Origin of the sequence: Rhodopseudomonas sp. AAP120 (assembly GCF_001295845.1) — a bacterium.
GTDB lineage: Bacteria > Pseudomonadota > Alphaproteobacteria > Rhizobiales > Xanthobacteraceae > Rhodopseudomonas.
In genome coordinates this window covers 1-47,817 of record NZ_LJIC01000002.1, presented here as the reverse complement: position 1 = coordinate 47,817, position 47,817 = coordinate 1, and the positions used below count along the sequence as shown (strand labels likewise).

General features: G+C 66.4%; 46 protein-coding genes, 1 tRNA gene and 1 pseudogene. 31 read left to right on the top strand and 17 right to left on the bottom strand.

The genetic code is table 11. The annotated features are described in order from the left end of the window. The 11 genes from IP86_RS00285 to IP86_RS00235 all read left to right on the top strand — a co-directional run. On the top strand, window positions 1-322 hold a 322-nt coding region (locus IP86_RS00285), incomplete at its 5' end, for a DUF2948 family protein (protein ID WP_054160568.1). A gap of 135 nt (window positions 323-457) precedes the next feature. Beyond that, window positions 458-1,753 carry a histidinol dehydrogenase gene (hisD, locus tag IP86_RS00280; RefSeq protein ID WP_054160567.1) on the top strand — a complete coding sequence of 432 codons (1,296 nt, stop codon included), beginning with the start codon at window positions 458-460 and terminating at the stop codon, window positions 1,751-1,753. Continuing rightward, window positions 1,750-2,241, top strand: coding sequence for a UPF0262 family protein (locus tag IP86_RS00275; protein ID WP_054160566.1), 492 nt, complete (start codon window positions 1,750-1,752; stop codon window positions 2,239-2,241). Before hisD ends, IP86_RS00275 begins: the two co-directional genes overlap by 4 nt. Before the next feature lie 5 nt (window positions 2,242-2,246). Then, window positions 2,247-2,696 carry an arsenate-mycothiol transferase ArsC gene (locus tag IP86_RS00270; protein WP_054160565.1) on the top strand — a complete coding sequence of 150 codons (450 nt, stop codon included), beginning with the start codon at window positions 2,247-2,249 and terminating at the stop codon, window positions 2,694-2,696. 310 nt (window positions 2,697-3,006) lie between these two features. Beyond that, window positions 3,007-4,164, top strand: a complete 1,158-nt coding sequence (locus IP86_RS00265) for an AAA family ATPase (RefSeq protein WP_054160564.1) — start codon at window positions 3,007-3,009, stop codon at window positions 4,162-4,164. 95 nt (window positions 4,165-4,259) lie between these two features. Then, complete coding sequence (locus IP86_RS00260) at window positions 4,260-4,883, top strand: Maf-like protein (RefSeq protein ID WP_054160563.1); 624 nt, start codon at window positions 4,260-4,262, stop codon at window positions 4,881-4,883. Further along, a complete protein-coding gene (gene yacG / locus IP86_RS00255; protein ID WP_054160562.1) occupies window positions 4,873-5,064 on the top strand; it encodes a DNA gyrase inhibitor YacG in 192 nt (63 codons plus the stop codon). The genes IP86_RS00260 and yacG overlap by 11 nt, the downstream gene beginning before the upstream one ends. A 174-nt stretch (window positions 5,065-5,238) precedes the next feature. Beyond that, a tRNA-Phe gene (locus IP86_RS00250) sits at window positions 5,239-5,314 on the top strand. Window positions 5,315-5,581: 267 nt separating this feature from the next. Further along, the gene (locus tag IP86_RS00245; protein WP_054160561.1) at window positions 5,582-6,712 is read left to right on the top strand and encodes an 8-amino-7-oxononanoate synthase; all 1,131 of its coding nucleotides are present in this window, start codon (window positions 5,582-5,584) and stop codon (window positions 6,710-6,712) included. Then, a complete protein-coding gene (gene bioD, locus IP86_RS00240) occupies window positions 6,709-7,344 on the top strand; it encodes a dethiobiotin synthase (protein WP_054160560.1) in 636 nt (211 codons plus the stop codon). Before IP86_RS00245 ends, bioD begins: the two co-directional genes overlap by 4 nt. Then, window positions 7,344-8,606, top strand: coding sequence for an adenosylmethionine--8-amino-7-oxononanoate transaminase (locus IP86_RS00235; RefSeq protein ID WP_054160559.1), 1,263 nt, complete (start codon window positions 7,344-7,346; stop codon window positions 8,604-8,606). Before bioD ends, IP86_RS00235 begins: the two co-directional genes overlap by 1 nt. Window positions 8,607-8,862: 256 nt before the next feature. On the opposite strand, the gene IP86_RS00230 is transcribed toward IP86_RS00235, so the two are convergent. The 8 genes from IP86_RS00230 to IP86_RS28375 are packed head-to-tail and all read right to left on the bottom strand — an operon-like array spanning window position 8,863 to window position 17,480. Continuing rightward, window positions 8,863-11,184, bottom strand: coding sequence for a N,N-dimethylformamidase beta subunit family domain-containing protein (locus IP86_RS00230; RefSeq protein ID WP_054160558.1), 2,322 nt, complete (start codon window positions 11,182-11,184; stop codon window positions 8,863-8,865). 2 nt (window positions 11,185-11,186) lie between these two features. After that, window positions 11,187-11,546 (bottom strand): N,N-dimethylformamidase alpha subunit family protein, encoded by a 360-nt coding sequence (locus tag IP86_RS00225; protein ID WP_054160557.1) that lies wholly within the window; start codon window positions 11,544-11,546, stop codon window positions 11,187-11,189. Window positions 11,547-11,556: 10 nt separating this feature from the next. Further along, window positions 11,557-13,221 carry a branched-chain amino acid ABC transporter permease gene (locus IP86_RS00220; protein ID WP_054160556.1) on the bottom strand — a complete coding sequence of 555 codons (1,665 nt, stop codon included), beginning with the start codon at window positions 13,219-13,221 and terminating at the stop codon, window positions 11,557-11,559. A 1-nt stretch (window position 13,222) separates the two neighbouring features. After that, window positions 13,223-14,104, bottom strand: coding sequence for a branched-chain amino acid ABC transporter permease (locus IP86_RS00215; RefSeq protein WP_054160555.1), 882 nt, complete (start codon window positions 14,102-14,104; stop codon window positions 13,223-13,225). Between the two features lie 8 nt (window positions 14,105-14,112). Then, window positions 14,113-14,823 carry an ABC transporter ATP-binding protein gene (locus tag IP86_RS00210; RefSeq protein WP_054160554.1) on the bottom strand — a complete coding sequence of 237 codons (711 nt, stop codon included), beginning with the start codon at window positions 14,821-14,823 and terminating at the stop codon, window positions 14,113-14,115. Window positions 14,824-14,825: 2 nt separating this feature from the next. Continuing rightward, the gene (locus IP86_RS00205) at window positions 14,826-15,545 is read right to left on the bottom strand and encodes an ABC transporter ATP-binding protein (RefSeq protein WP_054160553.1); all 720 of its coding nucleotides are present in this window, start codon (window positions 15,543-15,545) and stop codon (window positions 14,826-14,828) included. Window positions 15,546-15,564: 19 nt separating this feature from the next. After that, window positions 15,565-16,890, bottom strand: a complete 1,326-nt coding sequence (locus IP86_RS00200) for an ABC transporter substrate-binding protein (protein WP_054160552.1) — start codon at window positions 16,888-16,890, stop codon at window positions 15,565-15,567. Further along, the gene (locus IP86_RS28375) at window positions 16,887-17,480 is read right to left on the bottom strand and encodes a hypothetical protein (RefSeq protein ID WP_156332337.1); all 594 of its coding nucleotides are present in this window, start codon (window positions 17,478-17,480) and stop codon (window positions 16,887-16,889) included. Before IP86_RS28375 ends, IP86_RS00200 begins: the two co-directional genes overlap by 4 nt. Window positions 17,481-17,521: 41 nt before the next feature. Here IP86_RS28375 and IP86_RS00190 point away from each other — a divergent pair, with 41 nt between their 5' ends. After that, complete coding sequence (locus tag IP86_RS00190; protein WP_054160550.1) at window positions 17,522-18,484, top strand: MBL fold metallo-hydrolase; 963 nt, start codon at window positions 17,522-17,524, stop codon at window positions 18,482-18,484. A 376-nt stretch (window positions 18,485-18,860) separates the two neighbouring features. On the opposite strand, the gene IP86_RS00185 is transcribed toward IP86_RS00190, so the two are convergent. Together IP86_RS00185 and IP86_RS00180 are read right to left on the bottom strand one after the other, a co-directional pair. After that, entirely contained in the window at window positions 18,861-19,529 is a 669-nt protein-coding gene (locus IP86_RS00185; RefSeq protein WP_245290483.1) for a TetR/AcrR family transcriptional regulator, read from the bottom strand. Continuing rightward, window positions 19,526-20,746 (bottom strand): amidase, encoded by a 1,221-nt coding sequence (locus IP86_RS00180; RefSeq protein ID WP_245290482.1) that lies wholly within the window; start codon window positions 20,744-20,746, stop codon window positions 19,526-19,528. Before IP86_RS00180 ends, IP86_RS00185 begins: the two co-directional genes overlap by 4 nt. Before the next feature lie 320 nt (window positions 20,747-21,066). Here IP86_RS00180 and IP86_RS00175 point away from each other — a divergent pair, with 320 nt between their 5' ends. From IP86_RS00175 to IP86_RS00155, 5 genes are all read left to right on the top strand, one after another. Further along, on the top strand, window positions 21,067-22,035 hold the full coding sequence (locus IP86_RS00175) for a BMP family protein (protein ID WP_054160549.1): 969 nt from the start codon (window positions 21,067-21,069) through the stop codon (window positions 22,033-22,035). A gap of 2 nt (window positions 22,036-22,037) precedes the next feature. After that, a complete protein-coding gene (locus IP86_RS00170) occupies window positions 22,038-23,609 on the top strand; it encodes an ABC transporter ATP-binding protein (protein ID WP_054160548.1) in 1,572 nt (523 codons plus the stop codon). Next, the gene (locus IP86_RS00165; RefSeq protein WP_054160547.1) at window positions 23,606-24,697 is read left to right on the top strand and encodes an ABC transporter permease; all 1,092 of its coding nucleotides are present in this window, start codon (window positions 23,606-23,608) and stop codon (window positions 24,695-24,697) included. Before IP86_RS00170 ends, IP86_RS00165 begins: the two co-directional genes overlap by 4 nt. After that, window positions 24,694-25,611, top strand: coding sequence for an ABC transporter permease (locus IP86_RS00160; RefSeq protein ID WP_054160546.1), 918 nt, complete (start codon window positions 24,694-24,696; stop codon window positions 25,609-25,611). The genes IP86_RS00165 and IP86_RS00160 overlap by 4 nt, the downstream gene beginning before the upstream one ends. Before the next feature lie 294 nt (window positions 25,612-25,905). Then, window positions 25,906-26,652, top strand: a complete 747-nt coding sequence (locus IP86_RS00155; RefSeq protein ID WP_054160545.1) for an HAD-IA family hydrolase — start codon at window positions 25,906-25,908, stop codon at window positions 26,650-26,652. Window positions 26,653-26,677: 25 nt separating this feature from the next. Here IP86_RS00155 and IP86_RS00150 read toward each other — a convergent pair whose 3' ends face one another. Further along, window positions 26,678-27,097, bottom strand: coding sequence for a PaaI family thioesterase (locus IP86_RS00150; protein WP_054160544.1), 420 nt, complete (start codon window positions 27,095-27,097; stop codon window positions 26,678-26,680). Between the two features lie 75 nt (window positions 27,098-27,172). Here IP86_RS00150 and IP86_RS00145 point away from each other — a divergent pair, with 75 nt between their 5' ends. Together IP86_RS00145 and IP86_RS00140 are read left to right on the top strand one after the other, a co-directional pair. Continuing rightward, a complete protein-coding gene (locus IP86_RS00145; RefSeq protein ID WP_054160543.1) occupies window positions 27,173-27,799 on the top strand; it encodes an NUDIX hydrolase in 627 nt (208 codons plus the stop codon). A gap of 96 nt (window positions 27,800-27,895) precedes the next feature. Beyond that, window positions 27,896-29,083, top strand: coding sequence for a hypothetical protein (locus tag IP86_RS00140; protein WP_054160542.1), 1,188 nt, complete (start codon window positions 27,896-27,898; stop codon window positions 29,081-29,083). Window positions 29,084-29,317: 234 nt separating this feature from the next. Here IP86_RS00140 and IP86_RS00135 read toward each other — a convergent pair whose 3' ends face one another. After that, on the bottom strand, window positions 29,318-29,626 hold the full coding sequence (locus tag IP86_RS00135) for a hypothetical protein (RefSeq protein WP_156332336.1): 309 nt from the start codon (window positions 29,624-29,626) through the stop codon (window positions 29,318-29,320). 349 nt (window positions 29,627-29,975) lie between these two features. Between IP86_RS00135 and IP86_RS00130 the strand changes: the two genes are divergently transcribed. Further along, entirely contained in the window at window positions 29,976-30,407 is a 432-nt protein-coding gene (locus IP86_RS00130; protein WP_054160569.1) for a hypothetical protein, read from the top strand. Window positions 30,408-30,441: 34 nt separating this feature from the next. Here IP86_RS00130 and IP86_RS00125 read toward each other — a convergent pair whose 3' ends face one another. The 3 genes and pseudogenes from IP86_RS00125 to IP86_RS00115 form a co-directional block, all read right to left on the bottom strand. Next, entirely contained in the window at window positions 30,442-31,659 is a 1,218-nt protein-coding gene (locus tag IP86_RS00125; protein WP_054160541.1) for an EAL domain-containing response regulator, read from the bottom strand. 280 nt (window positions 31,660-31,939) lie between these two features. Next, window positions 31,940-32,958: pseudogene (locus IP86_RS00120) on the bottom strand (Bug family tripartite tricarboxylate transporter substrate binding protein). A gap of 106 nt (window positions 32,959-33,064) precedes the next feature. Continuing rightward, window positions 33,065-34,684, bottom strand: a complete 1,620-nt coding sequence (locus IP86_RS00115) for an alkaline phosphatase D family protein (protein ID WP_054160540.1) — start codon at window positions 34,682-34,684, stop codon at window positions 33,065-33,067. 255 nt (window positions 34,685-34,939) lie between these two features. Between IP86_RS00115 and IP86_RS00110 the strand changes: the two genes are divergently transcribed. Beyond that, a complete protein-coding gene (locus tag IP86_RS00110) occupies window positions 34,940-35,875 on the top strand; it encodes an HWE histidine kinase domain-containing protein (RefSeq protein ID WP_245290481.1) in 936 nt (311 codons plus the stop codon). Between the two features lie 20 nt (window positions 35,876-35,895). Continuing rightward, window positions 35,896-36,252, top strand: a complete 357-nt coding sequence (locus tag IP86_RS00105) for a response regulator (RefSeq protein WP_054160539.1) — start codon at window positions 35,896-35,898, stop codon at window positions 36,250-36,252. A 20-nt stretch (window positions 36,253-36,272) separates the two neighbouring features. Here IP86_RS00105 and IP86_RS00100 read toward each other — a convergent pair whose 3' ends face one another. Further along, window positions 36,273-37,559, bottom strand: coding sequence for an MFS transporter (locus IP86_RS00100; RefSeq protein ID WP_054160538.1), 1,287 nt, complete (start codon window positions 37,557-37,559; stop codon window positions 36,273-36,275). A 155-nt stretch (window positions 37,560-37,714) separates the two neighbouring features. Between IP86_RS00100 and IP86_RS00095 the strand changes: the two genes are divergently transcribed. From IP86_RS00095 to IP86_RS00055, 9 genes are all read left to right on the top strand, one after another. Further along, window positions 37,715-38,659, top strand: coding sequence for a TAXI family TRAP transporter solute-binding subunit (locus IP86_RS00095; RefSeq protein WP_054160537.1), 945 nt, complete (start codon window positions 37,715-37,717; stop codon window positions 38,657-38,659). A 226-nt stretch (window positions 38,660-38,885) separates the two neighbouring features. Then, window positions 38,886-41,009 carry a TRAP transporter permease gene (locus tag IP86_RS00090; protein WP_054160536.1) on the top strand — a complete coding sequence of 708 codons (2,124 nt, stop codon included), beginning with the start codon at window positions 38,886-38,888 and terminating at the stop codon, window positions 41,007-41,009. Window positions 41,010-41,019: 10 nt separating this feature from the next. Beyond that, window positions 41,020-41,391, top strand: coding sequence for a DUF1850 domain-containing protein (locus IP86_RS00085; RefSeq protein WP_054160535.1), 372 nt, complete (start codon window positions 41,020-41,022; stop codon window positions 41,389-41,391). A gap of 120 nt (window positions 41,392-41,511) precedes the next feature. Beyond that, window positions 41,512-42,315, top strand: coding sequence for an SDR family NAD(P)-dependent oxidoreductase (locus tag IP86_RS00080; RefSeq protein WP_054160534.1), 804 nt, complete (start codon window positions 41,512-41,514; stop codon window positions 42,313-42,315). Window positions 42,316-42,357: 42 nt separating this feature from the next. Then, window positions 42,358-43,146, top strand: a complete 789-nt coding sequence (locus IP86_RS00075) for a tetratricopeptide repeat protein (protein ID WP_156332338.1) — start codon at window positions 42,358-42,360, stop codon at window positions 43,144-43,146. A gap of 303 nt (window positions 43,147-43,449) precedes the next feature. After that, the gene (locus IP86_RS00070; protein WP_054160532.1) at window positions 43,450-45,360 is read left to right on the top strand and encodes a propionyl-CoA synthetase; all 1,911 of its coding nucleotides are present in this window, start codon (window positions 43,450-43,452) and stop codon (window positions 45,358-45,360) included. 265 nt (window positions 45,361-45,625) lie between these two features. Further along, on the top strand, window positions 45,626-45,880 hold the full coding sequence (locus IP86_RS00065) for a hypothetical protein (RefSeq protein WP_054160531.1): 255 nt from the start codon (window positions 45,626-45,628) through the stop codon (window positions 45,878-45,880). 248 nt (window positions 45,881-46,128) lie between these two features. Beyond that, the gene (locus tag IP86_RS00060) at window positions 46,129-46,818 is read left to right on the top strand and encodes an OmpW/AlkL family protein (RefSeq protein WP_054160530.1); all 690 of its coding nucleotides are present in this window, start codon (window positions 46,129-46,131) and stop codon (window positions 46,816-46,818) included. Between the two features lie 150 nt (window positions 46,819-46,968). Then, window positions 46,969-47,187 carry an alkylphosphonate utilization protein gene (locus IP86_RS00055; RefSeq protein ID WP_054160529.1) on the top strand — a complete coding sequence of 73 codons (219 nt, stop codon included), beginning with the start codon at window positions 46,969-46,971 and terminating at the stop codon, window positions 47,185-47,187. Between the two features lie 42 nt (window positions 47,188-47,229). Here IP86_RS00055 and IP86_RS28920 read toward each other — a convergent pair whose 3' ends face one another. After that, window positions 47,230-47,406, bottom strand: coding sequence for a hypothetical protein (locus tag IP86_RS28920; protein ID WP_197279577.1), 177 nt, complete (start codon window positions 47,404-47,406; stop codon window positions 47,230-47,232). Window positions 47,407-47,817: the final 411 nt, after the last annotated feature.

Genomic DNA, 47,817 nt, shown 5'->3' with positions numbered 1-47,817 from the left:
GCTTGATTGGGAGCAGACGCTGGCGGGCGAGCCGGTGCCCGGTCGGCTGATCGCGGCGCTGCGGTTCGACCGCGTGCTCGCCTGCAAGTCGCGCAACATCGACATCGACAAGCCGGACATTGCGCTGGAGATGGTCGGGATCGAGTTCTACCCGGCACAGGAGCCGCCGGGCGGCAGCGTGGTGCTGATGTTCGCCCGCGGCGGCATGCTGCGGCTGGACGTCGAGTGTCTGGAATGCGCGCTGACCGACCTCGGGCCGGATCACCTCGGCGTCGGAGACGGCGAGCGCGACCCGTCCGAGGAGCTCGGCGGCCTCGGCTGAGCCGATTGCCCATGCGCCCGGCGCCGATCCGGCAACCGAAGCGAAAGCCTTCCGGCATAAGGGTTGACGGCGGTAAGTCGCCGCGCCATTGAGCATCAGGCCCGCTTGGGCCGAGATGCCTCCGGAAGCCTGCAAATGCCCATTCGTCTCGATAGCGCCAGCACCGATTTTGCCTCGCAGTTCAAGGCCTTCCTCGCCATGAAGCGGGAAGTGGCGGCCGACATCGAGGCGGCGACGCGGGCGATCGTCGACGACGTCGCGGCGCGCGGCGACGTCGCGCTGCTCGAAGCCACCGCGAAGTTCGACCGGCTGACCCTGACGGCGGACGGCTTGCGCGTCACCGCGGCCGAGATCGACGCGGCCGTGAAGGCCTGCGATCCGGCGACCATCGACGCGCTGAAATTCGCGCGCGACCGCATCGAGTTCTTTCACCGCCGGCAGTTGCCGAAGGACGACCGCTTCACCGATGCGCTCGGTGTCGAGCTCGGCTGGCGCTGGAGCGCCGTCGAGGCGGTCGGCTTGTACGTGCCCGGCGGCACTGCGGCGTATCCGTCCTCGGTGCTGATGAACGCCATCCCCGCCAAGGTCGCCGGCGTTGAGCGCGTGGTGATGGTGGTGCCGTCGCCGGACGGCAAGCTCAACCCGCTGGTGCTGGCGGCGGCGTCGCTCGGCGGCGTCACCGAGATCTATCGCGTCGGCGGCGCGCAGGCCGTCGCCGCGCTGGCCTACGGCACCGCGACGATCGCTCCGGTGTCGAAGATCGTCGGGCCCGGCAACGCCTATGTGGCGGCCGCCAAGCGGCTGGTGTTCGGCCGCGTCGGCATCGACATGATCGCCGGCCCGTCCGAAGTCGTGGTGGTGGCCGACCAGACCGGCAATCCGGACTGGATCGCTGCCGACCTGTTGGCGCAGGCCGAGCACGACGCCAATGCGCAGTCGATCCTGATCACCGACGATGCGGACCTCGCCGCGCAGGTCGAGCGCGCCGTCGAGGGGCAGCTGACCACGTTGCCGCGGGAGAAGATCGCGCGCGCCTCGTGGAGCGAGTTCGGCGCGATCATCAAGGTCGGCAAGCTGGACGAGGCGGTGGCGCTGGCGGATGCGATCGCCGCCGAGCACCTCGAGATCATCACCGCCGATCCGGAAGCCTTCGCGGCCAAGATCCGCAATGCCGGCGCGATCTTCCTCGGCGCGCATACGCCGGAAGCGATCGGCGACTATGTGGGCGGCTCCAACCACGTGCTGCCGACCGCGCGCTCGGCGCGGTTCTCGTCCGGGCTCGGCGTGCTCGACTTCATGAAGCGCACCTCGATCCTGAAATGCGGGCCGGAGCAGCTCGCGGCGCTGGGGCCGGCGGCGATGACGCTCGGCGACGCCGAGGGGTTGGACGCGCATGCGCGCTCGGTGGGACTGCGTCTGAACCGGCGATGAGTGATTCCGAACCAGACGATTCCAACAATCGCATCGTCGCGGTGACGCTCGACGAGGAATCGATCGGGCGGTCCGGGCCGGACATCGAGCACGAGCGCGCGATCGCGATCTACGATCTGGTCGAGAAGAATCTGTTCGCGCCGGAGAACGGCGCAGAAGGTCCGTTCACGCTGCATATCGGCATCACCGGCAACCGGCTGATGTTCGACATCCGGCGCGAGGACGGCACGCCGGTGATCACGCATCTGTTGTCGTTGTCGCCGTTCCGGCGCATCGTGAAGGATTACTTCATGATCTGCGACAGCTACTACCAGGCGATCCGCACCGCGACGCCGGACAAGATCGAAGCCATCGACATGGGCCGCCGCGGCATCCACGACGAAGGCTCGCGCACCCTGCAGGAACGCCTCGCCGGCAAGGTCCGCATCGACTTCGAAACCGCGCGCCGGCTGTTCACGCTGATTTCGGTGCTGCACTGGAAGGGCTGACGCGCATGCGGCAGCCGCAAGCGGTGCTGTTCGCCTGCGGCCTGAACAGCGTGCGTTCGCCGATGGCCGAGGGCCTGCTGCGCAGCATCGCGCCGCGCACGATGTATATCCGTTCGGTCGGGGTGAAGACCCAGGAGCTTGACCCATTCGCGGTGGCGGCGATGGCCGAGCGCGGCATCGACATTTCCAAGCACAAGCCGACGACGTTCGAGGAACTCGACGACTGGGAGGGGCTGAACTTCGACCTGATCGTCACGCTGTCGCCCGAAGCGCACCACAAGGCGCTGGAACTGACCCGCACCCACGCCATCGACGTCGAATACTGGCCGACTTACGACCCGACCGGCACCGAAGGCACCCGCGACCAACGCATCGCCGCCTACCAGGACGTCGCGGACACCCTGATGCAACGCATCTACAAGCGGTTCGGGCGGCACTCAGGGGGGAATGAGTAGTTTGCTCGTGTGCACAACCAGTCCCCGAACCTCTCCCCGAGCATTGCGTAACCTCTCCCCGCGCGCGGGGAGAGGTCGCCCGGCGAAGCCGGGCGGGTGAGGGGGCGTCCCCGCGCGACCGAGCCTTGCTGCTTGTCGCGACAAGCGACGCAGTGCCCGCGTCGCCCTCACCCCAGCCCTCTCCCGCAAGCGGGAGAGGGAGCCTGCCGTGCGCGGAGCGAGCGCAGTGCTTTATAACGTTGCCGTCCTACGTTTGGCTCGCAGCCCCGATCTGCTATCCCGTCCGCATCGTCCACGTCCGGGTCGCCTCATGATCACCCGCCTCGCCGTTTCCGGCTATCGATCGCTGCGCGACGTGCGGCTCACGCTCGGGCGGCTCAATGTCGTCACTGGGGCGAATGGCGCCGGCAAGTCCAGCCTGTACCGGGCGTTGCGGCTGCTGGCGGAGATTGCGCAGGGGCGGGTGGTGCAGTCGCTGGCGGCGGAAGGCGGGTTGCAGTCGACGCTGTGGGCGGGGCCGGAGACGGTGTCGCGGGCGATGAAGCGCGGCGCGCAGCCGGTGCAGGGCACGACGCGGAGTAACCGCGTCGGCCTCAAGCTCGGCTTTGCCGGGCCCGATTACGGCTACGCGATTGATCTCGGCCTGCCGCTGCCGGACGCGACCTCGCTGTTCGGGCGCGATCCGGAGATCAAGGTCGAGAGCGTGTGGACCGGCGAACTGCTCGGCCGCGCCAATGCATTCGCCGAGCGGCGCGGGCCGCTGGTGCGGGTGCGCGACGAGGGCGGGCAATGGCGCGAGGTGTATCGCCAGCTCGCCGCCTCCGACAGCATGATGACGCATGGCGCCGATCCGCGCGACGCGCTCGAACTCCTGCTGCTGCGCGACCGGATGCGCAGTTGGCGGTTCTACGATCAGCTGCGCACCGACCGTGACGCGCCGGCGCGGCGGCCGCAGATCGGCACGCATACGCCGGTGCTCGGCGGCGACGGCGCCGACCTCGCCGCCGCGATTCAGACCATTCTGGAGATCGGCGATCCGGAGGCTCTGGATGCCACGATCGATGACGCGTTTCCGCGGGCGCGGCTGATCGTCTCCGAGCTCGACGGCTATTTCGAGCTGGCGATGCAGCAGCACGGCCTGCTGCGGCCGCTGAAGGCCGCCGAACTGTCCGACGGCACGCTGCGCTATCTGCTGCTGGTCGCCGCGCTGCGCTCGCCGCGTCCGCCCGAGCTGATGATCCTCAACGAACCGGAGGCTAGCCTGCATCCCGATCTGCTGCGCCCGCTCGCCCGGTTGATCGCGGCGGCGTCGGCGCATTCGCAGATCGTGGTGGTGTCGCACGCCGCGGGCCTGGTGTCGGCGCTCGGCCGCGAAGCCGAGTGCCGCGAGATCGTCCTCGAAAAGGAGCTGAGCGAGACGGTGGTGCGGGACGGCGAGCTGCCGTCCTGGAACTGGCCGGCGCGCTGAGGCGTCATGCTGGTGCGCGGGGCCTGTTGTCCCGGCTTTCGCCTTCCGATAGGTTCCGGCTCCTTTCCCGCCACCCGCCCGAATCGAAGTTCCGCATGTCCGGCCGTCCCAAACTCGTTCTCGCGTCCGCTTCGCCGCGCCGGCTCGCTCTGCTCAACCAGGCGGGCATCGAGCCCGACGCGCTGCGCCCGGCCGATGTCGACGAGACCCCGACCAAGGGCGAGCTGCCGCGCGCCTGCGCCACGCGGCTGGCCCGCGCCAAGGCCGAAGCGGCGCTGAAGTCGGTGCAGCTCGACGACGACCTGCGCGGCGCCTTCGTGCTGACCGCCGATACGGTGGTGGCCGTCGGCCGCCGCATCCTGCCGAAAGCCGAACTGGTCGACGAGGCGTCGCAGTGCCTGCGGCTGCTGTCGGGCCGCAACCACCGGGTCTATTCGGCGATCTGCCTGGTGACGCCGAAAGGCGGCTTCCGGCAGCGGCTGGTCGAAACCAAGGTGCGGTTCAAGCGGCTGAACGAAGAGGATATCGACGGCTACGTCGCCTCCGGCGAATGGCGCGGCAAGGCCGGGGGCTATGCGGTGCAGGGCATCGCCGGCAGCTTCGTGGTCAAGATCGTCGGCTCCTACACCAACATCGTCGGCCTGCCGCTGTACGAGACGGTGAACCTGCTCGGCGGCGAAGGCTTCCCGATCCGCCACGGCTGGCTCAATGCCTCCTGAGACGCCCGCCGGAAAGGCCGCCAAGCCGGCCAAGGCCAAAAGCTGCCCGATCTGCGGCAAGCCGGCGACGCCGGACTCGCACCCGTTCTGCAGCGAGCGCTGCCGCGACGTCGATCTGAATCGTTGGCTGTCCGGCTCCTACGCCATCCCGGCTGCACCCGCGGACGACGACGAGGACTGAGCCTTCAGGCGGCGATCCGCGGTTCCGGGGCCCCGGTCTGCCGCCGTGGCCGAGGCGCGATCGGGCCGTCCGGACCATCCCCGATTTTCCTGTCATTTGGATGTTGCGGACGGGTGGACAGCGCCGGTTCGGCTGACTATAAACCGGCGCTCCCCCGGCATCGCCCGGCGGAACGCCCAGGTAGCTCAGTTGGTAGAGCATGCGACTGAAAATCGCAGTGTCGGTGGTTCGATCCCGCCCCTGGGCACCATCCCTTCCCCGATAGACATATTTATCGATGTTTCTCAGCCGCTTGCGCTGAATGCAGCGCTGCGCGCAGACTTGAGCCTGCCCCTCTCCGCCGCATTGCTGCCCGGTCGGGCGGGCATGCGGAGCGCTGGGTTTTGCGGATGAGGCTTCGCGGCTAAGCAGGGCGGCTGCCTGGCCGTCGGCGTCGGCCGCAGCGCCTTGGGGCAAGTGTTTTGGGCGCCGCGCGGGCAGGGTCCGCACGGGCGGCACATCAGGATGAATCACGATCATGCATGAGGTTTTCGAGGCCGATCTGCGCGGGTTGGCGGGGCGGGGGCGGCTGCGGGCGCTGAAGGCGCGGGCGGGGATCGACTTCACGTCGAACGACTATCTGGGGCTCGCCGAATCCGCGGAGCTGAGCCGCGCGGCGGCCGCGGCGGTGGCGCGGGGCGTGCCGGTCGGGTCGGGTGGGTCGCGGCTGCTGCGCGGCAATCATCCGGAGCACGAGGCACTGGAGGCCGAGGCGGCGGCGTATTTCGGCGCCGAGACCGCGCTGTATTTCGGCGGCGGCTTCGTCGCCAATCAGGCGATCTTCTCGACGCTGCCGCAGCGCGGCGATCTTGTGGTGCATGACGAGCTGATCCACGCCAGCGTGCACGAGGGGCTGCGCCGCGGCCGTGCCGAGTTCGTCGGCGTGGCGCACAACGATATCGACGCGTTCGAGACCGCGATCGTGCGCTGGCGCACGGCGGGCGGCAAGGGGCGGCCGTGGCTGTCGGTCGAGAGCCTGTACAGCATGGACGGCGACAGTCCCGATCTCGACGGCCTGTTCGCCATCGCCGATCGGCACGACGCCATGCTGGTGATCGACGAGGCGCACGCCACCGGTGTGCTCGGGCCGAACGGCCGCGGCCTCGCGGCGCGGTTCGAGGGGCGGCCCAACGTCGTCACGCTGCACACCTGCGGCAAGGCGCTCGGCACGGTCGGCGGCTTCATCGTGGCGCCGCGGGTGATCCGCGACTTTCTCGTCAACCGGTCGCGGCCTTTCATCTTCGCCACCGCGCCGTCGCCGCTGACTGCGGCGATCACCCGCGCGGCGATCGAGCTGTCGCGCACCAATCCGGAGCGGCGCGAGCGGCTGGCGCGGCTGGTGACCTTCGCTGAGCGCGAATTGCGCCGGACCTGCGGGCTGCAGGCGTCGGGCTCGCACATCGTGCCGGTGGTGATCGGCGCCGATCAGGCGGCGGTCGCGGTGGCGGCGTCGCTGCAGCGGCGCGGCTTCGACATTCGCGCCATTAGGCCGCCGACCGTGCCGGAGGGCACCGCGCGGCTGCGCATCGCGCTGACGGCGAATATCGACGAGGCGATCGTCGCAGATCTGTTCGCGGCACTGGCCGAAGACATGCGGATGGCCGCATGAGCGCGCGCATCATCGTCACCGGCACCGATACCGGCGTCGGCAAGACCGTGTTCGCCGCCGCGCTCGCCGGCGCGCTCGACGCTGATTATTGGAAGCCGGTGCAGGCTGGGCTCGATGACGGCACCGATCGCGACAGCGTGCTGCAATTGTCGGGGCTGCCCGAAGCGCGGCTGCTGCCGGAAGCGTATCGACTGAACACGCCGGCCTCGCCGCATCTCGCCGCTGAGCTCGATGGCATCACGATCGATCCGGAGCGACTGGTGCTGCCGCGCACCGAGCGGCCACTGGTGATCGAAGGCGCCGGCGGCCTGTTGGTGCCGCTGACGCGGACGCTGCTGACCATCGATGTGTTCGCGCGCTGGCAGGCGCCCGTGGTGCTGTGCGCCCGCACCACGCTCGGCACCATCAATCACACGCTGCTGTCGGTCGAGGCGCTGCGCGCCCGCCACATCCCGCTGCTCGGCATCGCCTTTATCGGCGACGAGAATGCCGAGTCCGAGCGCGTCATTGGCGATTTCAGCGGCGCGAAGCGGCTCGGCCGGCTGCCGCATCTGCTGACACTCGACGCTGCGGCGCTGCGCGCCGCGTTCGCGGCGAACTTCAACGCTGCTGATTTCCTGAAGGCTGATTGATGACCTCCAAATCCCCCGTCTGGCATCCGTTCACCCAGCACGCGGTGCAGCCTGAGGCGATCCCGATCGCGCGCGGCGAGGGCGCGTGGCTGGAAGCAACCGACGGCCGGCGCATCTATGATGCGATCTCGTCCTGGTGGGTGATCACCCACGGCCATCGCCATCCGCACATCGTGCAGGCCATCAAGGCGCAGGCCGACAGGCTCGATCAGGTCATCTTCGCCGGCTTCACCCACGAGCCGGCGGAGCGACTGGCGCGGCGGCTGATCGAGATTACGCCGCCGCAGCTGGAATACGTATTCTTCTCCGACAGCGGCTCGACCTCGGTCGAGGTCGCGCTTAAGATGGCGCTCGGCTTCTGGCGGCATCGCGGTGAAAGCCGCACGCGCATTTTGGCGCTGCAGGGCGCGTATCACGGCGACACCATTGGCGGCATGTCGGTCGGCGAGCGCGGCGTGTTCAACGCGCCGTATGATCCGCTGCTGTTTGCCGTGGACCGCATTCCGTTTCCGGAATCGGGCCGCGAGCAAATGACACTCGATGCGCTCGACGCTGCTTGCGCGGCAGGTGGCGTTGCGGCGCTGATCGTCGAGCCGCTAATCCTTGGCGCCGGCGGCATGCTGATCTATCCGCCCGCGGTGCTGGCGGAGATGAAGCGGGTGTGCGAGCGGCACGATGTCCTGTTCATCGCCGACGAGGTGATGACCGGCTGGGGCCGCACCGGCACCCGCTTCGCCTGCGAGCAGGCCGGCATCGCGCCGGACATCGCCTGCTACTCCAAGGGCCTCACCGGCGGCTCGCTGCCGCTGGCGGTGACGCTGTGCCGCGGCGACATCTTCGACGCGCACTACTCGCCCGACCGCACCCGCACCTTCTTCCACTCCAGCTCCTACACCGCCAACCCGATCGCCTGCGCGGCGGCGCTGGCCAATCTCGAAGTCTGGGATAGCGAGCCGGTGATGCAGCGCATCGACGCGCTCACCACGCTGCAGACCCGCAAGCTCGATCGCTTCCGCGTCGATGGCCGCTTCGAAAACGTGCGCCAACTCGGCACCATCGCGGCGCTCGACGTCGTCGCCGGCGATGCCGGCTACATGGCGAATATCGGCCCCATGCTGTACGAGGCCTTCCGCGCCCGCAATCTACTGGTCAGGCCGCTCGGCAACACGATCTACCTGATGCCGCCTTATTGCAGCACGGAGGCGGATCTCGATCTCGTGTATGACGCGATCGACGAGATCGTCGATCGGCGTGCCGTTTGACGTCGGCTGGATCGCGAGTTGAAACGCGCACTCCAATTAGAGCAGCTCTGCTTTTCTTGGAATCAAAGGGGAAGATCAGTGACTGCCGCCACACGCACAACCTCATGGTGAGGAGGCGCGTAGCGCCGTCTCGAACCATGGGCTACAAAGAATAGGTTGCCCCATCCTTCGAGACGCCCGGCTTCGCCGGGCTCCTCAGGATGAGGACTCAGTGCCTGCGAACGGTCGGATCGTTTCAATCAAGCGATGAAGCGCTTTAGCGCCACTGCTTCTCCTCGACGGTCCAGTGGCTACCGGGCAGGCGGCCCGGCTTCAGGAAGGCGTCCACCACATTGGCGAGGACGCGTGATGCGGAGTTGTCGAAGCCGTTGGCCGGCAATGCCTGGCCGTAGCCGATCGAGCCGGTCGAAAACACCGCGCCGTCGTTCGGCGCGGTGAAGTAGGTGATGTCGCCGCGGATGCGATAATCCAGAGAGCCGGTGAGGCCCGCATAGGCGTAAAGCAGTTCCTCCGTCACCAGCACGTAGTTGTCGGAATGCCCGCCCGACGAGGCGATGATCTTGGTGTGCGGCGGCGTGCCGAGCGACAGGTCGTAGCGGTCGAGTTCGACACCGGCGGCGGCCCCATAGGCGAGGCCGCAATCGCCGATGATCTCGCCTTCGACCCCTTCGGTGATCCACGACACCGTGCGGTGCCAGGCGTCGGGCATCTTGCGATACGGCGCGGCGGTTTCGAAGCCTTCGGCGATGAAGCCGACGCCGGTCAGCTTCTGCGGCGCGCGGCCGCGATTGCGCCACAGCCCGCTCTTCTCCCCGGTGGTCTGCAAATAGTGCTCGCCGGGCTTGGCGGCCCAGGCGCGCATGCCGCTATCGAGCTTGCGCACCTCCATGCAGGCCGGCACTTCCGGGTCGAATCCCACCACCCAGTAATAGCCGTTGCCGCCCATATAGATCAGCCGGCCGCCACCGGCGACGTAATCCTCCTGCGCATCGAGCATCTTCTCCGAGACGTATTCCGGATGGGTGCCGCTCATCACGCATAGATACGGCTTCAGCAACTCGACGCCTTCGCGGTCGAGGTCCTCGTCGGTGATGAAGTCGCAATCGTAGCCCATGTGGTCGATCCAGGCGACGATCGACAGATCGGCCGGGAACTGCCAGGTGATGTTCATGCTCGACATGCGATATTTCGGCCGCATGTTGACGATCGGCCGCAGGTAGGACGAGAAGCAGACGCCGGCGTCGTCCTCGTAGTGATCGTAGGTCGACAGGCCGTATTCGCGATGCTCGTAGGTTTCGACGTCGAGATCGGTGACGACCGGCGGCTGGCCGGTCATCGGCTGGATGATGTGGGCGTCGAAGGAGAGCGACTCGTTGCCGTACGCCAGATAGCTCGCGGTCGGCACCAGGAAACACAGCTTCCCGTTCGGCTTCGCTGGCCGCACCACGAACACGATGTACTCTTCGGCGATGCCGGTGCCGGGCCCGATCCGCAGCCGCATCGCATAGATGCCGCTCTTCAGATCGGCCGGAACCGTGAAGGTCTTGGTCGGCTCCCAGCGGCAATCGGTGACGGCGTCGGGATGGAATTCGATGCCGCCATATTGCGACGGATCGAGCCGGAAGCAGTCGTCCTTGCCGGTCCAGTTCCAGCCGGTCATGCCGCGTACCGGGTGGTTGAAGCCTTTGGCGTCGAGCTTGTGCGGACCGATGTCGATGACGTCGTGGCCGATGCCGTGCGCGGTGTAGCCTTTCGACGTGTCCCAATAGGCCAGGATGTCGGCTTCCGGCGGCAGGCCGCCCTTGCGGCAATGATCGAGTTCGGCGCGGGTCAGCGCGCGGCCGCAGATCGCCGGACGGTCGATCTTGCCCGCATATAGGTCGCTGACGAACGGGCCGCGCAGTTTGTGTTCGTCGCGTGCCCCGGCGATCAGGAACGGCACGTCGGGCCGGTTGTCCGGCGCGAAGCGGAAGTGCTGGGCGACGTGGCTGGCATAGTCGTGCGGCACCACCTTGCTGATCAGCGAATTGTAGCGGTTGAGCACGCCCTCCTGATAGATCTCTGCGCGGCCGCTGGCGCGATCATACGACACCGCGACGAAGTACCAGACCTTGGCGACGAGCGGCAGCTCGGCGGTGACGTAGTCGACCTCGGTGCCGTTGCCGACCCAGAACTCCAGATGTCCTGCGGGGTTGATACCGAGCGCGTAGCCGGCGTTGCGCAGCGTGTCCCAGCGGCCGAGAATGGTCTGGCGGTTGCCCTTGTGCGGCAGCGTCGGCCACACGAACGCCATCAGCGTGAGGCTGCCGGATACGTCCAGTTTGCGCGAGGGGTCTTCGACCTCGAGATAGCTGCCGAGCTGGGTGAACTGCTTCTTCACCGCCCAGCTGCCGTTGACCGCGCTGTCGACCTCGACCTCGACATGCCCGGGGCCGGCGGGGCTGCTGTCGCCGTGGATCAGCCGAACCAGCCTGGCGTCCGCTTCGCTGGCGCCGTCGCAATTGACATGGAAGGTGATGTTTTCGCCGGGGCGGACAGAAAGGCGGTCGGCGTATCCGAAGATCTTCTGCTGAGCCATCTCTACTTCTCTGTGAGGTCCTGAACGTGGCGAAGGAACGCGCCGTGCCGCGCCGCCTGCAAGGTGACGAAGCGCTCGTCGCCGACGTAAACGGGCTTCTGTCCGCGCCCGGCGAAGCGGATCAGCCGGAAGCTGCCGTCGGCTTCGGCCTTGACGGCATATTGCTGCTGCCGCGGCCGGCGATGGCACCAGGCGAGCAGCCGCGCCAGGGGCTCGCTGACATGGCCGTGATCGCCGCGCGCGTGCTCGGCGATCAGTTCGTCGCTCAGCACCGACCGCAGATAGGCCCGGGTCATCCGGTCGAACAGATCGCGGACGTGGTCGTCCTGATCCGGCACGTCGATGGTTGGGGGCTCCGCCATCGGCCCGCCCTCAGCTTTCCATCAGGTCGTGGACGCGCCGCATGAAGACGGCGTGATAGCCCTCGTCCAGCGTGCCGTATTCGCGATCGTCCACCAGCCGCGGCGAGACGCCGCGCACGCCCGAGAAGGCGATGATCTTGTAGGGGCCGTGCGGCGACGCGGCGTGCAGCGCGTATTTGTCGTCCATCTTGGCGCGGCGGAAATACAGCAGCACGCGTTCCAGGGCCTCGGAATGCTGGCCCAGCGGCTGGCGGCGATGCTCCTCGATGATCTCGGGCGAGATCAAACCTTTGAGGTAGTCGCGCTGCATCTTGTCGTAGCGGCGGAAATACAGCGCGTCCTTGTCGTCGATCTCGGTGGCTTCCTCGGGCAGCGCCTCGCCGCCTTTCTCGGTGCGAGTGGAGCGCCATTCGCCGCGCTTCTTCGCGCGCCAGGCGGTGAACTGCTTGCGGATTCCGAAATAGCCGTTGTTGAGAAACAGCACGGCGCCCAGCATCAACGTCCCGATGATCAGATAGCGCCACGGCCCCCATTCGAGCAGCACGTCGCGCAGGAAGATCACCGCCAGGGTGCCGAGCACGGCGCCTTCGGCCCGCCCGATGCCGCCGATGGTGATCATGGCGAGGCCGAGCAGCACCGTCTGGAAATCGAAGATCGAATAGGCGACGCCGCGATACTGCGCGGCGTAGAACCCGCCGATGAAGCCGAGCGCCGCGGAGGTCAGCAGGAAGATGGTGATGCGGGCGCGCTTGTAGTCGACGCCGGCGGCGGCCGCGAACGCCTCGTGTTTTTCCGGCGCCATCCGCAGGACGCGGCCGAGCCGCTTGCCATTGATGAAGCGGAACACGAATAGCGCCAGCACCAGCAGCAGGAACGACGAATAATACGCGACCATCGACTGCGTCATCGGCGGCCACGCCTGGCTGATGAACGAGTCGGCGCCGTACAGGCCACCGGAGGACGCACCGAACTGTTTGGAGGTGGTGAAGAACACCCGGAACAGCTCGTTCAGACCCAGCGTCAGCAGTGCGTAGTAGAAGCCGTCGAGCCGCAGCGCCGGCAGCGCGATCAGCAGGCCGAACACCAGACCGATGCCGGCGCCGATCGGCGGCATCGCGTACCATGGCACGCCGTAGTGGATCGACAGCAGCGAGGTGACGAAGGCCGCGGTGCCGACCACCGCATAGGTGGCGAGCGAGAAGATCGACGCGGTGCCGATGATCAGGGTCCAGCACACGTTGATTGCCGCGAAGATGCCGAAGGTTGCGCCGGCGGTGAGCAGCGCGTTGGTCTGCGCCTGCGGAAACAGCAGCGGGGCGATCAGCAGGCCGATCAGCGCCAGCGCCCAATAGATCGGTCGACGGTCGAGGATGCGCTTTTCGGCGATCGCGGTCTTGCGGTTGTACAGGCCCTTGACCGCCAGCAGGTTGCGCCGGGTCGGCCACCAGCGCAGCCGCTCCCACAGCTTCGCGCCGTGCGCGCGCCAGACGATGAAGTATTTGAGCCGGCCGACCGGATAGGTCTTGACCTTGTAGGCGGTGGATTTGCGCCAGATCTCGCGCGGATCCGGCACCGCAACGGTCGCCGCTTCGGAATTGCCGGTGGCGGTGCCCCAGGCGGCCAGCGGATTTTTCCAGGTTGGTGGCGGGGGCGTGATGCGCGGTTGATCTGTCATTCTATTGCTCGCGCGCCTTGTCGACGATGCCGGAGATGCCGCGCGGCCGCACGATCAGGATGGCGATGATCACCAGGAACTGCGTCATCAGCACATATTGGCCGCCGAGGAACTTGTTGGTGAGCGCTTCGACCAGACCGAGCAGGATGGCGGCGATCACGGCGCCCTGCACCGAGCCGAGGCCGCCGCACAGCGCGATCGAGACGCCCTTGATCAGCGGCGTCAGGCCGGAGAACGGCGCGATGTAATAGGTCTGCGACAGCAGCACCGAGGCGAGGCCGGCCATCGCGCCGGTCAGGCCCATGACGTAGAAGCCGGTGCGGCGGACGCCGATGCCGACGATCGCAGCGGCGTGCGGGTTCATCATCATGGCGCGGATTTCCAGCCCGCGCCGGCTCGACTTCATCCACGCCACGACAAGGATCAGCATCGCGACCGAGCAGGCCACGATGCCGATCTTGTCGGCGGTCAGCGTGACGTCGAAGATCTTGGTGCGCCAGCGGCCGAACAGATCGGGCAGCGACTTCGACGTCGGGCCGAACAGCATCAGGAACAGCTGGCTGCCGATCAGGCTGATCGCCAGCGTGGCGATCATGCCGCGCGACGTGAAGGCCGGCTTGTCGTGCAGCGGGATAAACACCAGGAGACAGACGATGATGCCGCCGAGTGCGCCGGCCGCGATGCCGGTGCCGGCGACCAGGAACGGGTCCTTGGAGACTTGCGTCGCCATCAGCCAGGCGGCGTAGCCGGCGAACGAGAAGATGAAGCCGTAGGCGAGATTGACCAGCCCGAGACTCGACCAGGTGATCGACACCGCGATCGCGATCAGGCCGTAGATCGCCGCCACGGTGATCGCGTTGATGAGGACGAAGGCGATATCCATCGGCGCGCTCAGTGACCGCCGCCGAGGCGGAACGACGAGGAGGCCTCGCCCTTCAGCTTGCCGGCGTGCATGCCGATGATGCGGTCGACCTTTCCTTCGAGCAGCGCAACGTTCTGCTCGGCGATGAACATCGCCGAGTCCTTCAGGTCGATCGCCAGCAGCGCGTTCATCACCGCGATGCCGATCTTCGGTGCGAGGCCGAGCGAGGGCTCGTCGGCGAGATACAACTTGGCGTCAGTCATCAATCCGCGCCCGATCGACACCATGCGGCGCTCGCCACCCGACAGACGGCCGACCGGCGTCTTCATCAGCTTGCGCAGCGGCTCGAAGATGTCGAGCACGCGCTCCTTGCGCTCCTTGCGGGTGCGCCACGCTTCGGGCGTGAACGCTCCGGAGTCGAGATGTTCCTCCACCGTCAGTCCCTGAAAAATCTCGTCGCCCTGCGGCATGATTGCCAGCCCCTGACGCACGATCTGGTGGGTGTAACGCCCGGCGCCCTGGCTGCGGGTGCGGCCGATCTGTCGCCCGTTGAGCAGGATGGAGCCGCGCTGCCAGCCGGTGAGACCGGCGATGGCGTAGAACAGCGTGGTCTTGCCATGGCCGTTGAGGCCGACGATGCCGATCCGTTCGCCCGGCTGGATCACCAGATCGAGATCGTGGATCACCCGGAGCGGGCCGTAGCCGGCCGACAATCCCTCGATCTTCAGCACTTCGGTCATGCTCAATGCGCCTCGAAATACGCGGCGCGGACCGCTTCGCTGTCGATGATGTCCGAGAGCGCGCCGCGGGCGATGATCTCGCCGGCATCCATCACCACCACCCGGTCGGCGATCGATTCGAGCAGCTCGATGCGATGCTCGACGATGATGATGCCGACGTTCATCTCCTTGGACAGCATCCGCAGGATCTGGTCGATCTCGTCGATCTCGGCGTTGATCAGTCCCGCCGCGGGCTCATCCATCAGCAGCAGCTTGGGCTGGCGCATCAGCAGCGTCGCCATCAGCAGCTTGCGGCGTTCGAAGGTCTTCAGATTGACGGTCGGCCGATCGTAAGGCACGCGGAAGCGCACCAGGTTGGCGCCGTACTCGGCGTCGAACCGCGTCAGCCACGGTTCGAACGCCTGTCGGGCCGCCTTGAAGGTGTCGCCGACCGTGAGCTCTTCCGGCACGAGCGGCGTCTGGTAGGTGCGGCCGATCCCGAGCCGCGCCCGCTGGAACAGCGGCAGCGCGGTGATGTCGCGGCCTTCGAACAGCACCTTGCCGGTCTTCGGGCGGAAGCGCCCGGAGAGAATCTCCAGCAGGCTGGTCTTGCCGGCGCCGTTGGGGCCGATGATCCCCAGCACTTCGCCCGGCCGCAGCTCGAAGCCGATGTCGCGAAGGACTTCGCGCCCGCCGAGATTGAGCGACAGGCTCTCGCAAGAGAAGAAAGCTGTTCCCTGCATCAGCCTGCCGCCCGTTCCGTCACCACCACGGAGCCGGCTTCAACTTCGACTCGGCGATCTCGTTGGGCCAGACGATCTTGTGGGAGCCGTCCTGCACCTGCACGAACAGCTGACTCATGCCCTTCTCGAGCTCGGCGGCCTGGTTGCCGAAGCCGTTGTCGGGATAGTGCAGCCCCTCCTGATACTCGTTGTTCATGTTCATCATGCCGCAGACGCCGCGATAGGGATTCTCGCGGATCCACGTGCAGTTCGCCTCGAAGTCTTCCGGCTTCTTGGTCGCCTCCCACGAACGCTTCAGGTACTGCACGATGTCGTAGCCGTTGCCGGTGTAGACGAGGCCCATGTTGCCGGCATACTTCGGATATTTCTTGAGATACTTGGCGCGGAAGTCCTGGCCGGTCTTGTCGCCGTAGACGCCGAGCACGGTGCTCCAGCAGAAGCCTTCGGTGGCATTGCCGCCGAGTTCGAGGAATTCCGGCTGCGACGGGCCGTATTGCAGATAGACCAGCGATCCCGGCACGGGGTCGGCGGAGAACTGCTTGCAGAACGCGGCGTATTCGGCGGCGACCCAATGGTCGATCATGATCGCGCCGGCGTCGACTTCCTTGAGTTTCTGGATCACCGGGCTCCAGTCGTTGACCGGATACTGGATGTCGGTGACGGCGGCGAGTTCGAACTTGTATTTCGGGATCGCTTCCTTGGCCGCCTTGAGGATGGTCTGGCAGTAGCCGACCTGCTCGGCGACGATGTGGATCTTGCGGTTCTTAGGCTTCCAGACGCCGGTCTCTTCCATCTTGGTGAGCCACAGCGGATAGGTCCAGCCGTAGTTGACTTCCGACGGATCGGTCTGCAGCACATGGCTGTATTTCTTCGGGTCCGCCTTGTAGGCCAGCGTCGCGGTGCGCTGCGTGTTGCCCTGCAGATACGGGCATTTGTACTTGGCGGATTCGTCCATCGCGGGGATCGGTGCGAACAGGAAGGCGTTGGAAATCGCCAGCACCTTCTTGTCGATGCAGGCGGCGATCGCCTGCCGGCAGCTTTCCGGATTGAGCTTATCGACGTCCGGTACGAACAGCTCGATCTCGCGCCCGAGCACACCGCCGGCCGCATTGATCTCCTCCACGGCGAGCTTTGTGCCGTTGAGATGATCGGTGTCGTCGGCGACGCCGTAAGGCGTGGACAGCGAAGACGGGACGCCGATCAGGATTTTGTCCTTGCCGGCGGCGATCACGCTGGGTGCCGCGAAGCCTGCAACGGCGGCCGCTGCAGAGCCTGCAGTGATCTTGAGTAGTTTGCGTCTGGACACCGGACGGATGGTCGCTGCAGGCAAATCGTCGCCGCTCATCTCTTACCCCTCGTTGGGCAATGCCGTCCGATGCGATCGAAGTCGCTCACTCGAACTGCGACTGCTTCTTGTTTCCGGCGAAAAAAGATTAGGGCAGAGGTTTCTTCAAAGTCAATCCATAAGAACAAGAATTTCTCATGAGGAAAATTCGTGCAGCGCACCTCCAGTCCGTGGTCATCAGCAACGTTGCAGAGCAACGGCAGAGCAGGTGCAGAAGGATTGCGAAGTAACGGCGCCGAGGGTGGCGACGGCTCGCGCAGGATGGCGCGGAAACAGGCGCGGTTGCCTCGCCGCGCTGGCCAGATAATGGACGTCTCGGCCGATGTCGGCTCGGTGTCGTCGGCGATGGTGGATGCCGAAGTGGCGGCACTGCGGATGATCGCCAAGGCGACGATCTGGCGGCGCACGGCAACGACCGGGCCACACGGATCTCGGAATTCCTCGGCAACGTCCGGGCGGGTGAGGCGCCGCCGCCCACGGACGCTGGCGCGCCGCGCCCGCGCCATTCCGCTCTGGCATGACTGATTGATCGAAACGCGGCGGGCTCCCGCCTTGCCGCGGCCGGACTCGCGTTCTACTTCGTTCGTCACCGTCGCTTCGCGCGGCGCGATCTCCTCTGAAAGGAACCTGGATGTCTCTCGATCGGCGCACGCTTCTGCAACTCTCTCTGGCCGGCGGTGTCGTTGGCGCGCTCGGTCTGAAGAGCGGCACCGCTGCGGCGCAGCAAGCCAGCGCCGAGAGCGGCGTGAAGTGGATTTGCCTCGGCACCAAGGGCGGCCCGCGCATCGGCACCGGCCGTTCCAACCCGGCCAACGTGCTGCTGGTCGACGGCGTGCCGTTCGTGATCGACTGCGGCTACGGCGTCGCGCGCCGGCTGGTCGAGGCCAAGGTCGTGCTGCCGAGCTTGCGCTACGTGTTCGTCACCCACATGCATTCCGACCACGTGCTCGAATTCGGCAACATGGTCTATGGCGCCTGGTCTGCCGGCCTCAATCACCAGATCGACGCGTTCGGGCCGGTCGGGCTCGACGCACTGGCGCAGGCGTTCTGGACATCGATGAAGGACGACATCGAGATCCGGATGCCCGACGAGGGTAAGCCGGATCCGCGCAAATTCCTGGTGGTGAAGGAGATCATCGAGTCCGGACCGGTGCTGACCACCGACAAGGTCAAGGTCACGGCGCTGCGCACCCCGCATCCGCCGATCCTCGAGCGCAACTACGCCTACAAGTTCGAAACGCCCAAGGGCGTCATCGTCTATGTCTGTGATTCCGCCTACAATCCGGAGATCGCCAAGTTCGCCGAAGGCGCTGACCTGCTGATTCACGAAGCGCTCTATGTGCCGGGAGTCGACGCGCTGGCGGCGCGGATCAAGAACGCCTCGACGCTCAAGGAGCATCTGATCGCCTCGCACACCACCACCGAAGACCTCGGCAAGCTCGCCGCCGCCGCCAAGGTCAAGAAACTGGTGATGACGCACCTCGTGCCGGGCGACATCGACACGATCAGCGACGAGATGTGGATGCAGGACGTGAGGAAGCACTACACCGGCCCGCTCGTCGTCGCCCGCGACCTGATGGAGATTTCGCTGTAGGCGATCTACGCCAGATGCCTAGCAGCGCTTGCCGCAATTGATGATCTCAAGCCTTGCTACAAGCACGACCTCATGGTGAGGAGGCGCGAAGCGCCGTCTCGAATCATGGGCCGCGGGTGCTGCGTCGCCACATCCTTCGAGAGGCCCGGCTTCGCCGGGCTCCTCAGGATGAGGACCGTGTATGTGGCAAGGCCACGTCCCGGTTCGGTTGCGCGAGCCCTCGGGCCGGGCTTGTCCCGGCCATCCACGCCTTGCCACGCGGTGAGGCCTGAAGGCGTGGATGCCCGGGACGAGCCCGGGCATGGCGGGTCGAGAGGCTGATTGCCTAACTAACGGATCTGTTGGAGTTGCGTCTCATCTGAACAGGTGCAACGTTTCACGTCTTCTCCAAATACGCCGCCAGCATCTTTCGCGCGTCGGCGCGGCGGGCGGTGCGCCATTCGGCGGAGCTGACATCGGTCTCGAATTCCGACGACAGCGTGTGCATGTTGGCGAGGTGAAACTGGCTGAGCGCGGCGATCATCACGTAGAGCCGCAGCGGGTCGATATCTGGCGCGAGCCGGCCCTCGGCAACGCCGCGTGCGAGCAGCCGCTGGGTCATGCCGAGCACCGGCGACGACATCTCCTGAATGCGCGGCGACTTCTTCATGTGCCGCGCCTTCATCATGTTCTCGCTGCGCAGCAGGCTCACCAGATGGCCGTTGCGCTCCAGATGCCCGTTCATGAAATCGAACAGCTTGAGCAGCCCCTCGAGCGGATCGAGATGCATCACGTCCAGCTTGAGTTCTTCGCTACGCAGCGCGCCGAGCGCGCTTTCCAGCGTCGCGACATACAGCGCCGCCTTGCTGCCGAACAACTCGTAGATCATCCGCGGATTGGAGCCGGCCTTTTTGACGATGCGGTCGATGCGGGCGCCGGCATAGCCGTGCGTCGCGAACTCGGCGGTAGCGGCTTTCAGGATCGCGGCTCGGTTCTGTTCGGCCGAGCGGCGCGGCCGTCGGCGTGGTTTGGTGTCGGCATTGAGATCAGTCATCGAATTCGTCATGCCGCCGTCCGGTCTGCCAGACGTGCAGCAAGGCCGCGCGTCGCATCCAACAAAGCGCGATCCTGGCTTGCGCCGGCGACGATCGAGAGGCCGGCAGGACAACCGTCGACGGTCGCTGCGGGCAGATTGATCTGCGGCAGCCCGGCATGGCCGGCGATCGACGTCAGCGTCAGCGCGCGTCCGTAGAACGGGCCGATCTGCTCGCCGGCGCCGGGCGCATCCTTGCGCAGCGCGATGCAGGGCGCGGTGGGAATCAGCCAGGCAACGCCGCCGCCGAGCTGCGCGCGGAGCTTGGCTCTGATGGCGTCGCGCACCGGCTGCCAGCGCTCGACATCTTCCGCAGTGATATCTTCCGTGCCGGCAAAGCGCGGCGCGATCGCTTCGCCGAAACGCGGCTTGGTGGCGCTGATCCATGGTCCGAGCTCGCGCCAGTTCTCCGTGCCTTGCAGGATGCGATAGGCCTCGAACCAGTCCGCATCGGCACCGCCAAAGACGGTGATTTCCTCCGTGGCGCCGAGCGCCTGACAAACCGCGCGCAGCGCGGCCGCGACCGGCTCGTCGGCGATCGCGAAGGCGTCGCTGACGACGATCAGCTTCTCGATCGGCGCAGGAGATGCTTTCGGCAGCAGCACGTCGCCGACGCGCGCCAGCGTGTCCACGTCCCGCGCGAACCAGCCGACGGTGTCGTAGCTCGGCGCGAACGGCAACACGCCGTCGAGCGGCAACGCGTCGTGAGTGGGACGCATGCCGTAAATGCCGCAAAAGCTCGCCGGCACCCGCACCGAACCGCCGGTGTCTGTGCCGAGCGCGAAATCGACCAGTCCGGCGGCAACCGCCGAGGCGGACCCGGAGGATGAGCCGCCGGGGATCCGATCCGGGCAGGCCGGATTGAGCGGCGTGCCGTAATGTTCGTTGACGCCTTCGAGGCTGAAGGCGAGTTCGTCGGTGATGGTCTTGCCATGGATGCTGGCGCCGGCCGCGAGCAGGCGCTCGACCACGGGGGCGGAGCGCGTCGCCGGGCCATGGGTGCGCAGCCAGTCCGGATTGCCGCCGCCGGTGATGGTGCCGGCAACGTCGATCAGATCCTTGACCGCAAAGCTCAGTCCGTCGAGCGGACCAGGCGAGGTCGCGGCGACCTGCAACCGCGGGCCGGGAACGAATGCGCCGACATCGTGCGCGTGCGTCACGCGGGGATCGGTGCCGTCGCTGGTCATCATGGTGGTTTCTCCGTTGCGCGCATCATCTTGCGAAGCGCGGTGCTGACAAGGCTCGACTACAAACTGTGCCGATCAGGTTGATTGCAAGTTCGCTGCCAGCGGCGATTTGTGAGGAGATTCAATGCTGGTCGCCGAAGTGAGCCGACCGCCTGCTTGCGGATTCGACATGACACGCAACTAGCGGCTTAAAAAGTAAGCATTTGTTTGTTTGGGGCGGCCGCGTCTATGAAATTCCCAAACAAAATCAGTGCGGTGATGTGTTGGCATACCGCTTGCTGCAGGGAGGCGCACAACCAATTCAGCTTCCAAAGAGGGGTCTCATGAGGTCACGCCGTTCCGTTCTGAAAGCCGCGCTGCTCACCGGCGCGCTGACATTGTCCGCCACGTTGGCGCAGGCCGAGCCGCTCAAGGTCGGCATCCTGATTCCGGGGTCGAAGTCCGACAAGGGCTGGATGGAGTCGTCGTACGACGGCCTGATGGCCGCCGAGAAGAAGTACGGCGACAAGATCAAGGTGCAGATGATCGAGAACATCAACTACGCCGATATGGATCAGGCGCTGACCAACCTGGCCAGCAAGAACACGCTGGTGATCGGCGTCGGCGGCCAGACCCAGGCGTCGGTGTACAAGATCGCCAAGCGCTTCCCGAAAGTTCACTTCTCGATCGTCGGCGGCAATGACGGCGAGAGCGCGCCGAATGTCGCCGGCTACGACGTCAAGCAGGCCGAGATCGCCTATGTGGCCGGCGCGGCGGCGGCAATGCTGTCGAAGAATGGCGCGATCAGCTATGTGGGCGGCCTCGAGATCCCGTCGATCGTCAATGCCGGCAAGGAATTCGGCAACGGTGCCAAGTCGATCAATCCCAACATCAAATACACCGAGAACTACACCGGCGATTTCGACGACGTGGCGAAAGCCAAGGAAGCGACGCTGGCGGCGATCGCGCAGGGCGCCGACATTCACTACCACATCCTCAATCTCGGCCTGCGCGGCATGGAGCAGGCGGCGAAGGAGAAGGGCACCCACATCATCGGCAGCTACACCGATCGCTGCGGCACCGATCCGTTGTACGTCGCCTATTCGATCACCGGCACCGGCTATCAGGTGCAATACGCGATCGACGAAGCCGTGAAGGGGAGCTGGGCGCCGGGCTACAAGGAGTTCGGCCTGAAGATGGGGCCGGAAGCCTCCAACATGGTGATCTGCGGCGCGACGCCGGAGCAGAAGGCCAAGCTCGACGCCATCATGAAGGATCTGCTCGCCGGCAAGATCAAGGTGCTGAAGGGCTAGCCATGATCAGCACCTCGCCCGCCGTCGAAGCCTCTACGCCGCTGCTCAGCCTGTCTCAGGTGACCAAGCGGTTCGGCAGCTTCACCGCATTGTCGGAGGTCTCGCTCGACCTGCGACCGGGCGAGGTGCATTGCATCCTGGGCGAGAACGGCGCCGGGAAGTCGACGCTGTGCAACGTGATGTTCGGCGTGCACCGGCCGGACGGCGGCGCGATGACCTATCGCGGCGCCGCCTATCAGCCGTCCGGGCCGGCCGATGCGCTGACGCAGGGCATCGCCATGGTTCACCAGCATTTCAGCCTGGTCGGCGACATGAGTGTCGTCGACAACGTGCTGCTCGGCCGCGGCCGCGGCGTGCTCAATCGCAAGGACTGCGCGCGGCAGCTCGCCAAGCTGGCGGATGAGTACGGCCTGCCGCTCGATCCGAATGCCAAGATCGACGACCTCTCCGTCGGCGAGCGGCAGCGGGTCGAGATCGTCAAGTGCCTGATCCGCGATCCGCAGCTGTTCGTGCTGGACGAGCCGACCGCCGTGCTGCTGCCGGATGAGATCGCGGCGCTGCTGCAGGTCTGCCGCCGCGTCGCGGCGAGCGGCCGTGCCGTGGTGCTGGTCACCCACAAGCTCGCCGAGATCAAGGAAGTCGCCGATCGTGTCACCGTGCTGCGCGGCGGCCGCACCGTTGCGACCTCGGATGCGCCGGCGCGCGATATCGACGGGCTGGTGCGGGCGATGATCCATGGCGACGTCGCCGAGCTCGACGGCGCGGCGGCCTCGACACTCGGGCTCGGCAAGGTCGCGCATGTCGGTTATCAGCCGCCGCGTAGCAAGATCGAGGCGCTGCAGATCGACGGGCTGACGGTGAAGGATCGCCAGGGCGTCACCCGGCTCGATAATTTCACGCTGACGGTCGATCGCGGCGAGATCGTCGGCGTTGCCGGAGTCGAAGGCAACGGCCAGAGCGAACTTGCCGCCGTGCTGGCCGGCATGATGGCGCCGACCTCCGGGCGCTATTACTTGGGCGAGGCCGATCTCACCGGCCGTTCGCCGAAAGAGATCACCGCGGCCGGAATCGGCATCGTGTCGGAAGACCGCCACGCCGTCGGCTGTGTCCTCGGCATGAGCCTAGCCGAAAACATCTATCTCAACCGGCTCGATGAGTTCACCCGCTTCGGCTTCCTCAACCGCACCGCCTTGCAGCGCGAAGCGACGACGCTGATGCAGCGCTTCGACGTCCGCGCGCGCGGGCCGGGCGCGGCGTTCTCGAGCCTCTCCGGCGGCAATCAGCAGAAGGCGGTGCTGGCCCGCGAGATCACGCTGCCGAACCTGTCGTGCCTGGTCGCGTCGCAGCCGACGCGCGGCCTCGACGTCGGCGCGGTCGCGGCGGTGTACGGCCATATCCGCGAGGCCTGCGGCCGCGGCATCGCGGTGCTGCTGGTGTCGTCCGAACTCGACGAGCTGCTCAGCGTCGCTGACCGCATCGTCGTGCTATATCGCGGTCGGATCATGGGCACATGCGCGGCCGATCCGGCCCGCAAGGCGGAGATCGGCGCCATGATGGCGGGGCAGGCACAATGACCACGCTCGATCAGCAGAACTCACTCGCTCGCGCGCCGCGTTTCACGCTGCGACCGTCGTTGTTAGTTCCGATCGCGGCCGTGGCGTTCGCCGCCGCGGTCGGTCTCGCGTTGATCGCCGCGATTGGCGTGTCGGTGCCCGACGCGATCGAAGCTTTTGTCGATGGCACCATCGGCTCCCCCTATGCGCTCGCCGCCTCGCTCAACCGCGCCTGCGTGTTCGCGCTGGTCGGCTTCGGCTTCGTGCTGGCCAACCGCGCAAACCTCACCAATGTCGGCGGTGAAGGCCAGATCGCAGTCGGCGGCATCGCCGCAACCGCCGTGGCGCTGTACGGCCACGTCAGCGACCTGCCGCTCGGCCTCGCCTTCATGCTGCCGATGCTGGCCGCAGTGATTGCCGGTGCGCTGTGGGGCGCGCTCGCCGCGGTGCTGAAGGTGAAGTCCGGCACCAACGAGGTGATCTCGACGCTGCTGCTGTCGTTCATCGGCGTCTGGCTGCTGTATTGGTGCGTGCAATCGCCGGCCCTGCTGCGCAAGCCGATGACCAGTTCGGCGACACTGCCGGAATCGCTGGAGATCCCGGACTCGACGCAGCTGCCGCTGCTCACCGGCGATTACGGCTTCCCGGTGCATATCGGACTGCCGCTGACGTTGCTGATCGCGCTGGTGGTCGGGGTATTGCTAGCGAAGACCATCTTCGGCGTGCGGCTGCGCGCCGTCGGGCTCAATCCGGTCGCGGCGCATCGTGCCGGGATCTCGTATGCGAAGACCGTTGTGTTCGCGCTGGCCGGCGCCGGTGCGCTGGGCGGCCTTGCCGGCGCGCTGATGCTGCTCGGTGAGCAGCACACGCTGAAGGACGGCTTCTCGTCCGGCTACGGCTTTGACGGGCTGGTCGCGGGCCTGCTGTCGCGCGGCTCGATCCCGGGCGTGATCGCCGCCTCGCTGCTGTTCGGCTTTATGCGCTCGGGCGGCATCAACATGGAGATGGTCGCGGCGGTACCGACCGCGCTGGTGGTGGTGATCCAGGGCCTGATCGTGATCACGCTCGCCGGCGCGGCGCTGTTCATCGAGAAGTGGGAGCGCAAATGACCTGGGAGCTGTTTGCCGTCTTCCTCGGCTCGTCGATCCGCCTCGCCACGCCGCTGCTGCTGGCCGGCATCGGCGAGATGGTCAGCGAGCGCGCTGGCGTGCTCAACATGAGCATCGAAGGCATGATGCTGATGTCGGCCTTCGCCGCCGCGGTCGGCGCCTGGGCGACCGGCGATCCGCTGGTCGGCCTGTTGATCGGCATCATCTCGGTGGTGCCGGTGTCGCTGCTCCAAGCCTTTCTCAGCAACACGCTACGCGCCAACCAGATCGTCTCCGGCATCGGCATCAACATCCTGGTGCTCGGCGCCACCACGCTGGCCTATCGCGAAATTTTTGGCGCGCGATCCCGTGCCGAAATCCCTGGCCTCGCCAAGATCAAGCCGCCGCTGCTCGGCGATATTCCCATGATCGGCCCGGCGGTGTTCGAGCAGGTCTGGCTGCTCTACGCCGGCATCGCCATCATCATCGTCACCGCATTGGTGCTGCGCTACACGTCGCTCGGTCTCGCCATCCACGCCGCCGGCGCTGAGCCGAAGGCGGTCGACAAATCCGGCCTGTCGGTGACGGCGGTGCGCTACGGCGTGGTGGTGTTCGCCGGCTTCATGGCGTCGCTGGCCGGCGCCTTCCTGTCGATCGGCGACATTCACACCTTCACCGAGGGCATGACCCGCGGCGCTGGCTATCTGGCGATCGCCTCGGTGATCTTCGGCAAATGGCGGATCGGCGGCACCACGCTGGCGTGCCTGCTGTTCGGCGCCGCGACGGCGCTGCAATTCCAGCTCCCCGCGCTCGGCGTCAACGTGCCGAATGCGTTGCTGATCATGCTGCCCTATCTGCTGGCGCTGCTCGCCGTCGGCGGTCTGGTCGGCCGGCAGATGGCGCCGGCGACGCTGGGCGAGCCATACCGGCGCTGAACGGCACTAAGGCCCGGCCAAGCCGGGCTCGACGGTTTCACGTCTGTTCTTGAATGACATTGTCGCAGGCGGAGCAGCGGAAAACCAACCGTTGGGTTTGGTTCGCTCGTCGCGGGAGGCGGCCGAGCAGTTTCATCTCGCCTGCGCACAGGTCGCACTTCCGCGACGGCGTGTCGGAGGTCTGGGTCATGCGGGACAGCTCTTGAGTTGTAAAGTTTACTTTACAGTGGCTTGGTTGTTTTGTCAGGCATCATTTCTGTTCACGTGTGCCCGCGCAGCAGCCATAGAGGTGCGATGATACCGAAAGCTTTGATCTTCGACGTCGATGGAACGCTCGCCGAGACCGAGGAGCTGCACCGCCAGGCCTTCAACGAGACATTCGCGGCGGAGCTGCTGCCTTGGCATTGGGACAAGTCGGCGTATCGACGCCTGCTCGACGTGGCCGGCGGCAAGGAGAGGATTGCGCATTTCCTGACGTCGGGCCCTGATGGTGCCGAGCGCGCCGTTGGCCGGATCGCGGAACTGCATGCCGCCAAGACGCGGCGTTACACCGCGCTCGCGGCCGTCGGCGCACCGCTGCGCCCCGGCGTGGCGCGGCTGATCCGCGACGCCCGGCGCGCCGGCGTCCGTCTGGCGATCGCCACCACCACCAGCCTGCCGAACGTCGAAGCGCTGCTCGGCGCTGCATTAGGGGCAGACGCGCTGGCGCTGTTCGATGTCGTGGGGGCAGGGGACGTTGTGCCGGCCAAGAAGCCGGCGCCCGACATCTACAACTATGTGCTGGACCGGCTGGCGCTGCCGGCTGCGGCCTGCGTGGCTTTCGAGGACTCGACCAACGGCCTGAAGGCGGCGCTGGGCGCGGGCCTCGCCACCATCGTCACCCCCGGCATCTATACCGAGGGCGACGATTTCCCGGGTGCGTTCGCCGTGCTGAGCGATCTCGGCGAACCCGACGCGCCGTATCGGCATCTCGCCGGCGCGGGAGGCGGCGAAGCCCTGGTGACGCTCGATGCGCTGGGCCGCTGGCGCGCCGCGGGTTGAGCGCCGCTGGCGGAATGTCTCCGGCTCAGCGCGGCCGCACGATCTTGAACACGCCGGTGGCGACGATGACGCAGCGGCCGTCGACGCTGACTTCGGTCGAGGTGAAGATCAGGCTGCGGGTCGAGCGGATCACTTTCGGCCGCGCGATCAGCAGATCGCCGATCTCGCCGGCGTCGATGAAGTGCGTGTCGAGCTGCACCGTGGCGACGTGTGGCGCACCGGACTGCTCGCGCGCCGCCATGCCGGAAGCGCGGTCGGCCAGCGTCATCATCAGCCCGCCCTGCACCAGTCCGCGGCGATTGCGATGCTTGGCGCCGGTGGCGATTGCGAATTCGTGCTGCCCGTCGACGACGCGATGCCACATCGGCCCGACCAGATCGATGAAGCCGTCGTCGTGGACGATGGTCCAGCCGTCGGCTTTCAGGCTGCGGGCAGTCTCGGTCATGCGTTTCGTCCCTGTCGCCGCAGCGACGGCGCGGCCGAGGTTTCCTCAGGCACGCGCGCGGTGTAGTCAAGCCGGATGAGCCATCTGCACAACGATGCTTTGCGCAGCGAGATCGCCGCGCGCTGCCGCGATTTTCCGCGCCACGACGATGGGCTGGAGCCGCAAGGCCTGAAGCGCGCCGCGGTCGCGATCGCCGTGGTGGCCGGCGCCGACGGCGCGGCCTCGTTCCTGCTGACCTTCCGCGCCGCCAGCCTGCGCGCGCACAGCAACCAATGGGCGCTGCCCGGCGGGCGCTGCGATGCCGGTGAGACCGCGCCGGAGACGGCGCTCCGCGAGTTGCACGAAGAACTCGGGTTGCAACTCGGCGCCGGCGACGTACTCGGCATGCTCGACGACTATCCGACGCGTTCCGGCTATCTGATCACCCCGGTGGTCGCCTGGGCGGCGTCGGCCGGGCCGCTCGCACCCAATCCGGCCGAGGTCGCATCGGTGCATCACATCGCGCTCGCGGCTATCGCCGAGCCGGAAGCGTTCGATTTCACCCGCATCCCGGAGAGCGAGCGGCGCGTGATTCGGTTCCGCCACGCCGGCGACTACATCCACGCGCCGACCGCGGCGTTGATCTATCAGTTCCGCGAAGTGCTGGGCGGCCGTGTGACGCGCGTCGCAGATCTCGAACAGCCGGTGTTCGCCTGGAAGTAGCGTGCGGCCGCGCACGCGCCCGAGCCACGATTTGCCGCAGACGGAACCCGGCCGGCGCAGCAATTCGTTCACCACTGGCTGCGATATGATTCGGCCATGCCGACTCGTCTGATTCGCTCCGTCAGCCTCGCGTCGCTTGCGCTGTTCGCGCTCGCGCCCGCCACGTTCGCCCAGACCGCGCTGCCGCTCGCCGTCGCGAATGCGCGTGCCCAGGCGGCTTCGCCCGAAGCGATCGCCGAGTATCGCTACCGGCTGCAGCAATATCAGGCCGCACGGGCCGAGTTCGATCGTGACGCCGAGGCCTATTGGAACGCGATCGCCGAGAAGCGCCGCATCCGCAACGCCAAGCGCCGCGCCGGCGATCGAATCTCCAGTGACGACTACGTGCTGGTGCAGCCGCCGGTCTATACCGGGCCGAAACGGCCGGTCGATCCAGAGCCGCGGCCACAGCCGCCGGGCGAGCGCCGGTCGTTGCCGGTGGTGGCGGATTTCGTCAAGGCGGCCGCCGATTACTATCAGTTCGTGCCGCAGCGGCCGGCCTCCGAGCTGGAGTTCAAGCGCGCTTATGCGCGCGTCGCCCGCGCGATGGGGCTGACCCGCGAGCAGGCTGTGCGGGTCTATGCGTTCGAAACCGGCGGCGACGGCAGCTACGATATGCAATCGGGCCTCAGCAAATTGCGCCCGGGCTCGCGCGCGATCTCGACCGCGATCGGTTACAATCAGCTGCTCACCACCAACACGCTGGTGCTGCTCGCCGAACAGGGCAATCATATTCTCAAGGTGCTGAACGAGCGCGCCTCGACGCTGTCCGGCCCGCAGCGCAAGGCGCTCGAGCACAAGATCGGCATCGTCAAGCGCATGGTGGCGATGGCGCGCTCGATCCCGGGCAATTGGAGCGAGCACGAGAAGCTCGGCCGCACGCCGCAGGGCTGGGGCGCGCACGCGCTGGTGCTCGACATCGATGTCGGCCCGCTGCTGCAGACCCACAAGCTGCTGACCTCGGTGAAATTCGCCCAGCTGAAGGGCTACAATGAACCGCTGACCGCCGCCGAACTGGAGATGATGAATCTCACCGGCGACGGCACCGGCTTCGACATGGTCACGATGCCGCAGGAGCTGCGCGAGATCGTGCCGACCTCGAACTTCTTTCAGCGCTCAGGCTATGAGCGCAATCCGGTGGCGATCCGTCACAACACCGTCGCGAAGTTGCTGGCGGTGACCGACGCCCGCATGGACGCCAACAGCGCCAAGCCCGGCGCGCGCGAACTCTACGCGGCGTTCTGAGGCCTCGTTCATTGATGAGGCGACAGCGGTTGAAGTGACTGCGCCTCACAGCACTGCGTCTGCATCCGAGCAGCCCGGCGTAGCCGGGCGCCTCGAAGGATGGAGCCACGCGGCCTGCGGCGCATGGTTCGAGACGGCGCTACGCGCCTCCTCGCGATGAGACCGTCCTCGCCGATCGCGTCAGACAGCCAGAGACGATCTCTGAGACGTGCCAGCGCACCGGCGTGGTCCGCCTCAGCGGTTCGTTCCGAACTTGAAGCTGCCGTCGTCTTCGAGGAACGGGCCGCTGCGCATGTAGAGCTGGCCGTTGGCGCCGACGAAGAACAGCGTGTCCTTCGGTACCTTCCGGGCGCCTTTGAACAGGTCCTTGGCGTTGCTGGTGCCCATCTTGTAGGAGAACGTCTTGCCGTCCTTGGTGTAGCCGTAACCCATGTCGCGTGACAGCACCCACGGCGTGGCCTCCTCGGTCTGCGCCATCGCCGGTGCCGCAAGCGTGATTACGACCGCCGCGGCCAGCAGCGTCGCGAGAGAGTGGGCGATCATGGCTGTCGTCTCCTCGGGCCTCGATGCGAGCGGCGCCCCGGCGTCCTGCGTCGCAGGTTCTGAACAAATCACGAACGATGTTTCTACGTCAAGCCGAGCTCGCCGCACCCGCGTCCATGTCGGTACGGATTTGGAATTTGCCAGTGCGCTTTGGTGTGTCTTTCGCGTGCGCCGATTCCGGACTACAGCAATCCGGAAACAATTCGGCACCGGATTCGGATGTGCGATCCGCATGGGTCGCCAGAAGCGCCGTCGCGGCGGCGATCAACAAGTCGGGAGGCAGACGATGCGCTTGGGTTCGTGGCGGACGTTGACGAAGGGCGCGGCGCTGTCGGCCGCTGTGGCGCTGATGCTGCCGGCGGCGGTCCGGGCCGACGACTTCAAGCTCAGCAACAACCAGCGCATCTCGTGCAGCCGCGGCCTCAGCCCCGGTAAGCTCACCACCGCGACCTGCCGCTCTTACGCCTATCTGTTCAACGCCAAGACCTCCGAATACTTCCGCTGCGCCGTCAGCCTGGCGATGACGCGCGACAACAAGGAAGTGATCAACGTCCAGACCGACGGCGGCTGCTCGAAGCGCGCCCGGATTTTCGAGACCGACGGCAACTACGAGTTCGACGCCGCCGAGACCGAGCCGCCGAACACCAACTCGTTCTTCGGTCCCGGCGGCTACGCGATCTGGGCGAGCGACGTGGGCAGCCGCAAGCTGCGCGGCTGCATCACCATCGCGTCGGGCCTCGGCAGCGACGTCTCGAAGTGCCTCGACATGACGTTCGAATGATCTCGCGACGAGCCGCGGACGTAACGCGGCCGTGCTACTCCAGCGTGCCGAGCGGCTTGGTGGAGACCGCGCGAGCGAATTTCTTCAGTCCCATCGGCTTGCCGAACAGATAGCCCTGCACGAGGTCGAAGCCGAGCTCGTGGGCCGCGATGTAGTCGGAGCGGCTCTCGATCCCGGTCGCGGTGCAGCGGGCGCCGTAATCGGCGGCGAGATCGACGATGCGCTTGCACACCGTGCGCTTCAGCCGGTCGTCGGCGCAGCCGGTGACGAAGCTGCGGTCGACCTTGAGTTCGACGAACGGAAACGCGTCCAGACGCATCAGCTCCGGCCAGTCGGCGCCGACCTTGTCGACCGCGATCGCGATGTTGTGCAGCCGCAGACTCTGCGCGATCTCGATCATCGCGTCGAGATGCTGGGCAACCTCGAGCGAATCGATCTCGATGATCAGGCCGCCGAACGCCGGATGCCGCGGCATCCAGGCGCACAGATCCTCGACCGCCTGGGCGTCGAGCAGGAATTTCGCCGGCAGGTTGATCGACAGGTCCACCGGGCCGTGATGATCGAGCAGATAGCGCCAGTCGGCGATCGCGCGGGCGACGACGAATTCCGACAGCGCGCGAAAGTGCGGATCGTTCTGGTCGGGCAGGAACGCCGACGGCACCACCACGCCCCAGCTCGGGTGCCGCATCCGCACCAGCGCCTCGGCGCCGGACGGCGTCAGCGATCGCGCGTCGAGCTTGCGTTGGTACCAGAGCTCCAGCCAGCCGGTTTTCAACGCCTCGGCGACATCCACCTCCGGCTTCGGCGGCGGCTCCTGCGGCAGCAGCGGCGCGATGCATTCCCGTAGCATCTGCGCGCTGAACGGCGTCGACAGCGGCGGCAGCATGGTCAGGCCGCGTTCCAGCCCGTGATGCAGGATGCCACGCAGCGCGATGGTCTCGCGCGCCGAAATCAGAATCACGCTGCCGCGAAAGCCGGCGTTGCACGCGGTGTCGATGATCCGCGCCGCCTCGACCCCGCCGATCGAGGAGCCGATCACCAGCAAGTCGGGCTGCTGCTCGGCGATGCGCGACGCCAGCTCTTCGGGATCGCCGCATTCGCTGGTGACGAAGCGCAGCTCTTCCAGCGTGTCGGCGAGAAACGCCCGTAGATGCGGCTTGCTGTCGATGATGCACGCGCGCGGCGACACCTTGCGGCGGCCGAACGCTGCGGATGCCGCGCGCTCTTGAACCTCGATGGTGGTAGTCGTCATCGTAGCTTCCCCCGTTACCGGATCAGTTTTACGGGTTGGAACGCGTTCGAATTGTGGAATTGTTCAGCGACCCACATGAAGTCCCGGGTAGGGTTAAACCGGCGAATGCGATTTAAATCGCAGCGATCGGGAACATGTTGTTATCGCGGAGGATGCGAAAAATCGGCGCGCAGCAGGCGCAAATCCGCCTGTGCGGTCTTGCTCACGAAAGCACGCGCGTTTGCGACGACCGAAGTCGCCGCAAACGCCGGTGGCGGTAAGGCCGTGCGCTCAGGCCGGCCTATTGCGGCTCGATCTTGGCGAACTTCGCGACCTTGCCCCATTTGTCGATCTCGGCCTGCACGTAGCGCTGCATGTCGTCGGGCGAACCACCGACCGGGTCGGCGCCGAGCTTGCGCAGCCGCGCGGTGCCGTCTTCGGTCTTGATGAACTTCTCGACGCTGGCATTGAGCTTGGCGATGATCTCCGGCGAGGTCTTGGCCGGGGCGCCGATCGTGAACCACGCCGCGGCGTCGTAGCCCGGCACGCCGGCCTCGGCGATGGTCGGCAGGTCGGGTAGCAGCGGCCAGCGCGTCGCGGTCGACACCGCGATCGCCCGGATCGAGCCGGCATCGGCATGCGGCTGCGATGCCGGCAGATTGTCGATGGTCAGATGCACGCGGCCGGCCATCAGGTCTGTCAGCATCGGCGCCGAGCCCTTGTAGGGCACGTGCGTCATCTGCACGTCGGCCATCGACTTGAACAATTCGGTCGAGACATGCGCGGTCGAGCCGAGCCCCGGCGTGCCGTAGAACAATTCGCCCGGCTTCACTTCGCATAGGCGATCAGTTCGGCGACGCTCTTCACCGGCAGCGCATTGGTCACCGAAAACAGGTTGGGCACCTTGGCGATGATGATCACCGGGGCGATGTCCTTGACCTGGTCGTAGGCCAGCGTCTTGAACACGAACTGATTGATCGCGTGGGTGCCCGGCGTTCCGACGATGAAGGTGTAGCCGTCCGGCTCTGCCTTGGCGACGAACTCGGCCGCGATGTTGCCGCCGGCGCCGGCCTTGTTCTCGACGACGAACTGCTGGCCGTACTCCTCCGACATCTTCTGCGCCACCAGCCGCGCCAGAATGTCGGTGGTGCCGCCGGCCGCGAACGGCACGACGAATTTCACCGGCCGGCTCGGCCAAGTATCAGCGCGCGTGTCGGCGCGGGCGATGCCCGGCAGCAGCGGCAGCGCGCCGAGCGCTGCGGCGCCGCGCAGCAGGCTGCGGCGGCTCGGTCGGAATGGCGGGCGAGTCGAAGACGACATATGAGCGTTCTCCCGGTCGATCGGCCTCTGACGGGCCGGTGCGGGAGCAGACTACGCGGTCGCTTGCGGCGTGACCAGTCTGCTCGCCACGCGGGAGCAGGTGCGCCTATTGGCTGATCAGTCCCGGCCTGCCGGCCTCCACCAGCATCGTCTGGACGGTGCGAACCGGCTGGCCGGGCGTCGCGGTGCTGTCGACGGCGCGGAAATCGGCCTGCCATTGCTTCGGCGTGACGACGTGTCGGGTGTAGCCTCGCTTGTCGCTGAAGAATTTCAGATGCGGATTGTTGCGCAGCATGGTGGCGCGGTCCGCATCGGTCGCCGGGCCGTCGCCGACCGAGGAGATCGAGGTCGACAGGAACTCAACGCCGATGCAGGGCGAGGCCGGGTCGCGCCAGTCGCGGCGCAGCTCCAGCGCGAGCGCTCGGTGCAGGTCGCCGGTCAGCACCACCGGGTTGGCGATCTTGGCGGCCTGCAGCATCGCGGTGACGCGTTCGCGCCCGGCAGTGGCGCCGTTCCAGGTATCGACGTCGATGATCGGTGCCGCGGTTTCCTTGACGAACGGAAAGCCGCGCCAGTCGAATTGCGCGAACAGCACCTGCTGGGCCAGCACCTGCCAGGTCGCCGGCGCCTGCGCCAGCCGCGCGGCGAGCCACTGCTCCTGCGCGGCGCCCAGCATCGTGCGGCTTTCGATATCGGCCTCGGTGCAGCCGGCCAGGAAGCCGTCGCCGCAGGGCTGGCGCGAGCGATACTGCCGGGTATCCAGCACCGCGACGTCGAGCAGCGCTCCGTAGCGGAAACCGCGATAGGCTCTCACGTCGGGCCCGTGCGGAATCTGCGCGCGGCGCACCGGCATGTGCTCGTACCAGGCCTGCAGCGCCATCGCGCGGCGAAACAGGAAAGCCTCGGCCGGCGTGTGGCCGGGGGCACCGTCGGCCGCCCAGTTGTTGGCGACCTCGTGGTCGTCGAAGCTCGGCAGGAACGGACAGGAGGCGTGTGCGGCCTGCAGGTCGGCGTCGGTCTTGTACAGCGCGTAGCGGCGGCGATAGTCGGTCAGCGTGTAGCAGGCCGGAAAGTCCGCCGGCATGGTGCGGGGCGCCGGCCGCTTGTCGTAGCCGACCACATCGGTATGGCCGTATTCGTAGATGTAGTCGCCGTAGTGGAAAACGAAGTCGAGCTTGTCGTCGGCGATCGCCCGCCAGGCGGTGTAGTAGCCGTCCTCCCAGCGCTGGCAGCCGGCGGCGGCGAAGCGGATCTGGGCAAGCGCATCGCCGGGAGCCGGCAGCGTCCGGGCGCGTCCGATCGGGCTTTCTGCGTCGCCGGCGCGGAAGCGATAAAAATAGTCGCGGCCCGGCGCGAGGCCCTCGATCTCGGCATGAACCGAGTGCGCGAGCTCGAGCCGGGCGGTTTCGGTGGTGGTGCGGACGATTTTGGCCATCTCCGGATCTTCGGCGATCTCGATCGTGACCTCGACCGGCTGCGCCGACATGCCGCCGCGGGCTTTCAGCGGCTCCGGCGCGAGCCGCGTCCACAGTACGAAGCCGTCCGCCGCCGGATCGCCGGAGGCGACGCCGAGCGTGAATGGATTGGATTTGAACGACACCGCGCCGGGTTCGGCGGCGCCGGCCGGCAGGGCACCGAGACCTGCACCAAGCCCCGCACCGAGCGCTCCGCGCAGCAGTTCACGCCGGTCGAAGGTCAGGTTGGACGAAGAAGGAAGACGGGGCATTGGGACGCTCAGCGTGCAGGTTTCGATCGATGCGGATCGCATCGCGTTATCACTGTCAGGCAAACTACCACAAGCGATGTGAATCCGCCGCGACAGCCGACGCTGGCGCCTATGCCGGGTTCCGTGCAAAAACAGCTACCTGCGATTGCGCGCTGCGCCGCTTTTCTCTAGCCTCCCGCTCGCGAGGATCAGGTGTCGATGCGTATGGATGACCTTTACCGCATGTTGCGGACCACCCACGTTTAGGCGCAGGGCGTGGTGGACACGGTGTCCAATCCGATGCTGGTGCTGGACGCGGGTCTCCACGTGCTGAATGCCAGCCGCGCCTTTCTCGAGACCTTCAAGGTCGATCGGGACGAGACGATCGGGCGTCCCTTGTATGAGCTCGGTGACGGGCAGTGGGATATCCCGGAGCTGCGCCGACTGCTGCTGGACGTGCTGCCCAAAGCCGAAAGCATTCTCAATTACAAGGTCGAGCACGAGTTTCCGGGGATCGGCCGCAGGACCATGCTGCTGACCGCCCGGACGCTGTCCCATCCCGACAATGCCAGCCACTCGATGCTGCTGTCGATCGTGGACGATACCGAGCGCAGTCGGCGCGATGTCGCCAAGGACATGCTGCTCGGCGAGCTGCGCCACCGGATGAAGAACCTGCTGGGTATCGCGCAGTCGATGGCTCACCAGACCAGGACCGAGGGCCGCTCCGCGACGGAGTATCGCGACGATTTTCTCGGCCGTTTCGGCGCTCTGGTCGAGGCCGAGAATCTCGCTTTCGCCGCGCAGAACGAGGCCGGCCTCCTCACTTTGTTCGAGCGCATTTTGGCGCCGTACCGGACCGATCGGGATCCGATCACGATCGAGCCCGGTCCGCCCGTGGAGCTGGAGCCGCGCACGCTGGTGTCGCTCAGCCTGGTATTTCATGAGCTCGCGACCAATGCCGTGAAGTACGGATCCTTGTCGGTGCCGGAGGGGCGGGTTCGCGTGGGCTGGCAGGTCGATGAGGCCGACAACGAGGTCCGGTTCGACTGGGTCGAAAGCGGCGGCCCCGCGGCGACGCCGCCGACCCGGACCGGCTTCGGGACCCAGCTCATTCGCTCGACCATCAGCTACAATCTTGGCGGCCGCGTCGATCAGGACTTCGGCGCCGATGGCCTGACGGCCAGGATCGCCATCCCGCTGCGGAGCGCTTAACCCCGAGCCGAAAGTCCATCGTGCAGAAGACGGTTCTGATCGTCGAAGACGAGTTTCTGATCGCGATGGATCTCGCGCACATGCTTGAAGAACTCGGCTGGCGAGTCATCGGCCCGGCCCCGAACGTGAAGGACGCGTTGCGGCTGCTGCAGGCCGAACGCCCGCAGGTCGCGTTGCTGGATGTCAATCTCGGCAGGGAGCTGGTCACCCCCGTGGCCGAGAACTTGAAAGCGCTCGGCGTGCCGTTCGCCGTGGCGAGTGCTTATGACGAGCCGGAGAAAGTCGGCGGTGCCGTGCTGGCCGGCGTGCCGAATGCCGGCAAGCCGACCACCGCACGGCGCCTGATCGCCGTGCTGGCGCAACTGACGGCGCCCTGACCATCGCTGCCCTGTGCGATTTATCCGGCAGGGGCAGCCGGCGCTGGCAGCGGCGACGACGGCGGCGGAGACGCACTTTCCGGGCGCGTCTCCGGCATCAGCAGCACGAACAGCGCCAATCCGAAAGCCGCGATCGCGGCCAGAGTCAGAAAGGCCACGCTGTAGCCGGCCGACACCACGATCACGCCGGCGACTGCGGTGGACAGCGCGCCGCCGAGGCCCGCAGCGGTCGCGATCGCGCCCTGGCTGACGTTGAAGTGGCCGGTGCCGTGGGTGAGGTCGGCCACCACCAGCGGAAACAGCGCACCGAAGATGCCGGCGCCGACGCCGTCGAGCAGTTGCACGCCGACCAGCCAGTAGGGATTGTCGGACAAGGGATACAGCGCGCCGCGCAGCGCCAGCACGGCGAGCGCCACCGCGAAGATCGGCTTGCGGCCCCAGACGTCGGCCTTGTGTCCCACCAGCATCGCCACCGGCACCATCACCACCTGCGCGGCGACGATGCACAGCGACATCAGCGAAGTGCCGAGATTCTTGTTCACCAGCGCCAGCTTCTGCCCGACCAGCGGCAGCATCGCGGCGTTGGCGAAGTGAAACAGCACGGTGGCGCCGGCGAAGATCAGCAGCGGCCGGCAGGTCAGCAGCACCTTGAAGCCCGACGGCTGATCGTGGTGAGCGGCCGCCGGCGTGTCGGCCCCCGCGGCTTCGGCGCTGTCGAGCCCGCGCGCGACGTGATCGTCGATCGCCGCGGCGGGGATCGACAGCGTCGCGAAGATACTCGCGACCGCCATCGCCGACATCAGCCAGAACACCACGATCGGCCCGAAGAAGTAAGCGGATGCGCCGGCGAGCAGGGCGGCAGTGGCGTTGCCGGCGTGGTTGAAGGCCTCGTTGCGGCCGGTGCGCCGCGCGAAAGCGCGGGGGCCGACAACCCCGAGCGTCACGGCCGCGACGGCGGGCGCGAAGATCGCGCCCGCGGCGCCGGCCAGCGCCTGGGTGGCGGCAACCAGTTCGAAGCTGTGCAGCAGCGGCAGCGTGATCGACGAGATCGTCACAACCACGGCCGCAGCGACCATCAGGCCGCGCTTGGCGGTCGAGCGGTCGATCAGCGCGCCGGCCGGTGTCTGCGCCAGGATGCCGGCAGCGGCGGCGATCGACATCACCAGGCCGATCGAGGCCTCGTTCCAGTTCTGCACCGCCAGCAGATAAATCGCCAAGTAGGGCCCGAGGCCGTCGCGAACATCCGCGAGAAAGAAGTTGAGGGCATCGAGCGACCTGTTCAGGTCAGGCTTGTGATCTGCAGACACGCGGCCCCCAGGGTGCGACAAAAAGGTACGCCAGCAACCTTCGAGTCCGCAACCTGGTTCCCGCCTCCACCATGTTATTGCCGATTTGACGGGTTGACCGCGACGTTTTGCGCGTTCAGTTTCGCAACTAAGCAACTCAGGGGAGAAATTCGTTCATGAAGGCCAGATTGTTCGCCCTGGCGGCGGCCGCGGCGGTGGTTGTAGCTCCGCAGGCGCACGCGCAGCAGTTCATCAACGTGCTGACCGGCGGTACCTCGGGCGTGTATTACCCGCTCGGCGTCGCGATCTCGAAGATCTACGGCGAGAAGATTCCGAACGTCAAAGCCCAGGTGCAGGCCACCAAGGCGTCGGTCGAGAATCTCAACCTGCTGCAGCAGGGCCGCGGCGAGATCGCCTTCACGCTCGGCGACTCGCTGAAGGCCGCCTGGGAGGGCGACACCGAAGCCGGCTTCAAGGCCAAGCTCGACAAGCTGCGGGTGATCGGCGCGATCTATCCGAACTACATCCAGATCGTCGCGACCTCCGAATCCGGTATCAAGACGCTGGCGGACTTGAAGGGCAAAAGCCTGTCGGTCGGCGCGCCGAAATCCGGCACCGAGCTGAACTCGCGCGCGATCCTGAAGGCCGCCGGGATGGACTACAAGGATCTCGGCAAGGTCGAGTACCTGCCGTTCGCCGAGTCGGTCGACCTGATGAAGAACCGCCAGCTCGCCGCCACGCTGCAGTCCGCCGGCCTCGGCGTCGCGTCGCTGAAGGATCTGTCGAACTCCTCGGCCATCACCGTCGTGGCGGTGCCGAAGGAGACCGTCGACAAGATCGGCCCGCCGTTCATCGCGACGACGATCCCGGCCAAGACCTACACGGGCCAGGAGCAGGATGTCCCGACCGCCGCGGTGGTCAACTATCTGGTGACCTCGACGGCGGTGTCGGACGATCTCGCTTATCAGATGACCAAGCTGATCTACGAGAACCTGCCCGAGCTGGCGAGCTCCCACGCCGCCGGCCGCGAGATCAAGCTGGAAACCGCCGCCACCGGCAGCCCGGTCCCGCTGCACCCGGGCGCCATCAAGTACTTCAAGGAAAAGGGCGTACTCAAGTAAGCTGCTGACTTCGCGCTGCCTTGCAGCTCGAATTGCTCTGTGTCCCGGGCGCGGTGCAGCACGTAGTGCTGCTCCGCAGACCCGGGACCCCGGTTGAGCGCCACCGCGAATAACCGGGCCCCGGATCAGCAGCGCACCACGCCGCTTCGCGGCGCGTTGCGCAGCATCCGGGGCACGCTCGAGGCGGAATTGAAGTCGATCGACCCATTTCGATAAGGTAACAAGAATGTTGCAGCCGGAAGCCACGGTCGACCACAAGCCGGAGACGGTGAAAGTCGAGTTCGACAATTTCGAGCACGGTTTTCCGCCCGGGTTCGGGCCGCGCGGCTGGCGGCATCTGGCCTATGCGGTGGCGATCGCGTTCGCTGTGTTTCAGCTGGTGATCGCCGCCTGGAACGTGCTGCCGAGCCAGGTCGTGCGCGGCGTCCATGTCGGCTTCCTGATCCTGCTGACCTTCGGGCTGATCGGCAACTTCACCGCGCGTACTGATTTTGGCCGCGCCATCGCCTGGATCACCGGCGCGCTCGGCTTCCTGTGCGGCCTGTATCAATGGATCTTCTACGCCGACCTGATCCAGCGCGACGGCGACCCGACGCATCTCGACCTCGCGGTCGGCACGCTGCTGGCGGTGCTGATCTTCGAGGGCACGCGGCGGTTGATGGGACCGGCGCTGCCGGTCATGTGCGGCGTGTGTCTCTTGTACTGGTTCTTCGGCCAGTATCTGCCGGCGCCGTTCAATCATCGCGGCTATGATTTCGACCAGGTCGTCACGCATCTGTCATTCGGCACCGAAGGCTTCTACGGCGTGCCGATCTATGTTTCGGCGACCTACATCTTCCTGTTCATCCTGTTCGGCTCGTTCCTGGAGCGCGCCGGCATGATCCAGCTGTTCACCGACGTGTCGCTAGGCCTGTTCGGCCGCAGCCGCGGCGGGCCCGCCAAGGTCGCGGTGTTCGCCTCGGGCATGATGGGCACGATCTCCGGCTCCGGCGTCGCCAACGTCGTCACGGTCGGTCAGTTCACCATTCCGCTGATGATCAAGTTCGGCTATCGCCGCGCCTTCGCGGCCGGCGTCGAGGCCACCGCCTCGATGGGCGGGCAGATCATGCCGCCGGTGATGGGCGCGGTGGCGTTCATCATGGCCGAGACGCTCGGCGTCGAATATTCGGTGATCGTCAAGGCCGCGGTGATCCCGGCGTTCCTGTACTTCGCCTCGGCGTTCTGGATGGTGCACCTCGAAGCCGGCAAGCACGGTCTGGTCGGGATGAAGGCCTCCGAGATCCCGAACGCCTGGAAGGCGGCGGTCGAGCGCTGGTACCTGATCCTGCCGCTCGCCGCGCTGGTGTTCATGCTGTTCGAAGGTTTTACGCCGCTCTATGCCGGCTCGATGGGCCTGGCGCTGACGGTGGCGCTGATCCTCGGCGCCAGCATTGTGCACGGCTTCTCCAACACCGTGCTGCGCTACATCTTCTGGATCGGGCTGGCGCTGGTGGTCGGCGCGGTGTCGCGCAACGGCCTCGATATCATGCGCATCGTGCTGATCGTCGCGGCGCTGATCGCGATCACGGCGTTCACCCGCGGCGGCCGCGCCACGCTGGTGGCCTGCCGCGACTCGCTGGCCGACAGTGCAAAGTCGGCGCTCACCGTCGGCATGGCCTGCGCCATCGTCGGCACCATCATCGGCATGATGACGCAGACCGGCGTCGGCACCGTGTTCGGCAGCTGGGTGATCGGGCTCGGCGAGAAGAGCCTGTTCCTGGCGCTGATCATGACGATGCTGCTGTCGATCCTGCTCGGCACCGGCATCCCGACGATCCCGACCTACATCATCACGGCGGCGCTGGCGGCGCCGGCGCTCGCCAAGCTCGGCGTGCCGCTGATCGTCAGCCACATGTTCGCGTTCTATTACGGCATCATGGCGGATCTCTCCCCGCCGGTGGCGCTGGCGGCGCTGGCCGCAGCACCGATCGCCCGCGAGAATCCCGACAAGATCGGTTGGGAGGCGATGCGCATCGCGCTCGCCGGCTACGTCATCCCGTTCATCGCCGTGTACTCGCCGGCCCTGATGCTGCAGCCCGGCGATCCGATGGCGGCCGAACTCGGCTTCTACGGCGCCGTGGTGTACGCCACGCTGAAGGCGCTGATCGCGATCGCGTTGTTCGGCATGGTGGCTATCGGCTTCCTGTACACACGGATGAGCCTGCTCGAACGCGTGATTGCCTTCGCAGCCGCGATCTGTCTGCTCGGCGAGTTCCCGTACAGCGACTATGTCGGCTTCCTCATCACCGCGCTGATCGTCGCCTGGCAATGGCGCCAGCGCCCGCCGCGCGACGCGGTGGCGACCGCGTAAGGCACACGCGGTGAGCCTGTGCGTCGCGTCCGCCGGCGTCGTCAAGACGCTGGCGCTCGCCGCGTTCACGCTGGCCTGGACGCATTCGATCGAGAAGGTGGAGTGGCAGGAAGACTGGCGCGTCACCCCGCAGGGGCTCGAACTGGTGCAGGCCCGCGTCAAAGGCAGCGGCGCCGGCATGGAGCCGCCGCCGGAGGCGCGATTGCGCGGCGGCTGGTTCGAATGGTCGCCGCACCGCGCGCCGCAGCGCGAGCTGATCCTTGGTAATTCCGGCATGGCGGGCGAATGGCGGCTGTGTGGCGACGGCGCCTGCCGGACGTTGTCGGAGATCGTGGGGCATCAGCTCGGTGCGGAGCCGACGACGCTCAGCGCGTGCGAGTGATGGCTCTGTAGCCCGGATGAAGCGAAGCGAAATCCGGGAGTGTTGATCCGCTGCCCCGGATTGCGCTTCGCTTCATCCGGGCTACAACGCTCTTCCAGACGACAACGAAAGAGAGCACGCATGCCACGACTGCAAGGCAAGACCGCGCTGGTGGTCGGCGCTGGTTCGATCGGGCCGGGCTGGGGCAACGGCAAGGCGACGGCGGTGACGTTCGCGCGCGAGGGCGCGCAGGTGTTTTGCGTCGATCGCAATGCCGAGGCGGCGGAGGAGACCGCCAGCCTGATCACCGGCACCGGCGGCCGCGCCACGGCCTTCGCCGCCGATGTGTCGCGCGCCGCGGATGTCGAGGCGATGGTCCGGGCCTGTATGGACGCCTACGGCAAGATCGACGTGCTCGACAACAATGTCGGCATCGCCGAGACCGGCGGCGTGGTGGAGATTGCCGAGGCCGAGTGGGACCGCGTGTTCGCCGTCAACCTCAAGAGTGCGTATCTGGCGATGAAGCACGTCATCCCGATCATGCAGCGGCAGGGCGGCGGTTCGATCGTCAACATCTCGTCGATCGCCTCGATCCGGCATCTCGGCATTTCCTACGTCACCTATGCGGCGTCGAAAGCCGCGATGAACGCGATGACGCGGACCACCGCGGTGGAGTACGCCAGGGACCACATCCGGGTGAACGCGATCCTGCCCGGCCTGATGAAGACCCCGATGGTGGCGCACTCCGCCGGCCTCGCCGCGAGCTACGCCGGCGGCGACGTCGAGGCGATGTGGCGCGCCCGCGACGCGCAGGTGCCGATGGGCCATATGGGCGAAGCCTGGGACGTCGCCAACGCGGCACTGTTCCTCGCCAGCGACGAGTCGAAATACGTCACTGGCATCGAACTTGTGGTCGACGGCGGCCTGACGCTGAAGGTGAATTGAACAGTCGAGTAAAGAATTCGAGCAAGATCGCAGCTCCCGATGATGACTCCGACGCGTCGCGTTTCCATCGTATCCGGCTTGTTTGCACTCGCGCTGCTGATGCATGCCGCGCCTGCGTTCGCAACCGGTAAGGACGACGTTGACGATCCGACCGCCGACCCGGCGCCGTGTCTCGCCGCTGCGGCCAAACCGGACGAGGCGGATCACACGATCGCGCTGTGCACCCGCCTGCTCGGCAACCGCAAGCTCGAACGCGATGATCGCCTCAAGGCGCTGGTCGCGCGAGGCGGCGCGCTGGCGCGGAGCGGGCAGCTCGACCGCGCCCTCGTCGATTACGACGACGCGCTGCGGCTCGATCCGAAGCAGCCGGATGTGCTGAATGCGCGCGGCGAGGTCTGGCGCCTCAAGGGCGACCGGCCGAAAGCACTGCTCGACTTCTCCGCCGCATTGAAGCTGCAGCCGGATCACGCCGGCGCGCGCGCCAACCACAAATCTCTCGCGGCGGAGCTGGAGCGGCTCGGCGCGCAGAAGGCAGTCGACGGCAAGCCGAGCTTCGATTGTCGCCGTGCGCGCCGCGCCGTCGAGAAGGCGATCTGCGCCGACCGCGATCTCGCCAATCTCGACCGCGAGATCAACGCGATGTACCAGCGCGTGCTGCAGGACAACGCCAAAGACAATGCGATGGCGAAGCCGGCCGAGTTGCAGGCGCTGAAGCGCGCGCAGGACAGCTTTCTCGCGCGGCGGAATACTGCCTATGGGAAGCCCGGTTATGACCTTCGGGCCGCCATGAAGGCCCGGCTGCAGCAGCTCAGCGGTAAGGATGGCTATTGATCTGTTTCGTCATTGCGAGCCAACGGGTCGGCGCGGAGCGCCGCCCGATGACAGGCTCCGCGAAGCAATCCAGCTCCGTATGCGGGGCTGGATTGCTTCGTCGCTTCGCTCCTCGCAATGACGGCGAGGCTCATCGCCTCGCGCGGTTGAGGTCGCCACTTGCATCCTGCCGGATCGCGTCGAAAATACCGCTGGCGCGGCACACGCTTCGGTGTTGATTAGGAACAAAGGCGGGGTTGTCAGCGCCGCCTAAAAGCTGGACATGGCGGGCCAAACCGCCCGAAAACATGGGAGTGCGACGCCATGAATATGCACGACACGAGTCGTTATCACGAGGTCCATGCCCGCTCGCTGGCCGATCCGGAGGGCTTCTGGGGCGAGGCTGCGCGCGAGATCGACTGGATCGAGCCGCCCACCAAGGTGTTCGACGCCTCGCTCGGGCTGTATGGGCGCTGGTTTCCCGGCGCCAAGGTCAACACCTGCTACAACGCGCTCGACCGCCACGTCGCGAACGGCCGCGCCGATCAGGTCGCGCTGATTCACGATTCGCCGCTGACCGGCACGATCAGCACCTTCACCTACGCGGAGATGCTCTGCGAGGTGCAGGCGCTCGCGGCGATCATGCAGGATTTTGGCGTTGGGAAGGGCGACCGCGTCATTCTCTATATGCCGATGGTGCCGGAATCGATGGTGGCGATGCTGGCCTGCGCCCGCATCGGCGCGGTGCATTCGGTGGTGTTCGGCGGCTTTGCGGCCAAGGAGCTGGCCACCCGCATCGAGGACGCCAAGCCGAAGCTGATCCTGTCGGCGAGCTGCGGTATCGAGCCCGGCCGCATCGTCAAGTACAAGCCGCTGCTCGATGAAGCGATCGAGCTCGCCTCCGTCAAGCCGGACGCCTGCATCATCCTGAAGCGACCGCAGCAGGATTGCGAGCTGAAAGACGGCCGCGATCACGACTGGCAGAAGCTGCGCGCCGACGCGCTGGCCGCTGGCAAGAATGCCGACTGCGTTGCGGTCGACGCCACCGATCCGCTGTACATCCTCTACACCTCAGGCACCACCGGCAAGCCGAAGGGCGTCGTCCGCGACAATGGCGGGCATCTGGTCGCGCTGAAATGGTCGATGGAGAATCTGTACGGGGTGAAGCCCGGCGAAGTGTGGTGGTGCGCGTCCGACATCGGCTGGGTGGTGGGCCACAGCTACATCATCTACGGCCCGTTGATCCACGGCGCGACCTCGATCATGTATGAGGGCAAGCCGGTCGGCACGCCGGATGCCGGCGCGTTCTGGCGGGTGATTTCCGAGCACGGCGCGGTGGCGCTGTTCACGGCGCCGACCGCCTTCCGCGCCATCCGCAAGGAAGACGGCGAGGGCGCCTTCATCCGCAAATACGATCTGTCGAAATTCCGCACGCTGTTCCTGGCCGGCGAGCGCGCCGATCCACCGACGGTGGAATGGGCCGAGCAGCAACTGAAAGTGCCGGTGATCGATCATTGGTGGCAGACCGAAACCGGCTGGTGCATCGCCGGCAATCCGGTCGGCCTCGGCCTGTTGCCGGTCAAGCACGGCTCGCCGACGGTGCCGATGCCGGGCTACAAGCTCGAAGTGGTCGACGAAGGCGCCAAGCCGGTCGCGCCCGGCGCAATGGGCTCGATCGTCATCAAGCTTCCGCTGCCGCCCGGCAATCTGCCGACGCTGTGGCAGCAGGACGAGCGTTGCAAGGAAAGCTACTTCGCCGACTTCCCCGGCTACTACAAAACCTCCGACGCCGGTTACCTGGACGAAGACGGCTACGTCTTCGTGATGGGCCGCACCGACGACATCATCAATGTCGCCGGCCACCGTCTGTCGACTGGCGGTATGGAAGAGATTTTGGCTTCGCATCCGGACGTCGCCGAATGCGCCGTGCTGGGCATCAACGACACCATCAAGGGCGAAGTCCCCTGCGGCCTGATCGTGCTGAAGAGCGGCGTTACCCGCGATCACGCCGAGATCGAGAAGGAGATCGTCAAGCTGGTGCGCGACAAGCTCGGCCCGGTCGCGGCGTTCAAGCTCGCCATCACCGTGCCGCGGCTGCCGAAGACTCGCTCCGGCAAGATCCTGCGCGGCACCATCAAGAAAATCGCCGACGGCGACGCCTGGACGATGCCGGCCACGATCGAAGACCCGACCGCGCTGGACGACATCTCGAGCGCGCTGAAGAGCCACGGCTGAGGACAGACCTCTCCCCCGTCATTGCGAGCGAAGCGAAGCAATCCAGGCGCAGTGCACCGCGCTGGGTGCTCCTCGCAATGACGGTGGCGAAGCTTTGCGGACTTACAAAGCCCGCAATTCGCGCTAAACAGGCACGGCCTATCCACGTCGTTCCGAGGCGCTGCATCGCGGCGAACCCGGAATCCATAACCCCTGCCGGTGAGTATGGATTCCGGGTTCGCGAGCTGCGCTCGCGCCCCGGAATGACGAACTCTCGGGGTCATACATGTTGCCTAGAACGCTGCTCGCCCTGACCTTCACCGCCTTCGCGCTCGCCGGCTGCGCCAGCCGCAACGATGCGCCGACGGATCTCGGCGACGACGACGCGTTCTGCAAGCAGAACGGCGTCGCGGTCGGCTCGTCCGAATATGTCGCCTGCCGACGGGATCGCGACGTGCAGCGCTCCAATGCGATCACCCGCGCCAATCGCGCCCAGCGCAATCTCGGCGAATACATGATGCAGAATCCCAGCCGGCCCTGAGTTCGGGGCCTGGACCGTCATCGCCGCGCCTGCACGCGTTGCGGGACGGAAAGCATTGTTGCACGTCAATTTTTTCGACCTAGTCGCGACTCCCTTGAGAATCTGTTGCCTGGACGACACGGAGGTCGGAAAGGTGCGACAACCTGCCCCAAGGATTTGATCGAGATCAAACCCGAGTGCCACTCGGAGGCATCTGTGCTCGCAAGTGTGGGCTTCAGCCCGCGCGACTGAACCTCAATGGGGCACCTATGACCAAATTTCTCACTGCAGTATCGGCGCTCGCCATGGTGGCGGCACTGAACGGCCTGCCGACCTCCGCCGCCGCAGCCGACCTCGCGGCGCGGCCCGTCTACAAGGCGCCGGTCGTCGACGAATGGAATCCCTGGATGATCCGCCTGCGCGTGCTCGGCGTGATTCCGCGCGATTCCGGCTACGTCAATCAGGTCCCCGGTTCGTCGCTCAAGACCTCCGATGCGGTGGTGCCCGAGCTCGACATCTCGTACTTCTTCACCCGCAATATCGCCGCCGAACTGATCCTCGGCGTCACCCGCCACAGCATTTCCGGCACGGATGCGCTCAACGGCGTCGACGTCGGCAAGTCCTGGCTGCTGCCGCCGACCCTGACCCTGCAGTATCACTTCACCGACTTCGGCGCGTTCAAGCCCTATGTCGGCGCCGGCGTGAACTACACCTTCTTCTTCAGCCAGAAGGCGGCCGGCGGCACCGTCATCGACAGCCACCTCAAGGACAGCTTCGCGCCCGTCGCCCAGATCGGCTTCGACTACATGTTCGACAAGCACTGGGGCTGGAACGTCGACGTCAAGAAGATCTGGCTGCGCCCCGAATGGAACGGCACGCTGGCCGGCAACATCCCGGTCACCGGCAAGGTCAACCTCGATCCCTGGCTGATCGGCACCGGCATCACCTACAAGTTCTGAGAATTCGAGCTTCGTCAGGACGACGCGGCGCGGACCTGTCCGCGCCGCGTTTGCTTTCGGCGGCGCGGATCGTCATTGCAGGCGCGCTCCTTTCCTGATTTGACAACCAGCGCCGCGGGTTCCACGCGGCGGCATCACGAAAGGCACGGCATGGACATCAAGGTCAGGGACAGCAACGGGGCGCTGCTCGCCGATGGCGACAACGTCACGATCATCAAGGATTTGAAGCTGAAAGGCTCGTCCACCGTGCTGAAGCGGGGCACCGTGATCCGCGGCATCCGCCTCACCGACAATGAAGACGAAATCGAAGGCCGCACCGACAAGATCAAGGGCCTGGTGCTGCGCACGGAGTTCTTGAAGAAGTCGTGACGCGACACAGGATCGTGGCGGCTGCGGTCAGTGCATCTGCGGTTAGTGCAGCCACTCGCCATCGACGCTGGCGTGGCTGAAGATGACGGCGGCTCGCAGCCGCGCCAACTCGGCCTCGAGGTGTTCGTTCACCTGCATCAGCGCACGCAGCGCCTCATGCATGCTGCCGCCGCTCTCGGCGACGATCCGGTCGATCTGCTTGTCCAAACGGGTCGGCATGAGGTGTCCCACTGATCATGCTGCGGTGCTGACAGCAGACTCAAATGCGGCGATCGGGGCGCAAGTTCCTCGCGATTGTGGCGGGAAGCATTCGGGCGCCACTTATCACCGTTATCCCCAGCCAGACACAATCCGGGGCGGGATGCATACCGGGAACAGGTTAGGCGTTAACGCGTACCAATACGTTGATGTCGCAGCCAGAAACCGGCAAAATCAGCTGCGTCCGCCTTCCCCGTTACGGCCGGTTGTCACCCGGCATGCGGGAGGAGAATGCGGCAAGGGCGGAAGCGTTCCTGAATTTCGCTGGTCTTAGAGCGGTTCATTGTTTGATTGAAACCATCGGACCTTTCCGAACGCACTGAGTCCTCATCCTGAGGAGCCCGGCGAAGCCGGGCGTCTCGAAGGATGGGG

Coding starts and splice junctions, on each gene's coding strand:
- IP86_RS00235 (WP_054160559.1), top strand. CDS start 7,344: ATGACCTCCAAATCCCCCGTCTGGCATCCGTTCACCCAGCACGCGGTG.
- IP86_RS00125 (WP_054160541.1), bottom strand. CDS start 31,659: ATGACGACTACCACCATCGAGGTTCAAGAGCGCGCGGCATCCGCAGCG.
- IP86_RS28920 (WP_197279577.1), bottom strand. CDS start 47,406: ATGCCGACCCGTTTGGACAAGCAGATCGACCGGATCGTCGCCGAGAGC.
- IP86_RS00080 (WP_054160534.1), top strand. CDS start 41,512: ATGCCACGACTGCAAGGCAAGACCGCGCTGGTGGTCGGCGCTGGTTCG.
- IP86_RS00275 (WP_054160566.1), top strand. CDS start 1,750: ATGAGTGATTCCGAACCAGACGATTCCAACAATCGCATCGTCGCGGTG.
- IP86_RS00215 (WP_054160555.1), bottom strand. CDS start 14,104: ATGGATATCGCCTTCGTCCTCATCAACGCGATCACCGTGGCGGCGATC.
- IP86_RS00145 (WP_054160543.1), top strand. CDS start 27,173: ATGAGCCATCTGCACAACGATGCTTTGCGCAGCGAGATCGCCGCGCGC.
- IP86_RS00075 (WP_156332338.1), top strand. CDS start 42,358: ATGACTCCGACGCGTCGCGTTTCCATCGTATCCGGCTTGTTTGCACTC.
- IP86_RS00165 (WP_054160547.1), top strand. CDS start 23,606: ATGACCACGCTCGATCAGCAGAACTCACTCGCTCGCGCGCCGCGTTTC.
- IP86_RS00200 (WP_054160552.1), bottom strand. CDS start 16,890: ATGAGCGGCGACGATTTGCCTGCAGCGACCATCCGTCCGGTGTCCAGA.
- IP86_RS00150 (WP_054160544.1), bottom strand. CDS start 27,097: ATGACCGAGACTGCCCGCAGCCTGAAAGCCGACGGCTGGACCATCGTC.
- IP86_RS00140 (WP_054160542.1), top strand. CDS start 27,896: ATGCCGACTCGTCTGATTCGCTCCGTCAGCCTCGCGTCGCTTGCGCTG.
- IP86_RS00270 (WP_054160565.1), top strand. CDS start 2,247: ATGCGGCAGCCGCAAGCGGTGCTGTTCGCCTGCGGCCTGAACAGCGTG.
- IP86_RS00225 (WP_054160557.1), bottom strand. CDS start 11,546: ATGGCGGAGCCCCCAACCATCGACGTGCCGGATCAGGACGACCACGTC.
- IP86_RS00230 (WP_054160558.1), bottom strand. CDS start 11,184: ATGGCTCAGCAGAAGATCTTCGGATACGCCGACCGCCTTTCTGTCCGC.
- IP86_RS00095 (WP_054160537.1), top strand. CDS start 37,715: ATGAAGGCCAGATTGTTCGCCCTGGCGGCGGCCGCGGCGGTGGTTGTA.
- IP86_RS00135 (WP_156332336.1), bottom strand. CDS start 29,626: ATGATCGCCCACTCTCTCGCGACGCTGCTGGCCGCGGCGGTCGTAATC.
- IP86_RS00065 (WP_054160531.1), top strand. CDS start 45,626: ATGTTGCCTAGAACGCTGCTCGCCCTGACCTTCACCGCCTTCGCGCTC.
- IP86_RS00160 (WP_054160546.1), top strand. CDS start 24,694: ATGACCTGGGAGCTGTTTGCCGTCTTCCTCGGCTCGTCGATCCGCCTC.
- IP86_RS00090 (WP_054160536.1), top strand. CDS start 38,886: ATGTTGCAGCCGGAAGCCACGGTCGACCACAAGCCGGAGACGGTGAAA.
- IP86_RS00155 (WP_054160545.1), top strand. CDS start 25,906: ATGATACCGAAAGCTTTGATCTTCGACGTCGATGGAACGCTCGCCGAG.
- IP86_RS00245 (WP_054160561.1), top strand. CDS start 5,582: ATGCATGAGGTTTTCGAGGCCGATCTGCGCGGGTTGGCGGGGCGGGGG.
- IP86_RS00185 (WP_245290483.1), bottom strand. CDS start 19,529: ATGACGAATTCGATGACTGATCTCAATGCCGACACCAAACCACGCCGA.
- IP86_RS00210 (WP_054160554.1), bottom strand. CDS start 14,823: ATGACCGAAGTGCTGAAGATCGAGGGATTGTCGGCCGGCTACGGCCCG.
- IP86_RS00175 (WP_054160549.1), top strand. CDS start 21,067: ATGAGGTCACGCCGTTCCGTTCTGAAAGCCGCGCTGCTCACCGGCGCG.
- yacG (WP_054160562.1), top strand. CDS start 4,873: ATGCCTCCTGAGACGCCCGCCGGAAAGGCCGCCAAGCCGGCCAAGGCC.
- hisD (WP_054160567.1), top strand. CDS start 458: ATGCCCATTCGTCTCGATAGCGCCAGCACCGATTTTGCCTCGCAGTTC.
- IP86_RS00070 (WP_054160532.1), top strand. CDS start 43,450: ATGAATATGCACGACACGAGTCGTTATCACGAGGTCCATGCCCGCTCG.
- IP86_RS00205 (WP_054160553.1), bottom strand. CDS start 15,545: ATGCAGGGAACAGCTTTCTTCTCTTGCGAGAGCCTGTCGCTCAATCTC.
- bioD (WP_054160560.1), top strand. CDS start 6,709: ATGAGCGCGCGCATCATCGTCACCGGCACCGATACCGGCGTCGGCAAG.
- IP86_RS00115 (WP_054160540.1), bottom strand. CDS start 34,684: ATGCCCCGTCTTCCTTCTTCGTCCAACCTGACCTTCGACCGGCGTGAA.
- IP86_RS00170 (WP_054160548.1), top strand. CDS start 22,038: ATGATCAGCACCTCGCCCGCCGTCGAAGCCTCTACGCCGCTGCTCAGC.
- IP86_RS00220 (WP_054160556.1), bottom strand. CDS start 13,221: ATGACAGATCAACCGCGCATCACGCCCCCGCCACCAACCTGGAAAAAT.
- IP86_RS00060 (WP_054160530.1), top strand. CDS start 46,129: ATGACCAAATTTCTCACTGCAGTATCGGCGCTCGCCATGGTGGCGGCA.
- IP86_RS00190 (WP_054160550.1), top strand. CDS start 17,522: ATGTCTCTCGATCGGCGCACGCTTCTGCAACTCTCTCTGGCCGGCGGT.
- IP86_RS00260 (WP_054160563.1), top strand. CDS start 4,260: ATGTCCGGCCGTCCCAAACTCGTTCTCGCGTCCGCTTCGCCGCGCCGG.
- IP86_RS00055 (WP_054160529.1), top strand. CDS start 46,969: ATGGACATCAAGGTCAGGGACAGCAACGGGGCGCTGCTCGCCGATGGC.
- IP86_RS00265 (WP_054160564.1), top strand. CDS start 3,007: ATGATCACCCGCCTCGCCGTTTCCGGCTATCGATCGCTGCGCGACGTG.
- IP86_RS00180 (WP_245290482.1), bottom strand. CDS start 20,746: ATGATGACCAGCGACGGCACCGATCCCCGCGTGACGCACGCGCACGAT.
- IP86_RS00130 (WP_054160569.1), top strand. CDS start 29,976: ATGCTGCCGGCGGCGGTCCGGGCCGACGACTTCAAGCTCAGCAACAAC.